This window comes from Rhodococcus sp. NCIMB 12038, assembly GCF_002165735.1.
Lineage (GTDB): Bacteria > Actinomycetota > Actinomycetes > Mycobacteriales > Mycobacteriaceae > Rhodococcus_F.
Window position 1 is genome coordinate 55,827 of record NZ_NHML01000021.1, and the last position, 57,671, is coordinate 113,497.

General features: G+C 67.2%; 50 protein-coding genes, 1 tRNA gene and 1 pseudogene (2 of these 52 cut by a window edge). 26 read left to right on the top strand and 26 right to left on the bottom strand.

Going from position 1 to position 57,671, the window contains the following annotated elements:
- A protein-coding gene (locus tag CA951_RS28430) for an ABC-F family ATP-binding cassette domain-containing protein (protein ID WP_087560023.1) crosses the window boundary here: on the top strand, positions 1-735 show its end. 1,050 nt of this gene lie to the left of the window's left edge; only the last 735 of its 1,785 coding nucleotides appear in the window; the start codon falls outside the window, past its left edge; it ends in the stop codon at positions 733-735.
- A gap of 5 nt (positions 736-740) precedes the next feature.
- On the opposite strand, the gene CA951_RS28435 is transcribed toward CA951_RS28430, so the two are convergent.
- A complete protein-coding gene (locus tag CA951_RS28435) occupies positions 741-2,237 on the bottom strand; it encodes an acetyl-CoA acetyltransferase (protein WP_087560024.1) in 1,497 nt (498 codons plus the stop codon).
- Between the two features lie 406 nt (positions 2,238-2,643).
- Between CA951_RS28435 and CA951_RS28440 the strand changes: the two genes are divergently transcribed.
- The 3 genes from CA951_RS28440 to CA951_RS28450 are packed head-to-tail and all read left to right on the top strand — an operon-like array spanning position 2,644 to position 4,295.
- Entirely contained in the window at positions 2,644-3,120 is a 477-nt protein-coding gene (locus CA951_RS28440; protein ID WP_015889488.1) for a nuclear transport factor 2 family protein, read from the top strand.
- Between the two features lie 40 nt (positions 3,121-3,160).
- Positions 3,161-3,580: a glyoxalase/bleomycin resistance/extradiol dioxygenase family protein gene (locus tag CA951_RS28445; protein ID WP_179220331.1), complete on the top strand. Its 420-nt coding sequence runs from the start codon at positions 3,161-3,163 to the stop codon at positions 3,578-3,580.
- A 37-nt stretch (positions 3,581-3,617) separates the two neighbouring features.
- Positions 3,618-4,295, top strand: coding sequence for a pyridoxal 5'-phosphate synthase (locus CA951_RS28450; protein WP_087560112.1), 678 nt, complete (start codon positions 3,618-3,620; stop codon positions 4,293-4,295).
- Between the two features lie 12 nt (positions 4,296-4,307).
- Here the strand turns inward: CA951_RS28450 and CA951_RS28455 are convergent, their stop codons facing one another.
- The 7 genes from CA951_RS28455 to CA951_RS28485 form a co-directional block, all read right to left on the bottom strand.
- Positions 4,308-4,796, bottom strand: a complete 489-nt coding sequence (locus CA951_RS28455) for a hypothetical protein (RefSeq protein WP_087560025.1) — start codon at positions 4,794-4,796, stop codon at positions 4,308-4,310.
- 154 nt (positions 4,797-4,950) lie between these two features.
- On the bottom strand, positions 4,951-5,748 hold the full coding sequence (locus tag CA951_RS28460) for an IclR family transcriptional regulator (protein ID WP_087560026.1): 798 nt from the start codon (positions 5,746-5,748) through the stop codon (positions 4,951-4,953).
- Between the two features lie 72 nt (positions 5,749-5,820).
- Positions 5,821-6,981, bottom strand: coding sequence for an enolase C-terminal domain-like protein (locus CA951_RS28465; RefSeq protein ID WP_087560027.1), 1,161 nt, complete (start codon positions 6,979-6,981; stop codon positions 5,821-5,823).
- A 27-nt stretch (positions 6,982-7,008) separates the two neighbouring features.
- A complete protein-coding gene (locus CA951_RS28470; RefSeq protein ID WP_256974117.1) occupies positions 7,009-8,331 on the bottom strand; it encodes a sugar ABC transporter substrate-binding protein in 1,323 nt (440 codons plus the stop codon).
- Positions 8,332-8,357: 26 nt separating this feature from the next.
- Positions 8,358-9,239, bottom strand: coding sequence for a carbohydrate ABC transporter permease (locus tag CA951_RS28475; RefSeq protein ID WP_087560029.1), 882 nt, complete (start codon positions 9,237-9,239; stop codon positions 8,358-8,360).
- Positions 9,240-9,244: 5 nt separating this feature from the next.
- Entirely contained in the window at positions 9,245-10,207 is a 963-nt protein-coding gene (locus CA951_RS28480) for a carbohydrate ABC transporter permease (protein ID WP_087560030.1), read from the bottom strand.
- A 261-nt stretch (positions 10,208-10,468) separates the two neighbouring features.
- Entirely contained in the window at positions 10,469-11,551 is a 1,083-nt protein-coding gene (locus CA951_RS28485) for a hypothetical protein (protein WP_087560031.1), read from the bottom strand.
- A 56-nt stretch (positions 11,552-11,607) separates the two neighbouring features.
- Between CA951_RS28485 and CA951_RS28490 the strand changes: the two genes are divergently transcribed.
- Positions 11,608-12,789, top strand: a complete 1,182-nt coding sequence (locus tag CA951_RS28490) for a hypothetical protein (RefSeq protein WP_087560032.1) — start codon at positions 11,608-11,610, stop codon at positions 12,787-12,789.
- A 40-nt stretch (positions 12,790-12,829) separates the two neighbouring features.
- Here the strand turns inward: CA951_RS28490 and CA951_RS28495 are convergent, their stop codons facing one another.
- A complete protein-coding gene (locus tag CA951_RS28495) occupies positions 12,830-13,654 on the bottom strand; it encodes an NAD(P)-dependent oxidoreductase (protein WP_087560033.1) in 825 nt (274 codons plus the stop codon).
- Between the two features lie 185 nt (positions 13,655-13,839).
- Here CA951_RS28495 and CA951_RS28500 point away from each other — a divergent pair, with 185 nt between their 5' ends.
- Together CA951_RS28500 and CA951_RS28505 are read left to right on the top strand one after the other, a co-directional pair.
- Positions 13,840-14,919 carry an ABC transporter ATP-binding protein gene (locus tag CA951_RS28500; RefSeq protein WP_087560034.1) on the top strand — a complete coding sequence of 360 codons (1,080 nt, stop codon included), beginning with the start codon at positions 13,840-13,842 and terminating at the stop codon, positions 14,917-14,919.
- A 57-nt stretch (positions 14,920-14,976) separates the two neighbouring features.
- Positions 14,977-15,882 (top strand): 5-dehydro-4-deoxyglucarate dehydratase, encoded by a 906-nt coding sequence (locus CA951_RS28505; RefSeq protein WP_087560035.1) that lies wholly within the window; start codon positions 14,977-14,979, stop codon positions 15,880-15,882.
- A 54-nt stretch (positions 15,883-15,936) separates the two neighbouring features.
- Here the strand turns inward: CA951_RS28505 and CA951_RS28510 are convergent, their stop codons facing one another.
- The gene (locus tag CA951_RS28510; RefSeq protein WP_087560036.1) at positions 15,937-17,670 is read right to left on the bottom strand and encodes a peptide chain release factor 3; all 1,734 of its coding nucleotides are present in this window, start codon (positions 17,668-17,670) and stop codon (positions 15,937-15,939) included.
- A gap of 224 nt (positions 17,671-17,894) precedes the next feature.
- On the opposite strand from CA951_RS28510, the gene CA951_RS28515 reads away from it, so the two are divergent.
- Entirely contained in the window at positions 17,895-19,526 is a 1,632-nt protein-coding gene (locus CA951_RS28515) for a fatty acyl-AMP ligase (RefSeq protein WP_087560037.1), read from the top strand.
- Positions 19,527-19,592: 66 nt separating this feature from the next.
- On the opposite strand, the gene pth is transcribed toward CA951_RS28515, so the two are convergent.
- Both pth and CA951_RS28525 read right to left on the bottom strand, forming a co-directional pair.
- A complete protein-coding gene (gene pth, locus CA951_RS28520) occupies positions 19,593-20,165 on the bottom strand; it encodes an aminoacyl-tRNA hydrolase (RefSeq protein WP_087560038.1) in 573 nt (190 codons plus the stop codon).
- Between the two features lie 108 nt (positions 20,166-20,273).
- Positions 20,274-20,900, bottom strand: coding sequence for a 50S ribosomal protein L25/general stress protein Ctc (locus CA951_RS28525; RefSeq protein WP_087560039.1), 627 nt, complete (start codon positions 20,898-20,900; stop codon positions 20,274-20,276).
- 291 nt (positions 20,901-21,191) lie between these two features.
- Here CA951_RS28525 and CA951_RS28535 point away from each other — a divergent pair, with 291 nt between their 5' ends.
- Complete coding sequence (locus tag CA951_RS28535; protein WP_087560040.1) at positions 21,192-22,394, top strand: GAF domain-containing protein; 1,203 nt, start codon at positions 21,192-21,194, stop codon at positions 22,392-22,394.
- Between the two features lie 23 nt (positions 22,395-22,417).
- On the opposite strand, the gene CA951_RS28540 is transcribed toward CA951_RS28535, so the two are convergent.
- The 3 genes from CA951_RS28540 to CA951_RS28550 form a co-directional block, all read right to left on the bottom strand.
- Complete coding sequence (locus CA951_RS28540) at positions 22,418-23,890, bottom strand: FAD-dependent oxidoreductase (protein ID WP_087560041.1); 1,473 nt, start codon at positions 23,888-23,890, stop codon at positions 22,418-22,420.
- Between the two features lie 130 nt (positions 23,891-24,020).
- Positions 24,021-24,425 carry a PPOX class F420-dependent oxidoreductase gene (locus CA951_RS28545; protein ID WP_087560042.1) on the bottom strand — a complete coding sequence of 135 codons (405 nt, stop codon included), beginning with the start codon at positions 24,423-24,425 and terminating at the stop codon, positions 24,021-24,023.
- A gap of 40 nt (positions 24,426-24,465) precedes the next feature.
- Positions 24,466-25,641 carry an aminotransferase class V-fold PLP-dependent enzyme gene (locus tag CA951_RS28550; RefSeq protein ID WP_087560043.1) on the bottom strand — a complete coding sequence of 392 codons (1,176 nt, stop codon included), beginning with the start codon at positions 25,639-25,641 and terminating at the stop codon, positions 24,466-24,468.
- A 145-nt stretch (positions 25,642-25,786) separates the two neighbouring features.
- Between CA951_RS28550 and egtA the strand changes: the two genes are divergently transcribed.
- From egtA to egtD, 4 genes are read left to right on the top strand one after another with little or no spacing between them, the layout of a single operon-like run.
- A complete protein-coding gene (gene egtA / locus CA951_RS28555) occupies positions 25,787-27,001 on the top strand; it encodes an ergothioneine biosynthesis glutamate--cysteine ligase EgtA (protein ID WP_087560044.1) in 1,215 nt (404 codons plus the stop codon).
- Positions 27,001-28,305, top strand: a complete 1,305-nt coding sequence (egtB, locus tag CA951_RS28560; protein ID WP_087560045.1) for an ergothioneine biosynthesis protein EgtB — start codon at positions 27,001-27,003, stop codon at positions 28,303-28,305. Before egtA ends, egtB begins: the two co-directional genes overlap by 1 nt.
- Position 28,306: 1 nt before the next feature.
- Complete coding sequence (egtC, locus tag CA951_RS28565; RefSeq protein WP_087560046.1) at positions 28,307-29,053, top strand: ergothioneine biosynthesis protein EgtC; 747 nt, start codon at positions 28,307-28,309, stop codon at positions 29,051-29,053.
- Positions 29,050-30,024 carry an L-histidine N(alpha)-methyltransferase gene (egtD, locus tag CA951_RS28570; RefSeq protein WP_087560047.1) on the top strand — a complete coding sequence of 325 codons (975 nt, stop codon included), beginning with the start codon at positions 29,050-29,052 and terminating at the stop codon, positions 30,022-30,024. Before egtC ends, egtD begins: the two co-directional genes overlap by 4 nt.
- Positions 30,025-30,099: 75 nt before the next feature.
- Here the strand turns inward: egtD and CA951_RS28575 are convergent, their stop codons facing one another.
- The 8 genes from CA951_RS28575 to CA951_RS28610 all read right to left on the bottom strand — a co-directional run bounded on the left by CA951_RS28575 (position 30,100) and on the right by CA951_RS28610 (position 36,552).
- Positions 30,100-30,693: a TetR/AcrR family transcriptional regulator gene (locus tag CA951_RS28575; protein ID WP_087560048.1), complete on the bottom strand. Its 594-nt coding sequence runs from the start codon at positions 30,691-30,693 to the stop codon at positions 30,100-30,102.
- Positions 30,690-31,907, bottom strand: a complete 1,218-nt coding sequence (locus CA951_RS28580) for a cytochrome P450 (protein ID WP_087560049.1) — start codon at positions 31,905-31,907, stop codon at positions 30,690-30,692. The genes CA951_RS28575 and CA951_RS28580 overlap by 4 nt, the downstream gene beginning before the upstream one ends.
- 53 nt (positions 31,908-31,960) lie before the next feature.
- On the bottom strand, positions 31,961-32,347 hold the full coding sequence (locus CA951_RS28585) for a hypothetical protein (protein ID WP_087560113.1): 387 nt from the start codon (positions 32,345-32,347) through the stop codon (positions 31,961-31,963).
- 43 nt (positions 32,348-32,390) lie between these two features.
- On the bottom strand, positions 32,391-32,954 hold the full coding sequence (locus CA951_RS28590; RefSeq protein WP_087560050.1) for a hypothetical protein: 564 nt from the start codon (positions 32,952-32,954) through the stop codon (positions 32,391-32,393).
- A gap of 264 nt (positions 32,955-33,218) precedes the next feature.
- A complete protein-coding gene (locus tag CA951_RS28595) occupies positions 33,219-33,854 on the bottom strand; it encodes a DUF2461 domain-containing protein (protein ID WP_087560051.1) in 636 nt (211 codons plus the stop codon).
- Positions 33,855-33,925: 71 nt separating this feature from the next.
- Positions 33,926-34,906: a ribose-phosphate diphosphokinase gene (locus CA951_RS28600; protein WP_087560052.1), complete on the bottom strand. Its 981-nt coding sequence runs from the start codon at positions 34,904-34,906 to the stop codon at positions 33,926-33,928.
- Complete coding sequence (gene glmU / locus CA951_RS28605; RefSeq protein WP_087560053.1) at positions 34,903-36,405, bottom strand: bifunctional UDP-N-acetylglucosamine diphosphorylase/glucosamine-1-phosphate N-acetyltransferase GlmU; 1,503 nt, start codon at positions 36,403-36,405, stop codon at positions 34,903-34,905. Before glmU ends, CA951_RS28600 begins: the two co-directional genes overlap by 4 nt.
- A 76-nt stretch (positions 36,406-36,481) precedes the next feature.
- Positions 36,482-36,552, bottom strand: a tRNA-Gln gene (locus CA951_RS28610).
- A 238-nt stretch (positions 36,553-36,790) separates the two neighbouring features.
- On the opposite strand from CA951_RS28610, the gene CA951_RS28615 reads away from it, so the two are divergent.
- The 3 genes and pseudogenes from CA951_RS28615 to CA951_RS28625 all read left to right on the top strand — a co-directional run bounded on the left by CA951_RS28615 (position 36,791) and on the right by CA951_RS28625 (position 39,137).
- Entirely contained in the window at positions 36,791-37,405 is a 615-nt protein-coding gene (locus CA951_RS28615) for a TetR/AcrR family transcriptional regulator (protein WP_256974126.1), read from the top strand.
- A gap of 114 nt (positions 37,406-37,519) precedes the next feature.
- A pseudogene (locus tag CA951_RS28620) lies at positions 37,520-38,160 on the top strand (ScbR family autoregulator-binding transcription factor).
- 164 nt (positions 38,161-38,324) lie between these two features.
- Entirely contained in the window at positions 38,325-39,137 is an 813-nt protein-coding gene (locus CA951_RS28625; RefSeq protein WP_256974119.1) for a polysaccharide lyase, read from the top strand.
- A 129-nt stretch (positions 39,138-39,266) separates the two neighbouring features.
- Here CA951_RS28625 and CA951_RS28630 read toward each other — a convergent pair whose 3' ends face one another.
- Entirely contained in the window at positions 39,267-40,637 is a 1,371-nt protein-coding gene (locus CA951_RS28630) for a glutamate-1-semialdehyde 2,1-aminomutase (protein ID WP_087560055.1), read from the bottom strand.
- A 206-nt stretch (positions 40,638-40,843) separates the two neighbouring features.
- Here CA951_RS28630 and CA951_RS28635 point away from each other — a divergent pair, with 206 nt between their 5' ends.
- Positions 40,844-42,187, top strand: a complete 1,344-nt coding sequence (locus CA951_RS28635) for a polysaccharide pyruvyl transferase family protein (RefSeq protein ID WP_087560056.1) — start codon at positions 40,844-40,846, stop codon at positions 42,185-42,187.
- A gap of 61 nt (positions 42,188-42,248) precedes the next feature.
- On the opposite strand, the gene CA951_RS28640 is transcribed toward CA951_RS28635, so the two are convergent.
- Positions 42,249-42,956 (bottom strand): GNAT family N-acetyltransferase, encoded by a 708-nt coding sequence (locus tag CA951_RS28640; RefSeq protein WP_306300860.1) that lies wholly within the window; start codon positions 42,954-42,956, stop codon positions 42,249-42,251.
- Between the two features lie 226 nt (positions 42,957-43,182).
- On the opposite strand from CA951_RS28640, the gene CA951_RS28645 reads away from it, so the two are divergent.
- The 5 genes from CA951_RS28645 to CA951_RS28665 all read left to right on the top strand — a co-directional run bounded on the left by CA951_RS28645 (position 43,183) and on the right by CA951_RS28665 (position 50,764).
- Positions 43,183-44,688 carry a hypothetical protein gene (locus tag CA951_RS28645; protein WP_087560057.1) on the top strand — a complete coding sequence of 502 codons (1,506 nt, stop codon included), beginning with the start codon at positions 43,183-43,185 and terminating at the stop codon, positions 44,686-44,688.
- A 64-nt stretch (positions 44,689-44,752) separates the two neighbouring features.
- On the top strand, positions 44,753-46,222 hold the full coding sequence (locus CA951_RS28650; protein ID WP_256974120.1) for an O-antigen ligase: 1,470 nt from the start codon (positions 44,753-44,755) through the stop codon (positions 46,220-46,222).
- Between the two features lie 71 nt (positions 46,223-46,293).
- On the top strand, positions 46,294-47,283 hold the full coding sequence (locus tag CA951_RS28655; protein WP_256974121.1) for a glycosyltransferase family 4 protein: 990 nt from the start codon (positions 46,294-46,296) through the stop codon (positions 47,281-47,283).
- Complete coding sequence (locus CA951_RS28660; RefSeq protein ID WP_087560060.1) at positions 47,280-49,559, top strand: glycosyltransferase; 2,280 nt, start codon at positions 47,280-47,282, stop codon at positions 49,557-49,559. Before CA951_RS28655 ends, CA951_RS28660 begins: the two co-directional genes overlap by 4 nt.
- Positions 49,559-50,764, top strand: a complete 1,206-nt coding sequence (locus tag CA951_RS28665; RefSeq protein WP_087560061.1) for a glycosyltransferase family 4 protein — start codon at positions 49,559-49,561, stop codon at positions 50,762-50,764. The genes CA951_RS28660 and CA951_RS28665 overlap by 1 nt, the downstream gene beginning before the upstream one ends.
- A gap of 14 nt (positions 50,765-50,778) precedes the next feature.
- On the opposite strand, the gene CA951_RS28670 is transcribed toward CA951_RS28665, so the two are convergent.
- Positions 50,779-52,152, bottom strand: coding sequence for a putative glycoside hydrolase (locus CA951_RS28670; protein WP_087560062.1), 1,374 nt, complete (start codon positions 52,150-52,152; stop codon positions 50,779-50,781).
- 74 nt (positions 52,153-52,226) lie between these two features.
- Here CA951_RS28670 and CA951_RS28675 point away from each other — a divergent pair, with 74 nt between their 5' ends.
- The 4 genes from CA951_RS28675 to CA951_RS28690 form a co-directional block, all read left to right on the top strand.
- A complete protein-coding gene (locus CA951_RS28675; RefSeq protein WP_256974122.1) occupies positions 52,227-54,380 on the top strand; it encodes an alginate lyase family protein in 2,154 nt (717 codons plus the stop codon).
- A 36-nt stretch (positions 54,381-54,416) separates the two neighbouring features.
- Positions 54,417-55,778, top strand: a complete 1,362-nt coding sequence (locus tag CA951_RS28680; protein ID WP_218780524.1) for a nucleotide sugar dehydrogenase — start codon at positions 54,417-54,419, stop codon at positions 55,776-55,778.
- 2 nt (positions 55,779-55,780) lie between these two features.
- The gene (locus tag CA951_RS28685; protein ID WP_087560064.1) at positions 55,781-56,809 is read left to right on the top strand and encodes a glycosyltransferase family A protein; all 1,029 of its coding nucleotides are present in this window, start codon (positions 55,781-55,783) and stop codon (positions 56,807-56,809) included.
- Between the two features lie 128 nt (positions 56,810-56,937).
- Positions 56,938-57,671: the 5' portion of an oligosaccharide flippase family protein gene (locus CA951_RS28690; RefSeq protein WP_087560117.1), read on the top strand. The gene runs 721 nt beyond the window's last position; the window shows 734 of its 1,455 coding nt (coding positions 1-734); it begins with the start codon at positions 56,938-56,940; the stop codon falls past the right edge of the window.

Here is a 57,671-nt window from a genome sequence, read left to right on the forward strand (position 1 = left end):
ATCGGCTGGCTCCGTCAGGAACTCGACGACCTGCCGACGAACATGCGGGTGCTCGAGGCCGTCAAGGACGTCGCCGAGCGGATCACGTTGGGCGACAAGGAGGTGTCGGCCGGACAGCTCGCCGAGCGGCTGGGCTTCACCCCCGCCCGGCAGCGCACACCGGTCGGTGACCTGTCCGGTGGCGAGCGTCGCCGTCTGCAGCTCACGCGGGTGCTGATGTCGGAGCCGAACGTCCTGCTGCTCGACGAGCCGACCAACGACCTCGACATCGACACCCTGCAGCAACTCGAGGACATCCTCGACGGCTGGGCGGGCACGATGGTCGTGATCAGCCACGACCGTTACCTGATCGAACGCATCTGTGACACCACCTGGGCGCTGTTCGGCGACGGCAAGCTGACCAACCTGCCCGGCGGCATCGAGGACTACCTGCGTCGGCGGGCGAAGATGGTCGACACCGGCGCACCGTCGGTGGCGTCGACCGCGACCGGTGCGTCCGCGCCCAAGCAGGTGCGGGACGGGGCCGCCGAACGCGCCGCGCGCAAGGAACTGTCGCGTCTCGAGCGTGCCGTCGCGAAGCTGGACGACCGCGAACGGACGCTGCACGAGAAGCTGGCGGAGGCCGCCACCGATCCGGACAAGCTGCAGAAGCTCGATGCCGAGCTCAAGCAGGTCGTCGCGGACAAGGAAGCCACCGAGGAACAGTGGATGGAGCTGGCCGCCGAGCTGGACTAGCTCCGTCAGAACCGTAGCGACAGGACGCCGTCGCGATCGGTGACGTGCACGGACCGCCCGATCGGCGACCGCGCCGGGGTGTGCGCGAAGGCGGACAGCGCGGCCGCCTCCTCGGCGCCCGTGTGTCCGGCGAGACGCCGGCCGTCGGGGGTGTGCGCGACGACGAAACCCGTCGCCGGGGCGCCGTCGCGGCCGTACTCCACCGTAGAGGTGACGATGCCGGCTCGGCCCTCGTACCCGGCGACGAGTTCCGGTGCCTGCGCTGTGAGTTGCGCAGGCTCCGGATCGCCGACGTATCCGACCGGATGCGGGGTACTTGCGAGCAACACGACGTGCTGGTACGTCAGATAGCCACCGTTGCCGTGGACCAGGGCCGTTCCCCCGTCCTCCCGCAGCCTGCGGGTGACCTCGGCGATCGAATGCAGCGTGTAGCTGTTGAGGGGGCCGCCGAAGAAGGAGTGGCCGCCCGTCACGCTCGGCACGACGTCGCCGCGCAGGCCGAGTGTGCGGGTCAGGAGCTTCGGCACCACCGGGAAGCAGCTGTAGGCGTCGACGATGTCCAGTGCCGAGGCGTCGACCGCGGCCCGCGACAGCGCCTGCTGCACCGCGTCCGTCATCGCCGCCGAAGTTCCGAAACCGTTGCGGCTCAGTATGTCCACGGGATCGGTGGCACCCGCGCCGCCCCACAGGTACACCGTGCGGTCCTCGGGGACGCCGTGGTCCCGGGCGACGGCCAGCGAGCACACCAGCACCGCAGCGGCCTGATCGACGAACGGCATGGCATTGAGCATCAGCGGGTACGGTTCGCACACCATCCGGTTGCCCGGACCCACCGTGGCAATGTCCTTGGCGGAATACACCTCGGACGTCCACGACACCGGGTTCTTCGCCGCCAGTTCGGAGAACGCCGAATACATCCGCGCCGACTCCGTCAGCGACTCGCCGGGGCCGAGACCCGACTCGTGTGCCACGCGGTTCTCGAACAACGGGTACACCCGGGTCGGCACGATCAGCCCGGCGCGCTGCATCGCGGGGCTCCCGAGGTCTGCCGGGTCGAACGCGGGCGGGCCGCCCGGCGCCGACTCCCAGCCCAGCGACGCGGGATCGGTGCCCGACTTCCGGAGCGCCGTCATGGTCGCCTGCGCCTCGCCGCCGACGAGGAGCGCCGCCGACGACCGGCCCGCGGCGATGTCGTCGCCGATCCGGTCGAGGAGTGCCGCGGGCCAGTGTCCGCCGATCGGGGACGTGCTCGACCGCGGTGACGGCAGCGTCAACCGCGCGGCCAGCAGTCCGGGGAGGTCGTCGTACGACCAGCTGACGGTCTTCACCGCGTGGATCGCGTCGATCCGGCAGCCGAGGGCGGGGGATCCGCTGTCGACGATGGCGGCGCGGGCGGCGTCGGTGATCAGGTCGAGCGGTTCCCGCGGGCCCGCCGGTTCGCCCGCGCGGCCGGAGCGGACGTCGCCGACACCGACGATCACCGGTATACGGGCCGGATCCATGGAGTCCCCTCTCGTGTGACCTCTCGGCGTCACGGTAGCGCGGGATGAGGTATCTGTGGAGGCGGGGTCACAGCAATCGCGTCCGGGGTTCGGTGCGGTCGGCGCATCCCGCGCGACCTGCGACGGCTTCGATTACTGAAAATGCTGTGCGGCAAGGGGATTCGAAGACCGCGGCTCCGAGTGCGCTCTCGGGCCCGCGCTACTGCCAGGTGAGGGTTGCCTAAGGTAGTGTGGAGTGTGTGCTGGAGCGCAGGCCATGCAGTCATTTCGTAACCTTTTCGTGTCCCGGATCACGGCCTGAATATGCATGATCCGGGCAAAACGGGGGAATCCAACGCGAACCTGCAGATTCTCGGACTAATCTGCAGTCCAGGCTTTGCATGTCGCTGCACAGGAGGCGGGGGTCATGGATCTCGAAGCGATCAAACAGATCGAGCAGCTCAAGCACCGTTACTCACGTGCACTCGACACGAAGTCGTGGGTGGAGTTCGCCGACACGATGGTCCCGGACGTCACCGCGACGTACAGCGAATACCTCACGTTCGACTCCCGTGACTCGTTCGTGTCCTTCCTCGAGAACACCCTCGGGACACACGTCATCACCGAGCATCAGTGCGGCCAACCCGAAATCACCGTCACCGGCGACACCGCTGTCGGCGTGTGGTTCCTCGCGGACACCACGCTGATTCCCGAGGACGGCATGCTGCTGCGCGGGTCTGCCTACTACCACGATCGTTACCTTCGGTGTGCCGACGGCAACTGGCGGATCACGCACACCGGATACGAACGCACGTGGGAATCGGTTGCGGCGCTGTCCGATTTCCCGAGTTTCCGGCTCACTTCCAACAAGTGGGCGATGTTGCAACCTCCGGCGTCCGCCTGAGGGGGCACACTGGGACTCGACGCATCACGGACACTGGGAGGTGACGACGTTGCCGGAAGTCCCCGTTCCCGGCGCGCTGCCGTACCTGACGGTGCGGCGCGGTGTCGAGGCGATCGAGTGGTATTCCAAGGTGTTCGGCGCCCAGGTGGTGGGTGAGCCGATCGTCATGGACGACGGCCGGGTCGGTCATGCGGAACTGCGGTTGCCGACCGGCATGATCTATCTGGCGGAGGAATTCCCCGAGATGGGTCTGACCGCGCCGGAGTCCGGTTCGACGTCCGTCAGCCTGATGTTGTCCGTCGACGACCCCGATGCCGTGCTGGTGGGTGCCCGCGACGCCGGCGGCACCGTCGAACGCTGGATCTCGGAGGGCCACGGGCACCGCAACGCCACCCTCATCGATCCGTTCGGTCATCGCTGGATGCTGGTGGGTCCTGCCGAGCCGGCCGTGTCCGACTGAACGATCCGGCCGCGGCTAGTGTCGGCTCATGCCGAACATGCCGACTGCACCCGACCGCTCGACGTTTCCGGACACGCGCGCCTGGATCCGCGCCCTGCCGGCACTCGGCGGCGCGACGCCTGCGCCCGTCGACACGATCCCGGACTCACCGACCGCGCTGTTCCTCGACTGGATCGAGCAGGCCGTGGAAGCCGGTGTTCCGGAACCGCACGCCGCTGCGCTGTCGACCGTCGACGCCGACGGAAATCCGGACGCGCGTTTCCTGCTCCTCAAGGACGTGACGGAGCAGGGCTTCTGGTTCTCGGGCGACACCCGCTCGCCGAAGGGTCGCGACCTGGCCGCGAATCCCGTTGCGGCACTGTCGTTCTACTGGCGCGAACAGGGCAGGCAGGTGCGGGTGCGCGGAACCGTGGTCGAGGGCGATCCGGCGCTGTCGGCACGCGACTTCCGCGAACGGTCGGTCACCGCGCGGGCCGTGGCCGCCGCCAGCAGGCAGAGCGAGGTGCTGGACGATCCCGCCGACTACGAACGCGCGGTCGAGGCGGCGGTGACCCGCATCGAGGCCGACCCCGACTTCGTGTCGGAGACCTGGCGGGCATGGTGCATCGTCCCCGACAGTGTCGAGTTCTGGCAGGCGGACGCCGGGCGCAGGCACGTGCGCCGGCTCTACCGCCGCGAGGCGGACCGGTGGATCCGTGAGGTGCTGTGGCCCTGACGGCGGCAGGGGTCAGCGCGCGGTCGAGGGCGAACGCAGGTCGACGACGATCGACTGGCCGTTCAGCTTGGCGTGGATCTCGGGGCGTTCGAACCCGGCCGCGACGAGGTACTCGCCGAGCAGCGCCAGCAGTTCGTCGGCGTCCACGGTGGGATCGGCGGAGTGACTGCTCGCCGACGCGAGGTGCTCCTCGAGCAGTTCGGTGTGTGCAAGACGGCCCGCGACTCGCACGGCTGCCACTCCCATCGCGTTGCGTCGCATGACGGTGCGTCCACGAGACTCCAGCGACGCCGTCGTGTCGGAGGACTCGGCCGGCTCGTCGGTGCTGTGCGAACCCGAGCTGCGCGTGGGCAGCGGGAAGGTGAACGTCTCGGCGGAGCTGGTCGTGGACTTGCCGTTGCCGTTGCTGCCGCCGGTCAGTCCGCCCGTGCCCGGTTCGGCGAAGGGGGATCCCGTCGCCGGGCTCGTGCCCGATCCGTTCGTGGAAATGCCGTTCTCCATCGTTTCGCTTCCTGCTCGTGGCCAAACGGGTACCGCGCAAAGCCCGTCAGTGTGCTCGATTCGATCTGAAAGCTACCAGCAGCGTCGGGCGGGCCGCACACCTCGACGGCGCACGACACGGCCCTGTCGCCGCCGGACTCTCGGCAGCGCCGCGTCAGCGGACCCCCTCCGCCCGCAATTCCCGGGCCCATGCGGAGGCGTGCCTCGTCAGCACACCGGCGATCCGCTCCAGCTCACCCGGGTACGACGCGACCTCGGCGGGCATGGACACGCTGAGGGCGTCGGTGGCGGGGATCCGGTAGGGCACCACGGTGGCGATGCACACCACGCCGACCGTGCCCTGTTCCCGTTCGAGGGCCCACCCGCGGTTGCGGACCTCGCCGAGTTCGGTGACGAGGTCGTCGAGGTCGACGATGGTGTTGTCGGTGAACCGTTCGAGTTTGGCGGGAAGCAACTCCCGGACCTCGCCGGTGGTGAGTTCGGCGAGAAGAGCCTGCCCGAGTGCGGTGACGTGGCACGGCAGTTTGCGGCCGACGCGATGCATTCGCCGAACCTCGACCTTCGATCCGCGGCTGGCGAGGTAGATGACGCTTTCCTCGTCGCGTCGCGCGAAGTGCACGGTGTGGCTGACTTCCGACCGGAGCGCCTCGAGCACCGCCGCCGCCCTCGACACGACCGAATCCTTGTCGAGATACGACGTGCCGGTGAGCAGCGCATGGGTGCCGATGCCATAGCGCGAACCCGACTCGTCCGCCTCGATCCACCGCAGATCCTTGAGCGTGCGCAGGAGGGCGTGCAGACTCGAGCGCGGATATTTGCACGCTTCCTGCAGCTCGCCGAGACTCATGCGGGTCGGCGACGCGGCGAGCGTCTCGAGAATGTGGATGGTGCGTTCGGCGGACTTGACCGGTTGGGATTCCGGGGCCGCCCCACGCGTGTCTTCTGTCACCATGAAGACACTATCTCTCATTCTGAACGCGATATCACCTACTGACCCAGGTCCGGCGTCGGCGAGGGGTCGCACTCAGTACTCCGCGACGAGGTTGGCCGCGATGTACTCCAGATCGATGTCCTCGCCGAGACCCGGTCGCTGTGGCATCGCCACCATGCCGTTCTCGTCGACGGGGTCGACGATGGACTTCAGGTGCGGCGGCACCCAGTCGTAGTCGACGTGCGGGTGCAGAAGACCGCGCTCGTACCACTGGACGTTGTTGGCGGCGCCGACGAGCGCGAGATTGGGTGCGCCGTTGCCGTGGATCTCGCACTCGAGACCGAATCCCTCGGCCATGTGCATCGTCTTCAGGGCCGGGGTGATCCCACCGCCGTTCATGGCCCCGACGCGCAGGATGTCGCACGCGTCGTTCGCGATCCAGTCGGCACGGGACCGGTGCCTGCCCGGCGTCGTCTCGGGCCCGATCACCGGGGTGTCGATCTGGTCGGCGAGCCACTTGTACGAGCGCAGCGAGAACTCGTCCATCGGCTCCTCGAACCAGTCGAACTTCAGCCGGTCCAGTTCGCGCCCGAGTTTCAGGGCGTCGGTGCGTGAGTACCAGTGGTACCCGTCGAGCATCAGCGAAAAGTCCTCGCCCACGGCGTCGCGGACCGCGGCGCACGCGTCGATGTCCCGGCTCAGGCTGGGGGAGTCCGGAAGCGGAGGCATCCAGGTGTGCAGTTTGATGCCCTGGTAGCCACGCTTCTTCAGCTCGACGGCGAAGTTCGCGTAATCCTCCGGGGTGGCGAGGCCGCCTTCGATGTCGTCCCCGCACATGGTGCTGGCATACGCCTTGATCTCGGTGCGCGCGCCGCCGAGCAGTTTCCACACGGGTGTATCGAACTTGTTGCCCGCGAGGTCCCACAGCGCCTGGTCCAGATAGCTGCACGTGTGTTCGGGAAGCTCGACCGCCCGCGTCCGCTGCCGGATCGCCCACTTCTTGTCCGCGGCCTCCCGCGCCAGCGGGTCGGAGCCGATGAGGACGGGCCGGAAATGCTGCTCCACCTGGTCCTGGCGAAGGTAGTTCGGCTTGCCCAGGACGTACCCGCTGACGCCGTCGGAGTCGGTGATCCGCAGGAGTGCCCCGGTCGTCGGCACGGACGGGCCGGGATGGCGATGACCGTACGAGTCGACCGAGGTGCGTGCCTCCGTCTTGAAAACCTGCACGGCGACTTCTGTGATCACGCTGGACATGATGATTCGCTTCCTCTTCGAAATGTCTTATTTACCCTGGCGGGCAACGTACTTGGCCATGGAGCGGTCGAGCTTCTCGGCGAAGTCGTCGGCGAAGTCCTGCGCGCTGAGCTGCCCGATGAGCACCTTCTGCCACTGGCCGAGCATCTGCACCTGCACGATCTTGCCGAAGTCGGGCAGGTAGTCCGGCGGCGTGACCAGCACCGTTTTCGGGTCGTCCAGTGCCGCGAGCGCGGCCTGCACCGACGGCATGCTCTCGAACTCCGGGGCCGTGCGGGCCGCCTTGTTGACCGGGATCTGCCCGACCCGCTCGTTCCAGTACGCCTGCGATTCCTGGGACGTCATGAACTCGAGGAACTTCCACGCCGCGGCCTGGTGCTTGCTGCTCTTGAAGACGGTGTACGACGGGAACGGGTCGGTCATGACGGTGCGCTTTCCGTCCTCGTTCCGCGGCAGGGCCACGGCGCCGGCCTTGTCGCCGAGTGCCTTCTCGTGGTTGCTCAGTGAGCCGAGGTTGTGCTGCATCATCGCGACGGATCCGCCGCCGAAGCTCGCGACCATCTGCGGGAAGCCGTTGTTGACGTCGGCGGTCGGGGTGGCGACGTCGTAGAGCGCGGCGAAGCGTTCGATGGCGTCGACCATCTCGGGACGGTTCAGCGTCGACTCGCCGTCTTCGAAGACACTCTCGATTCCCGTGCTGGCGAACATGTACTGCAGCAGGGGGTAGATCGATCCGGCGCCGCCGCGAATGGTGAATCCGTAACGGCCGTCGTCCTTGTCGGTCAGATCCTTCGCGGCCTCGAAGAATTCGTCGTAGGTGTCCGGCGGTTCGATCCCGGCCTCGGCGAACCAGTCGGCGCGGTACCAGAGGGTGGCGTTGTTGCTGGTGTACGGGAGACCGAACAGATGCTCGCCACCGCCGGATTCGCGTGCCGACTCGAGAATTCCGGCGTCGTACTCGTCGCGCTGCGGTGACGCCGCCATGAAGTCGTCGAGTGAGATGACGGCGTCCTGGGCGACGAGCGGGGCGAGGTAGGCGGTGGAGACGATTCCGAGATCCGGTGCCGAGCCGCCTGCGAGCGCGGTCTGGTACTTCTGCTGGGCGCTGTCCGACGGAAGGCCCACGTACTGGATGTCGATGCCGGGATTCGCGGCCTCGAACCGGCGGATCAGCTCCTCGTACAGCGGAGTGCGGTCCGGTCCGGCGTTGTTGTCCCAGAACGTGAGCTGGGCGTTGTTCGGATCACCGAGGGTGCCGTCGGGCAGCGAGGTCTCGGAACTGCAGGAGGCGAGCACGAGCGTGGCCGCCGCCCCGACCAGGGTGGAGCGCAGGAGCGTTCGCCGGTTCATGTGGATCCTCTTTTCGAAAGTCATGATCAGCCCTTGACGGCGCCGGCGCTCAGGCCCTGGACGAGGTACTTCTGGATGACGGCGAAGACGGCGACGACCGGTACCGCGGCGATGAGACCGCCCGCGGCGAGAACTCCGAAGTCGACGTTGTAGGAGCCGATGGTGTAGCTGAGGCCGACCGGCAGCGTGAATTTGTCCTGGCTACTGATGAACATCAGGCCGAACAGGAAGTTGTTCCAGCTGCCGATGAAGGCGAACGATCCGACGGCGATCAGGCCGGGCCGCAGCAGCGGCAGCATGATGATGCGGAACGCGCGCAGGCGTGAGCAGCCGTCGACCATCGCGGCTTCCTCCAGTTCGACCGGGATCTGCGCGATGAAACCTGCCATGAGCATGGCGGCCAGCGGAAGCTGGAAAACGGTGTCGGCGACGATGAGTCCCGTCAGGTTGTTGACGAGGTTCATCTCGCGGAACACCTGGAACAGCGGGATGAGCAGCATGGCGCCGGGCACGAACTGACTGCACAGCAGGGCCATCACCAACGGGATCTTGGCGCGGAACTTGAAGCGGGCCAACGCGTATCCGGTGGCCAGCGCGACGAAGGTGGTCAGGACGAGCGACAATGCGGCAACGATGAGGCTGTTCTTGAAGAAGAAGCTGAAACCGAGGGTGTTCCACACGGTGTCGAAGTGCTCGAACGTGAGGGGCCAGGGGAGCATCGAGTTCGATCCGGCGGGCCGGAACGCGAACACGATCATCCAGTAGAACGGCACGAGTGTGAACAGCAGGTACAGGGCGAGCGGCAGTCCGACGCTGAACAGGCGCGGCTTCTTCGTGCGCACCCGCAGCTTCCCGGCGGTGTCCGGCTCGGGCAGCACAACGGTGGGGCGATCGGTGGTGGTGGTCACGGCGGTCAGACCTTCTCACTGTTGAACTTGCTCAGGCGCAAGTAGAGGATCGAGCAGAACAGCAGGATCACGAATGCGACCGTGGTGAGTGCCGAGCCGTATCCGAAGTCCTGGGCGGTGGTCGCGAGTTGTGAGACGTACAGCGGGAGCGTCGTGGTGACGTCGGCGGGGCCGCCCGCCGTGAGGGTGTAGAGCAAATCGACGTTGTTGAACTCCCACACACCACGCAGCAGCGTCGACAGGATGATGACGGCCTTCAGGTGCGGGAGGGTGACGAAGCGGAACCGCTGCCAGCGGTTGGCGCCGTCCACGTTGGCCGCCTCGTACAGGTCCTTGGGGGCGCTCTGCAGTTCGGCCAGGATGAGGATCGCGAAGAACGGCACACCGCGCCACAGTTCCGCGACGCCGGTCGCCCAGAATGCGGTGTCCGGATCGGCGATGGGCGCGGCAGTGCCGTCTCCGATGCCCATGTTTCCGAGAAGTTTGAACAGGCCCGTGGACGGGTTGTAGATCAGCAGCCAGATGCCGGTGGTGAGGACGCCGGACACCGCCCAGGGGGAGAACACCAGGGCGCGTGCCAGGCCGCGGCCCCGGAACACCTCGTTGACCAGCAGTGCCAGTCCGAGGCCGAGGATCAGCTGGAACACGACCTGAAATCCCACCCATTTCGCGGTGGTGACCAGGCTCGTCCAGAAGAGGGAGTCGGCGAACATCAGCCGGAAGTTGTCGAGGCCGGCGAAACCGTTGTCCCACGGCGTCGTCGGGTTGTAGTACTGCAAGCTGTAGTAGAAGACGCTGCCGACCGGGTAGAAGATGAAGACGGCCAGCAGGATGACGACTGGCGCGATCAGGATGTAGGGCGCTGCGGCCCTGCGCCAGGCCGGTCTGCGGCGAATGCGACCGGGAGAGGCAGGCGCCGCCGCCGCGGTCCGCCCTCCTGGCCTGGGGGAGGTGGTGGTGGTGACCATGGTGCACGCTCCGAGGTTCGGTGCCGGTCGTGCCGGCGGGTCAGGGGATTGTGGCTACTGCTGCTGTCGCGAGATCACGGGGGTGGCGCGTCAGCGGGGAAGGTGATGGGAACGAACGGCCTCCGGCCTTCCGGAGAGCCCGGTGTGTCGGGCTCGGGTGGCGGCGTGTCCGTGTCGTTCATGTATGTGAACTCACGTTCTCTATGTGAATTGTCGAACTCACTATGACGGCAGTCACAAGGTCCTGTCAAGCGTGATGGGCTAGACGTTGCGGAGGAGCCATTCGGCTGCCTCGGCCTGCATTTCGGCCGAAAACCGGTGCCCGCCTGCGGACCACCGCGACGTCAGCGCATCGGACCCGTCGTACGCGCGCCGCAGCAGGCTCTCGGAGTCCTGCATCCCCTGCAGGCCGAAGTGCGAATCGTCCCGTGCGAACTGGACCAGCAGCGGCCGCGGCGCAGTGCATGCGGCGACCTCCGGCCAGTCGCACACCGCCGGCAGGCCCGGCGTGATCATCAGCCACGTCGTGTCGTCTGCCCTGCCGTCCGCGACATCGGCAAAAGTGCTCATCATCGCGGTGATCACCCCTGCCCGCGGGCGTGTCGAACACGCCAGCAGGTGTGCGACGCGAGCCCCGCCGCCCGAGAATCCCGCCACGGCCACTCTGTTCGGATCCACGCCGTCGGTGGTGAGGAGAACGTTCAGCGCCCGCAGGTCCTCGGCGACGACCTTGCCGGCGAGCGAGGTGCCGGTCAGGGTTGCTGCCTTCGCGAGGCCGTTCTCGTGCTCGCGGGCAGCCGCCTCGTATCGGCGCAGGCGAACACCGGGGGTGTCGGGCCCGGGTGGGCATGCGGTGAACCCCGCCGACCTGGCGCGGTCCGGCAGTTCCGGCCAGGTCACGCGCCTGCTGCCCCAGGGAAAGACGTCGTGCACGAGTACGACGAAACCCGCCTGCACCAGCCCCGTTGCGACGGCCAGGCCGTCGTACCCCCGTGCCCGGAGTTCGGCGACGCCCGGTGGGACTCCGTCGGGGCCGTCGGCGACCTTCTCCTTGCCGTAGAACTTGACGCCGTCGTGGGCGTGCATCAGCAGGATCGCGGGACGCGCCGCGGACTCGGCGGGCCGGTCGGGGCGCAGGAGCCAGGCCGCGGTGTCCGGACCGTCATCGGCCGTCCAGGTGAGTTCGCGACCGGCGACGCCGTCTCGGGTCCACGACCTGCCGTACCGCACGTCGGGGGTGAGCGCCGTCTGTTCGTCGGTCACTCCGAGGACGTCGCGAACGGCGTCGCGGCGCCGATCGCCGGGGGCCGATCGTGGACAGTGGGGTGAAGGGTGTGTTCCCATGTGTGAACTCCGTCTTGTCTACCGAATTCTGTTGCCAAATTTTCGAGGGGTTTCACATGTCCGAAAGAACCGTCGATCGCATCGTCGCGCACGCCTATCCGTGGGACGTGCTCGGCGATCCGCACTTCGTCGACCGTGCGCGCGCCCTCGGGGTCGGCGAGATCTCGCTCGCCGCCAGCTATCACTCGACCCGCGCCGCGACGCCGCTGCATCCGGCGCACAAGGTGGTCGATGCCCATCACGCCGCGCTGTACCGCCCCATCCGGTCCGCCGCGTGGGACGGCCACACCGTCACGGCCAGGGCGGCGACCTGGGCCGGATCAGAGGATGCGTTCGCGGATGCGGCTCGAATCCTGATCGACGCCGGCATCGAGGTGAACGCGTGGATCGTGCTGTCCCACAGCACGGTTCTGGGGCATGCGCATCCGGACGCCACCGTCGTCAACTGCTTCGGGGACCGCTACCCTTACGCGCTCGCGCCCGGGCACCCGGACATCGTCCGCTACGCCCGCACCCTCGCGGCAGAGGCGGTGCGCGGCGTCGCCCTGCACGGTGTGTCGATCGAAGCGTGCGGACAACTGGGTATCGCGCACGTCGGCCCGCACGAGAAGACCGATGGTGCCTATCCGGGCATCGGTGACACGCTGATGTCGATCAGCTGCACCGAACGGGAACGGGCACTGTGGGCGGATCGGGGCGTCGATCCGGACAAGCTGGCGGCCAAGCTGCGTGCCGGTGTGGATGCGCTGACCAGGGGCACGCTCGCTCCGGATGCCGTGATCACCGACGTCCTCGACGTAGCGGAGGGCGAGGCCGTGCTGTCCGTGCGCCATGCGGAGGCCGACGCCCTCCGGGGTGCGGTGCTCGGCGCCGTGCGGGCCGAGATTCCGTCGGCCCGCGTCACGCTGCACGGCCATCCGAACCCCTGGAAGACAGGGCCTTCGCCTGCGCTGACGTCTGCCGCTGCGGAAGACGTCGACGCCGTGCTCGTCTCGGCGTGGCCGGGAACCGCGGAGACCGTCGCCGTCACGAAGGAAACGCGGGCGATCGTCGGCGACGCCGTCGACGTCGGGGCCTACGTGTCGGTGCTGCCGCCGAAGAACCTCGACGACGTCAGCGGCCACGTCGCGGCCACGGTCGCGGCCGGAGCCAACGAGCTGCACCTGTATCACCTCGGGTTGGTCAACGCGGTGCAGCTCGACGCGCTGGGCCGCATCATCCGCGACTTCTCGGTCTGACGCATTCGAGGTGGGCGCCCGCGGCGCCCACCTCGGGACGTCACCGCATCCGCTGTCCGAGCGGGTGGTCGCAGAACGCCCCGCCGACCCGCTGAAGGATCGGGTCGTCGAAGGTCCACTCGTGGTCGGCGAGGAACTCGTCCGCGAACACCTCCGCGTCGTCCTGGGGCTCGTAGCCGATGGCGGCGCCTTCCGCTGCGGACCACCAGCTGCGGGTGTTCCGCGAGATACCCCACACGGTGTGAAATCCCTTGGCGGAGTCGGACAGTGCCGCTTCGATCAGGCGAGCGGTGTCGGCCGGCGACATCCAGGACGCGAGCCCGCGGTAGTTGGGCGGGCGGTCGAAGCTCGAGCCGATGCGCAGGTTGACGACGTCGATGCCGAAACGGTCGTGGTACAGCCGGCCCAGTGCCTCGACCGCTGCCTTGCTCCAGCCGTAGAACCCGTCCGGGCGCGGCGGAACGTCGCCGGGCAGCGGGTTACCACCGGCCTCCGCGTGCGTCCAGAAGCCCACTGCGTGGTTGCTCGACGCTGCGATCACGCGCGTCACGCCGTGCGCGACGGCGGCCTCGAACACCGCCTGGGTGCCGTCGACGTTGACGGACAGAATGTTCTCCCACGAGTCCTCGGTGCTGAGTCCGCCCAGGTGGAGCACGGCGTCGACGCCGTCGACCGCGGCGGCCACGGCGGCGCGATCGGTGACCGAACCCGGTACGTACTCCTCGTGTCCGAGGTCGATGTCGGTGATGTCGGCAATGTCGAACAGGCGGAGGGTGCGGCCGGGCTTGCGGAGCAGTGGCCGCAGCATCTTGCCCATGTTTCCTGCGGCGCCGGTGATCAGCAGACGCGAGGCGGTGTCGGTCATGTCTTCTCGTACCTCTCTGGGAGTAACGCTTGTAATGCACATCACGGTAGTACATACTTCGAAACGAAGTCACTACCTTGGCTGATATTCACGTATGTGAACAACATATGGGGTTAGGCCGTCTACTTCACACTCCCACTCGGATCGTCCGGCACGTTCCTGCCGGTGAAGGGACCTCCACCATCATGGCAACAGTCGCATTCCACGGCGTCACAAAATTGTTCCCCGGCGGCGACAAGGCCGCGGTCGACCACCTGGACCTCCACATCGAGGACGGCGAATTCCTCGTCCTCGTCGGACCCTCCGGCTGCGGGAAGTCGACGTCCCTGCGCATGCTCGCCGGACTCGAGGACGTGGACAAGGGCACGATCGCCATCGGCGGCAACGACGTCACCGAGTTCCAGCCGAAGGACCGTGACATCGCCATGGTCTTCCAGAACTACGCTCTCTACCCCCACATGACGGTGGGGGAGAACATGGGCTTCGGCCTCCGGATCGCCGGCGAGGACAAGGCGGAGATCAAGCGGCGTGTCCAGGACGCCGCCAGGATCCTCGACCTCACCAAGTTCCTCGACCGCAAGCCCAAGGCCCTCTCCGGGGGTCAACGGCAGCGGGTGGCCATGGGGCGCGCCATCGTTCGCAAACCGCAGGTGTTCCTGATGGACGAGCCGCTGTCCAACCTCGACGCCAAGCTCCGCGTGCAGACCCGTGCGCAGATCTCGGCGCTGCAGCGCAGGCTCGCCACCACCACCGTCTACGTGACGCACGATCAGGTCGAGGCCATGACGATGGGTGACCGCGTCGCCGTCCTCAAGGACGGGGTGCTCCAGCAGTGCGACACTCCGCGCCGCATGTACGAGCACCCGAACAACGTGTTCGTCGCCGGGTTCATCGGCTCGCCCGCGATGAACCTGCTCGAACTTCCCCTCGTCGACGGCGGTGTCAGCTTCGGCGGCTCCGTGGTCCCCGCTCCGCGTGCCGCGATTGCCGGGATCGGGGAACACTCGGTCACGCTCGGTGTGCGTCCGGAGGATCTCGCGATCACCACGGGCAGCGGGCTCGACGTCACCATCGACGTCGTCGAGGAACTCGGCGCCGACGCATACGTGTACGGCCAGGCGGACATTCACGGGCGCAGACAGCCCATCGTCGTTCGCGCCGACGGCCGCATCCCACCGAAGCGCGGCGAGGTGATCACGCTGTCGTACGCGGCCGAGCGCACCCACCTGTTCTCCACCGTCACCGGTGAACGACTCGTCGACTAGCGGCGACCCCGCCCTCTCCCGACGGACACCCGACCACATCGATCAAGGAGCAAGACCATGCTCGACGGAGTTCTCTTCTTTCCTGTCACCCCGTTCGACGACAACGGCGACGTCGATCTGCCCGCGCTGACACGGCACATCGAATCCGGCGTCGCGGCCGGACCGGGTGGAGTGTTCGCCGCGTGCGGTACCGGCGAATTCCACGCGCTGTCCGCGGCCGAGTTCCGGACCGTCGTGGAAACGGTGGTCGCGGCCACCGGCGGCCGGGTTCCCGTCTTCGCCGGCGCCGGAGGGGCGCTGCCCGTCGCGAAAGAGTTCGTGGCCGCCGCCGCGGACGCGGGAGCCGACGGCATCCTGCTCCTGCCGCCCTACCTCGTCGGAGCGCCTGCCGACGGCCTCGTGGAGTACGTGAGGCAGGTGTCGGAGTCGAGTGACCTCCCTGTCATCGTGTACCACCGCGCGAACGGCCAGTTCACCGAGCAGAGCGCTCTCGCGGTCGCGCGACTGCCGAAGGTCGTCGGGTTCAAGGACGGCGTCGGCGACCTCGACCTGACGTCGCGCATCGTGCGCACGCTGCGGGATTCTCTCGGCGACAAAGAGTTTCAGTTCTTCAACGGCCTCCCGACGGCCGAGGTCTCGCAGCAGGCCTACCGGAGCATCGGCGTCACCCTGTACTCGTCGGCTACGTTCGCGTTCGCCCCGGATGTGTCGCTCGCCTACTACCGGGCGCTCGAGGAGGACGACACCGAACTGGTCGACTCGCTCAACCGCGAGTTCTTCCATCCGCTGGTCCGGCTCCGCGACCCCACCCCCGGATACGCGGTCGCGCTGGTGAAGGCGGGCGTGACGTTCACCGGTCTCGACGCCGGTTCGGTGCGGGCTCCGCTCGTCGACGCCAGTGCCGAGCACCGGTACGCATTGGAGCAGATTCTGGCAGCGGGGCGGAAGGTGCTGGCGCAGTAGATCTTCGATCATCGGCGAGTCGCGGGACCCGCCGATGATCGAAGAGCGTGTGCACTAGTCGGCGGCGGCGACGAGGGGTTCGAGCGTGAGGTCGGGCAGTTCCTTCTGGATGTACTGCAACCGCCACTTGTCGCTGACGAGGGCCAGCATCACCCCGTCCGAGCGGGTGAACACCTCGACACCGCGCTGCCGGTTCAGCTCGTCGGCCGATTCGGCGTCGGTGCGCCGCGCCAACGCGTAGCCCAGCGGTTCCATCCGGGCCTCGACGTTGAACTCGGCCTTCATCCGCGCCGCGACCACCTCGAACTGCATGGGGCCGACGGCCGCCATGACGGGCGAGGCGTCGCCGCGCAGGTCGTTGCGGAGGATCTGCACGACACCCTCGGAATCGAGCTGATCGACGGCCCGCCGGAACTGCTTGTACTTGCCTGCGCTCTCCGCCCGCAGGATGGAGAAGTGCTCCGGCGCGAACGAGGGGATCGGCGGGAACTCCACCTTCTTCTCGAAGAACAGAGTGTGGCCGGGGGCGAGTGCGGTGGCGTTGACGAGTCCCACCACGTCGCCGGGGTACGCCGATTCGACGGTCGAACGCTCACGGCCGAACACGGTCTGCGCGTACTTCGTCGTGAACGGCTTACCGGTCTGGGCGTGGGTGACCACCATGCCGCGCTCGAAGACGCCCGACACGATGCGCATGAACGCCAGCCGGTCGCGGTGCGCGGTGTCCATGCCTGCCTGGACCTTGAAGACGACCGCGCTGAACGGGTCGGCGACGTCGCGGGGGGTGCCGTCGACGTCGTCGCGGGCGCGCGGCGGCGGCGCCAGCTCGACGAGCGTGTCGAGGATCTGGCGGACACCGAAGTTGAGCATCGCCGACGCGAAGATCACGGGCGACGTCTGACCGCCGAGAAACAGCTCCTGGTCGTGGTCCTGACCGGTGGCCGACAGCAGTTCGCTCTCCTCCGCGGCGGTCTCCCACTCGGAGCCCTCCTTCGCGAGGGCGGCGTCGGCGTCCATGACCTCTTCGGGGGCGATCTTCGCGCCACCGGCGGTGCGCGTGAACCGGATGTACTCCCGCGGGGCACCGTCCTCGCCGCGCCGGAGCAGGCCCCGGAAATCGCCGGCGATCCCGACGGGCCAGTACAGGGGAGTGGGGGTGAGCCCGATGCGTTCCTGGATCTCGTCGAGAAGCTCCAGCGGCGTCTGGCCCGGCCGGTCCCACTTGTTGATGACGGTGATCACCGGGATTCCGCGGTGACGGCACACCTGGAACAGCTTCAGCGTCTGCGGTTCGAGACCCTTCGCGGCGTCGATCAGCATGACGGCGGCGTCGACCGCGGTCAGGACGCGGTACGTGTCCTCGGAGAAGTCGGAGTGGCCGGGCGTGTCCACCAGGTTGATCACGTTGTCGACGGGCTCGTCCGCCGACGCCTCGGTGGAGCGGTAGTTGAACTGCAGGGCGGTGGAGCTGACCGAGATGCCGCGGGCCTTCTCCATCTCCATCCAGTCGGACACCGTCGACTTGCGGCCCGCCTTGCCGTGGACGGCGCCCGCCTCGGAAATGACCTTCGCGTGCAGCGCGAGCGCCTCCGTCAGCGTCGACTTACCGGCGTCGGGATGTGAGATCACGGCGAACGTGCGGCGACGCGACGCCTCGGCCCGGACACCCTTCTCGGATTTCCCCTCCGATGAGGCGGATGCCTCGGATTTCTCCACCGATGAGCCGGACGCGGCGGCAGGCGCCGCCTCGGCTGGAATGGTGTCGGCCGAGTCGGACGGGGTAGTCAACGAAGAACCTCTCGGGGGACGGGATGCGTGCGGGAAGGCCGTGTGGCCGCATACCAGGTTACTCGGGTGCCGAAGACGAACTCGCAGCACAGTCACATCGACGGGCGCACAGCCAGGGACGAGTAACGATCGACGGCCGGTCACGTATTAATCAGTGAGTCGTCGGGGCGCTCCGGAGTTCACCGTTTCTGCTTTCGGACACCCGTATGTGCAGGAGGAAGACAGTGAGCAAGTTCACCGACGAGATGTACGCGACCGCGGCGAGTAGCACCCGTGGTCTCAACACGGGTGAGCCCGACGCGCCACTGCGACAGCCGTGGGGCGAGATCCACAAGGCGGCGCGCCGCATGGCGGGCGCGCTGGCCGACGCCGGCATCGGCCACGGCGACGCCATCGGCATCCTCGCCGGTCAGCCCGTCGACATCGCACCCTCCTGCCAGGGCGCCTGGATGCGCGGCGCGTCCGTCACCATGCTGCACCAGCCGACCCCGCGGACCGACCTGGCCGTGTGGGCCAAGGACACCGAAACCGTCATCACCATGATCGAGGCCAAGGCCGTCATCCTCGGTGCGCCGTTCGACGCCGCCAAGCCGCTGCTCGAGGAACGCGGCATCACCGTCGTGACGGTGGCCGAGCTGAACGAGGGCACGCCCATCGACCCGGTCGAGACGTTCGAGAGCGACATCGCCCTGCAGCAGCTCACGTCGGGGTCCACCGGTTCGCCCAAAGCCGTGCAGATCACGCACGAGAACTTCTACACCAACGCCTACGCCATGATCGACCGCATCAAGTTCTCCATCGAGGACGACGTGATGATCAGCTGGCTGCCGCTGTTCCACGACATGGGGATGGTCGGATTCCTCAGCGTGCCCATGCAGGTCGGCGCAGAGGTCGTGAGCATCACGCCGATGGACTTCCTCCGCACGCCGCTGCTGTGGGCGGAACTGATGGGCAAGTACAAGGGCACCGTCACGGCCGCCCCCAACTTCGCGTACTCCCTGCTGGCCCGCCGCCTCAAGCAGGCGGAGGACGGCGCCGTCGACCTCAGCACCGTCCGGTACATGTGGAACGGTGCCGAACCCGTGGACCCCGACACCATGAACGCGCTCGCCGAGGCAGGCGCCCGGTTCGGGCTGAACCCGTCCGCACTCGCCCCCGTCTACGGAATGGCGGAGACCACCCTCGCCGTCTCCATCCCCGATCCGGACCAGGGGCAGGTCCTCGACCGCGTCGACCCGGACCTGCTCGAGGCGATGCAGCGTGCCGTCCCGTCGCACAAGCCGAACGCGCGCGCCCTCGCCACCCTCGGGAAGATGGTGCCGAACCTCGAGGGACGCGTCGTCGACAACGAGGGGGAACTGCTCCCGACCCGCGGCGTCGGCATCATCGAGGTCCGCGGCAAGGCGGTCACCCCCGGATACATCACCCTCGACGGGCACAAGCCCGCGCAGGACGCGGACGGCTGGCTGAACACCGGCGACGTCGGCTACTTCACCGAAGAGGGCCTCGTCGTCGTGTGCGGTCGCGTCAAGGACGTCATCATCATGGGCGGCCGCAACATCTACCCCACCGACATCGAACGGGCCGCGGGCACCGTCGCCGGAGTGCGGCCCGGCAATGCGGTGGCCGTGCGCCTCGACGCCGGGCAGAAGCGGGAAAGCTTCGCCGTCGCGGTCGAGACCAACGACTACCAGGACCCCGAAACGGTCAAGCGCATCGAGCACGAGGTCGTGCACGCCGTGTTCTCCGAGGTCGGTGTGCGACCCCGCACCGTCGCCGTCCTCGGCCCCGGCAGCATCCCCAAGACTTCGTCGGGCAAACTCCGCCGCGCCACGTCCGCGAATCTGGTGGGGTAGGCCCTTCGGGCTCGTGCGCCTTTTTGGTAGCTGGGACGACCAGAAAGGCGCACGGGCGCGAAGCGCCTAATGCAGGCGGTTCTGCGCGGCCTCGAGCCCCACGCGCAGGACCAGTTCGACGGCGTCGGCGGATTCCTCGCAGACGAGGTCGAGTTCCTTGCGTTCCACCGACGAGAACGGCTTCAGCACGTACGACGCCGGATCCATGCGGCCGGGGGGACGGCCGATCCCGACGCGGGTGCGCAGATAGTCCTTGGTGCCGAGTGACTGCGAGATGGACCGCAGTCCGTTGTGCCCGCCCTCGCCGCCGCCCTGCTTGAGGCGGATGGTCCCGAAGTCGAGGTCGAGTTCGTCGTGGATGACGACGATGTTGCCCGGGTCGACGGAGAAGAAGCGGGCCAGCCCGGCGACGGCGGAACCGGACAGGTTCATGAACGACCGCGGTTTGGCGAGGATCGTCGGCCGGCCCTCGAGCCGTCCCTGGACGATCTCGGCGCCGCTCTTCTTGTGCGCGCTGAACTTGCCACCCATGCGCGCGGACAGCACGCCGGCCACCATGAAGCCGACGTTGTGCCGGGTCTTCTCGTACTGCGGTCCGGGGTTGCCCAGACCCACCACCAGGGCGGTGTCTTCACTCACCGACAGGGTCCTTCCGTGCGTGAGGGGGTCGTGTCAGACGACAGCGGCGCGTCACCCCGGGACAATCCGGGACGACGCGCCGCCGACATCAGTGCGGTTGCGAGAGGATCAGCTCTCGGCGCCCTCTTCGGCCGGAGCCTCGGCGGTCTCGGCCGCGGCTTCGCCGGTCTCCTCTTCGAGGTCGGCAGCGGTCGGGGCTGCGACGACGTTCACGATGAGCAGTTCCTCGTCGGCCTGCAGGGTCGAACCCTTGGGCAGCTCGAGCTGGTTGGCCAGGATCTGGGTGCCGACCTCGAGGCCCTCGACCGAAACCTCGATCTGCTCGGGGATGTGCAGCGCGTCCGCTTCGAGGGAGATGGTGGCGGCGTCCTGCGCGACGAGGGTGCCGGAAGCGGCTTCACCGGTGACGACGACGGGGACGTCGACGGTGACCTTCTCGCCCTTCTTGATGACGAGGAGGTCGGCGTGCTCGATGTAGTTGCGGATCGGGTGAACCACGACCGACTTGGTGAGCGCGACCTGCTCCTTGCCCTCGATGTCGAGGGTCAGGATGGCGTTGGTGCCGTGCGCGCGCAGGATGGCGGCGAAGTCGCGGGAGGGCACGTTCAGGTGGCGGGGATCCTCACCGTGGCCGTACAGGACTGCGGGGACCTGGCCGTCGCGGCGTGCGCGGCGGGCGGCGCCCTTGCCGAACTCGGTGCGCACGGCGGCTACGAGGCGATTTTCGTCAGACATGGTGAAACGGCTCCTACAACTCACGGTGGTAACTGGCGGGCGGTTCGAGTCGGCGAGGGACGAACGCGCGACGGCCAGGAGCGAAACGCTCGAGCAGAGCCGTAGCCGCGTCGATCACGGTGAGCCAGCCAATTGGAACTTTCTGGTTCACCCTCGCCGAGACAACTTATAGAACTCTACCGGATGGGCCGCTGACCTGCTAATCGGGTGTCCTCCGGCGGGTGGCGCGGCCACCACGGTCCGGCGGCGGGCAGTGGTGTGGCTCACAACGCTGCGGGTAGCCTCGGCGTTGTGAGCACTGAACGTCCGACCGCCGACCGGCTGACCGCAGTGGCGACCGGTGTGGATCTGCCGCGGCATGCGCGGCTGCTCAGCCAGGTGCACGACGCCGTGCTCTCCGGGCAGCGGCCACCCGCGCTTCCGCGGGACGTGGTGGCTCGGTCGTGGTCCCGTCTGCAGGCGGGCGGTATGAGCCCGGACCACTGCGCGGACGTCGAGCCCGCCGATTTCTCCGAGATCGAGGCGCGGCGCACCCGGACGGCGCTGCGCACCGTGCTCCCGGAGTTGCGCAGCACGCTGACGCAGGTCGCGGAGGACGCGAATTTTATCGTCGTCATCGCCGACGCCGACGGTGTCCTGTTGTGGCGGGAGGGTTCTCGCGGGGTTCGGAAAGCGGCCGACGCGCTCGGGTTCACGGAGGGTGCGCGCTGGGCCGAACAGGCCGTGGGCACCAACGCGATCGGCACGGCCCTGATCGAAGATGCTGCGGTGCAACTGTTCTCGGCCGAACACTACGCGCCCACGCACCACGGCTGGTCCTGCACCGGGTCGCCGGTGCACGACCCGCGCACCGGCGAGATCCTCGGCGTGGTCGACATCAGCGGGTCGGCGATGTCCGTCCACCCGACCACCGTCGCGCTGGTCCGCACCGCGGTGCGACTGGCCGAGGCGACGTTGTGGCGTGAGCACACGGCGCAACTGGACAGGCTGCGCGGCCGGGCGGCACCGCTGCTCGCGTCGGCGGGAGGTCCGGCGCTGGTCGTCGACAAGCACGGGTGGGTCGCGGAGGCGAGTGGCATCGCGGCGCCGGAGCGCGTCGCGCCGCCGAGCCTCGACAAACCGCTACTCGTCCCGGGCCTCGGGTTGTGTGTGCCCGAACCGCTCGGCGACGGCTGGCTGGTGCGCCGCCGCGTCGACGGCGCGGCCATCGAACTGGAACTCGACCTCGGCGATGCGCCGCAGGTGACGGTCCGCGGCGACGTCAACTGGACGCGGGCGCTCTCGCCGCGGCACGCCCAGATCCTGCGGGTGCTGTCGGCGGCCGGAACGGCGGGCGTCGACGCCGCCTCGCTCAGTGAAGCGTTGTTCGGCGACCGCGACCACGTGGTGGCGGTCCGCGCCGAGGTCTCGCGTCTGCGCAAGAATCTCGGCGCGGTCCTGAGCACTCAGCCGTACCGGTTCGCGGCCGGTGTGACGGTCCGGCGCGTCGGGTAGGTTCGGTCCGGGGGTGGGTCCGGTCAGGCCTGCTTCGCCGCACTGATGCCGGCGCGGCGACCGTAGAAGCTGCCGTCGCCGAGGGACGTGCCGCTCGCGTAGCCGCCGGCGCACACCCCGGACGTGCACCGTCCCGCCGCGAAGAGGCCGGGGATGGGTTCACCGGAGACGTGCAGGACCTCGGAGTTCACGGTGGTCCGCAGGCCGCCGAGGGTGAAGCCGAGCGTGAACCCGCGCAGGTCGAGGGCGGCGACGGGGGAGCCGATCGGCTTCACCCACTCGGACTTCTTGTGCAGCAACGGGTCCGACCCTTCGACGGCGTGCTTGTTGTACACCTCGACCGTCGACTGGAGTGCGCCTGCGGGCAGGCCCATGTCGGATTCGAGTTCCTCGACGGTCTCCGCGGCCCACTTCGGCTGGGCGCGCAGGAACGGCGTTGCCGTGGTCGCGGCCGTGCCCTCCTCGTACGACGCCTCGTCGATGACGAGGAACGCCTGGTTGTCCTGGTGGAACAGGGTCATCTGGCCGATCCGACCGGAGTAGGTGTCCTCCGGAACGTAGCGCTGCCCCCGGCCGTTGACGAGGATGCCGCGGACGACCAACTGGGGGTCGCAGAGGAACGCGACCTCGGTGGCGTCCATGTGGGCGAGATCGGCGCCGAGGGCCTGCGCCATGAGGATCGAGCGCCCGTCATGCTCCTCGATGGCGGCGCCGGGGCGGCCGATGAGCCGCGGCGCGTGGGCCTCGATCATCTTGTCGTTGTACGCGAAGCTGCCGGTCGCGAGGACGACGCCGCGACGCGCCCGCACGGCCACCTCCTTGCCGTACTGTTTGGCGACGATCCCGACGACGCGTCCGGTGTCGTCGGTGACGAGCGTCTGGACGCGCATGTCGTATTCGGCTCGGACCCCGAGCTTTTCGGCGGTCTCGACGAGCGGCTTCATCAGCATGTAGCCGCCGCCCTTCTCGCCGGTCCGCTTGCCGTCCATCTGCGGAACGTGCCCGCGCGGTGCGGGGGTGGCGATCTCGTTGAACGGCGCCGCGTTCTCGCCACCGGAGTACATGAGCCCGTCGTCGAACGGCGGCTCCCAGCCGGGTTCGCCCCAGAAGCTCTCCTTGAACGGGACCCCGCAGTCGACGAGCCAGTTGTAGTGCGCGACGCTGCCCTCGCAGTAGTCGGTGATCTTCTCCTCGTCGGCGCCCGGGCCGAGCGCCGCCATCATGAACGTCTTCATGTTCTCGACGGAGTCGTCGAACCCGCACGCCTTCTGCAGCGGCGTCCCGCCGCCGAGGTAGATGAAGCCGCCGGCGAGTGCGGCGGCACCGCCCCATCCGCTGGTGCGCTCGAGGACCAGGACGTCGGCGCCGGCTCGTGCCGCCTCGATGGCGGCGGACACCCCGGCGATGCCGTAACCCGCGACCACGACGTCGGCCTCGTAGTCCCACTCGGTGACCGTTGCTGCGGACCGGGGGCGGATCGGTGTGGCGTCGACCATGGGTGGAGGTCCTCTCGGGCGGTCACGGGGGAATGTGACGTGGGTTACCCTCGAACTGTAACCTGTTACAAAACCCGATTCGGTGGATCTCCCGGTGAGTGGGACGCGGTGCCGGGAGGCCGTTGCCCGGCTATCCGGGCAGGTCCGTGACGCCGGACAGCTCGTAGTGCAGGGTCGGAGTCCGTGCCAGACGGTGCGCGAGATGAACCCCGATCCGCTGCACCACGGGATACTTCTTGTCGATCAGCGCGCCCGCGGCCCGCGCCTCCTCACCGGACAGCAGTCGCGCCGTGGCCTGTGCCGGCGGACCCGTGGGCTTCCCGGACCATGTGCACGGGCGGATCCGGACGTCCGGGAAATTGCGCAGCCGCTTGTTCTTCGACGCCCGGCCCGGGGTGCGGAAGTACGCCCGATCGCCCTTCACGGCGATATTGACCGGGGTGTCCACCCACGACCCGTCGCGTTTGCGTGTCTGTAATTGCACGACCTTCTCCGCGGCGAAGCGTCGCAGCGCCGGTGATGCCTCATCGGTCATCTCGAAGTCCTGAATCTCGGGTGTATTCCAGCCTACTGCGCTAATTCGCGAGTGTCCGGACCTCGGCGAGGAACCGGTCGAGATCGTCGGGGGAGCAGAAGTAGTGCGGCGATGCCCGCACCACGGCGTCCAGTCCGCGGGCGCTCATGTCCAGCAGCGTCGAACCGCGCAGACTGGCCGTGACGGTGACGTCGCGGGCGGCCAGCTGTTTCCGGACGTCGCCCGGATCGAACCCGTCGACGGTGAACGAGACGATTCCGCAGCGGCGGGCGCCGAGGTCGCGCACGGTGACCCCGGGGATCGCCGCGAGCCCCGACCGGAGGTGCTCGGCCCCGGCCACCACGGCCGCCTCGACCTCGTCCACTCCGAGGGCGAGGAGATAGTCGGCCGCCACCCCGAGTCCGAGGCGGGCGGCGACGTCGCATTCCCAGAACTCGAACCGGCTGGCATCGGTCGCGAGGCGGTACGCGTCCGCCGCGGTCCACTCCGCGCTGTGGAGGTCGAGCGAGGCCGGCTCGAGCGTCGCGGCCAGATCCGGCCGGACGTACAGGAAGCCGGTGCCCCGCGGCGCGCGCAGCCATTTGCGTCCCGTGGCGGAGAGCGCGTCGACGCCGAGTTCGCCCACGTCGAGGGCGATCTGGCCGACGGACTGGCACGCGTCGAGCAGCACGAGTGCGCCGTGTGCGTGTGCCAGTTCCGTCACCTCGCGGACGGGGTTGACCAGGCCGCCGTTGGTGGGCACGTGCACGAGGGACACGAGACGGACCCGGTCGTCGAGGAGCGTCCCGAGCGCGGCGACGTCGATCTGGCCCGCGGGGTCGCTGGGAACGACGTCGACCGTCGCGCCGACGGACCGGGCCCGCTGCAGGACGGCGATGGCGTTGCTGGCGTACTCGACCTCCGAGATCAGGACGCGGTCACCGGCCTCGAGCGGGACGGCGTGGAAGAAGTCGTTCCAGGCGGTGGTGGCGCTGTCCACCAGTGCGATGCTGTCGGCGCCCGCCCCGATCAGGCGGCCCAGCGACGACTTCACGGCCGCGAGATCGTCGGCTCGTTCCGCCGCCGCGACGTAGCCCCCGACGTCGGCCTCCCGGCGCAGGTGCGCGAACACCGCGTCCAGGACCGGGGCCGGAGGAAGCGAGGAGCCCGCGCTGTCCAGGAACACCTTGTCGAGGCACCCGGGGGTGTCCCGTCGCGCCTGCTCGAGGTCGAGCATGTCCGATACCTCCCGTTTTGCGGTAATTGGACTCGAACGTACCCGTGAGGTTCCTCGAAAAGTATGCCGATGGGGCGTGCATCGACGGCCGAGGCGCTCTAATGTCGATAACGACGTTCAGGCGGCGCCCGAAGGGGAGGGTCGAATGGCTACTGCAGTTCAGTCCGTCGAAGCAACGTGTCTCACGTCGCGACCGGCGGCGGAGGCGTATCTGGGTGGTGTGTGCTTCAAACTGGGGCCACCGCAGTTGATCGGCGCGGAATTGGAGTGGCTGACCGCGCAACTGCCGGAATACGTGCGTCCCGACCTCGCCGCTCTCGCCGAAGCTCTCGGGCCGCACACCCCCAGAACCATCGATCCCTCTTCTCCTGCCCAGCCCCTTCCCGGTGGCAGCGCCGTCACGGTCGAACCTGGCGGACAGATCGAACTGTCCAGCGCCCCCTATCACTCCGCACGGGAACTGTGCGACTACCTCGCCGCCGATCAGGCGGTACTCGCCGAACTGTTGTCGGCGCGGTCGATTCAGATGTCGTCCGAGGCCGCGGACACCCGCAGGCCCGCTCAGCGTCTCCTCCAGTCACCGCGGTACTGCGCCATGGAATCCCGCTTCACCGGCATCGGGCCCTTCGGCAAACTGATGATGTGCAATACCGCCGCCACCCAGATCAGCGTGGACGCCGGAGTCGATCCGGTTGCGGTGGAGAAGCGGTGGCACCTGCTGCATGCGGTCGGACCCGCGCTGATCGCGGCGTTCGCGTGTTCACCGCGGCTCTACGGGGTACCCGATGGGCAGTGGGCGTCGCAGCGGATGCGGACGTGGCTCGAACTCGATTCGCCGCGAACCACCGGGACCCCGCACAGCGCGGACTATGCGGCGTGGGTGCTGGACGTTCCGTTGCTGTGCATCCGCAACGACGGACCGGACTGGACGGCGCCCGACGGTGCAACTTTCGCGGACTGGGTGGAGGGGGCGCTGGACGACGTGATCGGACGCCCGACGTCCGCCGACCTCGACTATCACCTCACCACCCTGTTCCCGCCGGTTCGCGCAGCCGGGCATCTCGAGGTGCGCTACCTCGACGCGCAACCGGGCGACCAGTGGCGGGTCCCGATCGCAGCTATCGACGCACTGCTGTCGGGACCGGGAGCGATGGCCGAGGCGCTCGCCGCGGCCCTGCCCACCGCCGAACGCTGGCGGGACGCCGCCGAGTTCGGCCTGGCCGACCTCGAACTGCGTGCTGCGGCAACAGCTCTGCTGTCGCTGGCGGCGGCGTACTCGCCCGACCCCGAATTCGTCAGACTGCTCGACACCGCCGCCGAACGATGTTGCCGGGGCCAGGCCCCGAGCGAGGAACGCTGATGGGAACTCGCGAGAAGATCGAGACGGTGCTGACACGGGCACGGGAGCGCACCGCCGGGTTGACGGACTGTGTCGACGGGGAAGACCTCGTCGCGCAGCATTCCCCGCTGATGAGCCCGCTCGTGTGGGATCTCGCGCACATCGGCAACCAGGAAGAACTGTGGCTCGTACGGGACGTCGGCGGCCGCGAACCCGTCCGCCGCGACATCGACGAGTTGTACGACGCGTTCAAACATTCCAGGAACTCGCGGCCCTCCCTGCCGCTGCTGAACCCGGACGAGGCCAGGGAATACCTCCGTACCGTCCGAGACAAGGCGTGGGACGTCCTCGACGGCAGCACGTTCCGGGGCCGCCCACTCGAGGAGAACGGATTCGCGTTCGGCATGATCGCGCAACACGAGCAGCAGCACGCCGAGACGATGCTCGCCACCCACCAACTGCGCTCCGGTGCAGCGGTGTTGACCGCGGAAAGCGCGCCGCGTGTCGGTGGGGCGATCGCCGAGGACGAGGTGGTCGTTCCGTCCGGCGAATTCACGATGGGAACGTCGGACGATCCGTGGGCGCTCGACAACGAGAGGTCCGCACATCCGGTGCACGTTCCGGCGTTCGTGATCGACGCCGTCCCCGTCACCAACGGCCGCTACCTCGAGTTCGTCGACGACGGCGGGTACGCGCGCCCCGAGTTGTGGAGCGAGCGGGGGTGGGCCCATCGCCTCGACGCGCGGCTGGAAGCACCCCAGTTCTGGGAGAACGACGGCTGCGGAACGTGGTGGCGCCGCAGGTTCGGGGTCACCGAGCCGATTCATCCCCAGGAACCGGTGGTGCACGTCTGCTTCTTCGAGGCCGAGGCGTTCGCGCGCTGGGACGGCAAGAGGCTGCCGACGGAGGCCGAATGGGAGAAGGCGGCGCGGTGGGATCCGTTCAACGGCCGTTCGCGCCGATTCCCCTGGGGGGACGGCGAACCCGACGCGTCGCTGGCCAACCTCGGGCAGCGCCACCTCGGACCAGCGGTGGTCGGGGCATATCCGTCGGGGGCGTCCCCGCTCGGCGTGCATCAGCTGATCGGGGACGTATGGGAGTGGACGTCGTCGCCCTTCGAGCCCTATCCCGGTTTTGCGGCGTTCCCGTACCGCGAATACTCGGAGGTGTTCTACGGCGGCGACTACCGCGTGCTGCGCGGCGGTTCGTTCGGCACCGATCCGGTGGCGTGCCGCGGGACGTTCCGCAACTGGGACCACCCGATCCGCAGGCAGATCTTCTCCGGATTCCGCTGTGCCCGGGACCTTCCGGGAGACGACTGCTGAGATGTGCCGACACCTGGGCTATCTGGGACCGGAACGATCAGTGGCCGACCTCGTCGGTTGCGGCGAGAACTCGCTGCTGCACCAGTCGTACGCGCCGCGCGACATGAGGGGCGGCGGAACCGTCAACGCCGACGGGTTCGGCGTCGGGTGGTGGGGCGCGGACGGATTCTCCCGCTACCGCAGTGCCGCGCCGCTGTGGTCGGATCCCGTCGTGCGAGAGATGTTGCCGAACATCCGCTCCCACGCCGTGGTGGCCGCCGCCCGGTCGGCGACGGTCGGTATGCCCGTGCAGCACACGGCGTGCGCACCGTTCTCCGACGACACCTGGGCCTTCAGTCACAACGGGGTGGTGCGCGGGTGGCCCGAGTCGCTCGCCGGGATCGCCGCGGAACTGCCCGTGGCCGATCTGCTGCAACTCGAGGCGCCGACCGATTCGGCCGCGCTGTGGCTGCTGCTGCGCCGGGCGCTCGGCGAGCAGGACCCCGAGAAGGCGATGAGTTCGCTCGTCCAGTCCGTCGTTGCTGCGGCCCCGAACTCGCGACTGAATCTACTGCTGGGCAACGGCACGGAACTGTGGGCCACCACGTGGCATCACTCGCTGTCGGTGCTCGTCGACGACGAACGGGCCATCGTGATGTCCGAACCCTACGACGACGACCCTGCATGGCAATCGATTCCGGACCGTCACTTCGTCAGCGCACGTCCCGGACACCTGATCGTCACCCCGCTCGAGATGGGAGCACGATGACCACCACACCGACCCTCGAGGTGTACCTGCAGCCCGAACAGCTGAAGGCCGCACTCCGCAAGGACGCCACCGTCGGGCTCACGTCGAGCCCGAAGTGGCTGCCGCCCAAATACTTCTACGACGCCCGCGGCAGTGAACTGTTCGAGCAGATCACCGCGTTACCCGAGTACTTCCCGACGCGCACGGAACGGGAACTGCTCAGACGATATTCGGGGGAGATCGCCGAGGTCGCGGCGCCGGAGATCCTCGTGGAACTCGGATCGGGGTCCTCGGAGAAGACCCGGTTGCTGCTCGACGCCGGCACCCGGCGCGGAACCCTCCACACGTATGTGCCGCAGGACGTGTCGGTGTCCGCGCTCGAGGGGGCGGCGGAGCAGATCGGAACGGAGTTCCCGAATCTGACCGTGCGCGGTGTCGTCAGCGACTTCACCGAGTCGTTGCACCACCTTCCGCGCGGTGGTCGCCGCACGATCGCGTTCCTCGGGGGCACCCTCGGAAACATGGTGCCCGCCGAGCGCGCGGAGTTCCTCTCCGGGATCGCCGACGTCCTCGAACCCGGGGAGCACCTCCTCCTCGGCGTCGGGCTGGTCGTCGATCCCGGCGTTCTCGTCCCCGCATACGACGACGCCGCCGGGGTGACCGCACAGTTCAACCGCAATGTGCTGCAGGTACTCAACACGCAACTCGACGCGGACTTCCCGGTGGACGAGTTCCGGCACGTCGCGCTGTGGGACGCCGGCAACGAGTGGATCGAGATGCGGCTCGAGGCCGAGCGTGCGATGTCGATCCGCATCGCCGAGCTTGATCTGGACGTCGAGTTCGCCGCGGGTGAGCAGCTGCGGACGGAGATCTCCGCCAAGTTCACCCTCGACGGCATTCGACTGGAGTTGGCGGAGGCGGGATTCGGCGTCGACCGTGTCTGGACCGACCCGGACGCGCGATTCGCGCTGGTGTGCGCCGCGCGGAGGTGACCCCCACGTGAGTGGCGTAGTGTGCCGCCGCACGCTTTGCCGCTCACCTGCCCTACGAACGGGACGCTCGTCGCGTCAGATCGAACGGGCGTCCCGTTCGTCCGCATCGTGTGCGGCCAGTGCTGGGGCGACGAACTGCTCGAGCATGGTGCGTTCGTCGGTGTCGTCGACGCCCGGGACGGTGAGCAGGGAGACGATGATCCGGACGAGCCAGCGGGCCTTCCGGGACGTCGCCTCTCCCGAGAACCCCGCCTGCCCGAGGAAGGCGGTGCCCAACGACTCGATGACGTCCGACGAGTGCGCGATCTGCGCGGCGAGGCCCGAGTCGCCGAGCTGAAACCACACGGCCAGGGCCGGGTCGGCGCGCACCAGCCGGATCGCGGCCAGCATCGCCTCGACGATCACGTCCTTCGGGTCGGCGGTCCCGGACACCTCGTCCGCGACCAGTGCACCGATGCGCCGCGCCTCGCGGTGGACGAACGCCAGCTGCAACGCCTGCCTGCTGTCGAAATAGCGGTACAGCGTGGCACGGGAACATCCGGCCGCCCGGGCGACGTCGGCCATGCCGACAGCGGTGATGCCCTTCTCGACGTACAGCTGCGCGGCGACGTCGAGAAGTCGCTCGGCGGCGAGGCGGGGGCGTTCGTCGCGCATCCAGTCGGCGTTCATTCGCGCACCCGGAACGGGACGCTCGTCGGGCGGCGCACGTAGTTGCCCCCGGCGTAGACGACGGCGTCGATGTCGACGGTGAAGTCGGGGCAGCGGGCCAGCAGTTCTTCCAGCGCGACCCGGGCCTGCATCCGGGCCGCGGCCGCGCCCAGACAGTGGTGGGCCCCGTGACTGAACGTGAGGATCTGCGTCGGTCTGCGGCGCACGTCCAGCTCCTCCGAATCCGGTCCGAACCGGCGCGGGTCGCGGTTCGCGGAGCCGTACAGCAGGAACACCTTCCGGCCCTCGGGGATGGCGGTGCCCTCGATCTCGACGTCGCGGGTCACCGTGCGGGCGAGGCCCTGGACGGGGGCCGTGAGCCGCAGTAGTTCCTCGACGGCGTTGCCGACGAGCTCCGGGTTGTCGATCAGATCGCGGCGCTGATCGCGGTGTTCGGTGAGCAACTGGACTGCGCCGCCGAGCATTCCGGTGGTCGTGTCGTTGCCGCCGGTGACCATCGTGAACGCGAAACCGAGGATGGAGAGCAGTCCGGTGAGATCGCCGTCGGCCCCCATCCCGCTCGCGACGAGGTGTGAGACCGTGTCGTCTCCGGGGTCGGTGCGCCGCCGCTCGATCAGCCCGCCGAAATAGCCCATCAGATCGGTGACCGCACTCGTCGCCTGCAGCGTGTCGCCCTGCGCGTTGGCCGCGACGATGGCATCGGTCCAGCCGTCGAATTGCGCCCGGTCCTCCTCGGGGACGCCGAGGTAGTGGGCAACGACCATGCTCGGCAGCGGCTTGAACAGCTCCTTCACGACATCCCCCTCGCCGGCTTCCCGCAGTCGTTCGAGGCGCTCCACCACGAACGTCCGGACCGCCGGTTCGACGGCCGTGACCTGCCGCGGGGTGAATCCCTTCGACACGAGGCGGCGGAACGCGGTGTGGTCGGGCGGGTCGAGCATCACCAGCGGCGGATTGTCCTGCAGGCCGATCTTCTCCAGCTCGCCGTACGTCGTGGTGAGGCCGGCGGCGGACGAGAACGTCTCGGCGTCGCGGGCGGCGGCGTAGACGTCGGCGTGCCGGGACAACACCCAGTAGTCGTTCCCGGGTGCGTCCTCGGGGACGACGTGATGGACGGGGTCGTGGTCGCGCAGCGCGGCGTACATCTGCCACGGGGCGCGCCACGTGGGTCCGGACCTCGGCACGAACGAGACGCTCGACACATGTGCGGTCATGTATCGATGGTGAGACACATCGGCAGAAGTGTCAATGGTGCGATGCCGGGTACCTAGCCGAACAGGGCGAACGCCACCACGGCGAGGATCACGACGAGTACCGGGGTGAGAATGAGCAGCAACCCGAGCAGGCCGGGATTCTTCACCGGCCGATGGTCGATGGCGCCCTTGCTGAAACTGCTGAACGGCGACGCGTAATACACCGGGGGAGCCGGGTGATACCGGTTGTCGACGGTGATCTGCGCCTTGCCCTGCTCCCAGATCCACGGGACCGCGATCTCGATGTGGTGCACACCGGGAGGCGTCGGAATGACGTTGTGACCCCACCGAAGCGGCACGGGAAAGCCGTTGATCCGGGCGTTGGGCGTCACCAGCATCGGGCCCATCGGCGGTTTCTTCGCGTCGATGACCAGCGCGGTGGGAGAGGAGGCGGGCTGCACGAAGGGCGACGGTATCACCCTGCGGCAGTCCGAGCAGTGTGGCCTACTGGCCGGCCGCGATCCGGGCCTTCTCCAGTGCGGCGAGGGTGCGGAGCACGGTGGCGCGCTGCTTCTCGAGGTCGCTGATCCGGGCGCGTGCGGCGAGGCCGGCGGGCTCACCGATCAGATTCATCTGCGCGTCGATGGTCGAGAGCTGATCGAGCAGGCCTGTGACGCGCGATTCGAGCGCAGCGACGTCGACGGCGTCGGTGCGCACCGGTGCCACCGGCGGCGTTGCGGACGTGCGGGACGCGCTCGGGCGGGACGCCGCGGTGGCCGACGACGTTCCGGAATGGGCGGTGCTGCGCGGCTCCGACACCACACTGGCAGCCCGGGGGCGGAGGGCCTTGCGCACGGCGGCCGGATCCGGGAGTTCCGAGAGTTTCGTGTCGTTGAGGTCGCGGCGTGCGTCGCGGGCGTTGACGCGGTGCTCGCGCTCCTCGTCGTCGTCGGACTGCAACGTGCCGCCGAGTGGACGCAGACCGTACATGCCCAGGAAGCGGCGGGCCTCGTCGATGACCGTTTCCTTCTCGCGGCAAGTGCCACACCGAGGTTCGTTACGGAACATCTCGACTGCGTTGTCGTCTCCGCACCATACGCACGCTCCCGGCGACCAACGCCGGACGTTTCGAATTGCAGCGATATCGATAGGGCCGGAGAGAGTCTGCGCGTCGATCACGACGAGCCACAGTAGGGGAATTCGCGCGTGCGAGTCACATCGCCGTAAGTACGACCTGCGGTTCTGCGGACAAGCGTGACGAAGATCATGCCAACGCCCGGAAAATGCCGAGGAAACGTTGTGTGCCGCACATGTTTTCCCGACCGGTAAGTTTCATTCTCCGGCGCCGATCACGGTGGTCAGCCAGTCGACGAGCGGACGCATCGAACGCCAGGCGGTGCGCACTTCGTCAGCGGCGCGGGGTGTTTCGATCCAGTCGGGGGAGAGGTAGCTGCGGCTGGCGGTGAGCGATTTGTGCCGCATCAGGTCGAGGCGCGGGTGGTCCTCGGCGACGCCGCGGGGTCGCGTCTTCAGCGTGTCGCCGCCGATCTCGAAACCGGACGACCGGACCTTCTTCACGAGCCGGACGAGTTCGCGGCCCTTGCGGTCGTCGTCGACGGCGTCACGGAAGCGGCCGACCTGCAGCGGGGTGTGCGAGTAGAAGCCGCCCGCGACGAACAGCCCGGCCGCGTCGATCTGCACGTAGAAGCCCACGCCGGGGCGGGTCTCGACGAATCCGCCCTGATGGGTCTTGTAGGGCGTCTTGTCCTTCGAGAACCGGACGTCGCGGTAGGGGCGAAACACCTTGCCCGCGCCGAACTCCGATTCGAGTTCCGCGAGCAGGGCGGTCATGGGTGCGCGCACCGAGTGGTCGTAGACGGATTTGTGCGCGGTCCAGAAACTCTTGCTGTTGTCTGCCTCGAGGTCCTCGTAGAAGTCGAGAGCAGCGGTGGGGATCCCGGTGAACACACGGGCAAGGCTACGCCTGTGAGTGGTTGACGAGTCCCTGGACTCGTCAACCACTCACAGGCGCGAAGCTCCTAGGCGTTGCCGTTGAACAGCGACGTGACCGAGCCGTTCTCGAAAACTTCCTTGATCGTGCGAGCCAGCAGCGGCGCGATGGACAGCACCGTGAGGGTGGGGAACTTCTTCGACTCTTCGATCGGGAGCGTGTTGGTGACGATGACTTCCCGCGCACCACACGCGGCGAGGCGCTCGGCCGCCGGGTCGGACAGGACGCCGTGGGTGGCGGCGATGATCACGTCGCCCGCGCCGGCCTCCTTGAGGATCTTCACGGCGCCGGCGATGGTTCCACCGGTGTCGATCATGTCGTCGATGAGGATGCAGGTGCGGCCCTCGACGTCACCGACGACGCGGTTGGACTTCACCTGGTTGGGCACCAGTGGGTCGCGCGTCTTGTGGATGAACGCCAGCGGCGCGCCACCGAGGGTGTCGGCCCACTTCTCGGCGACCCGGACGCGACCGGAGTCGGGGGAGACGACGGCGATGTTGTCGGTGCCGTAGTTGCCGCGGATGTACTCGGCGAGCTGACCCTGGGCGTGCATGTGGTCGACAGGGCCGTCGAAGAAGCCCTGGATCTGGTCGGTGTGGAGGTCGACCGTGATGATGCGGTCGGCGCCCGCCGTCTTGAGGAGGTCGGCGATCAGGCGAGCCGAGATGGGCTCACGGCCGCGGTGCTTCTTGTCCTGGCGGGCGTACGGGTAGAACGGCAGGACCGCGGTGATGCGCTTGGCCGATCCGCGCTTGAGCGCGTCGATCATGATCAGCTGTTCCATCACCCACGTGTTCAGCGGGGCCGGGTGGCTCTGCAGCACGAAGGCGTCGGAACCGCGGACCGACTCCTCGAAACGGACGAAGATCTCGCCGTTCGCGAAGTCACGGGCAGTCTGCGGGGTGACCCGCACGTCGAGTTCCTTCGCGACCTGTTCGGCCAGCTCCGGATGCGCGCGACCAGAAAACAGCATGAGGTTCTTCTGGTTGTCGATCCAATTCGCGGTCACTGCTCTATGCCATCCTTTAAATCTTGCTTCTCGGTTTCGTGCAGATCTGAACTGTGGTGCTGTTCCGCAGCGGACGCCGCCTCGGCGGCGGCGGTACCGGGCCGATTTCGTTGCACCCAGCCCTCAATATTGCGCTGCTTGCCTCCGGAGACTGCGAGTGCCCCCGGCGGTACGTCGAAACGCAGCACCGTGCCGGCACCGGTGTAAGCACCGTCACCGACCTGTACCGGAGCGACGAACATGGTGTCCGATCCGGTCCGGACGTGTGACCCCACCACCGTACGGCTCTTGCCGACGCCGTCGTAATTGACGAACACGCTCGACGCACCGATGTTGCTGTACTCGCCGATCGTGGCGTCACCCACGTAGGTCAAATGAGGAACCTTGGAGTGCGCCCCGATGTCGGCGTTCTTCGTCTCGACGAACGCGCCGAGCTTGCCGGATTCACCGAGGACGGTGCCGGGACGCAGGTAGGTGAACGGACCGACGGTGGCGCCTGCGCCGATCGTCGATTCCGAACCGTGGGTGCGCACCACGCTGGCGCCTTCGCCCACCGACACGTCGGTGAGGGTGGTGTCGGGACCGATGACGGCGTCCTCACCCACGGAGGTGGTGCCGAGCAGTTGCACGCCCGGGTGGATGGTGACGTCGCGAGCCAGCGTGACGCCGACGTCGATCCAGGTGGTCGCCGGATCGACGACGGCGACCCCGGCTCGCATCCAGCTCTCGACGGTCCGGCGGTTGAGCTCGGCGGCGAGCCGCGACAGCTGGACGCGGTCGTTGGCGCCTGCGACCTTTGCGGAGTCGGCCAGGTGGGCGGCGAAGACGGGTGCGCCGGCCTCGCGGGCGATCTTGACGACGTCGGTCAGGTACAGCTCGCCCTGCGCGTTGTTCGCGTTGAGCTGCCCGAGTGCGGAGCGCAGGAACTCGGCATCGAACGCATACACACCGGCGTTGACCTCAGTAATCGCTGCCTGCTCCTCCGTGGCGTCGGCCTCCTCCACGATTTCGGCGATCTCACCGTCGTGGGGGAGACGGACGATCCGGCCGTAGCCCCGGGGCTCGGGGGCGGTGAACGTCAGCACCGTGACCGCCGCGGGGGTGGGTTCGCTGCGGTGCTCGTCGACGAGAGCGTGCAGGGTGCGGCCGTCGAGAAGGGGGACGTCCGCGGCGGTGACCAGCACGGTTCCGTTGAAGTCGGCGGGCAGGGCGGCCAGGCCGCATTCGACGGCGTGCCCGGTGCCGTTCTGTTCGTCCTGGACGGCGATCGCGATCGGGCGGCCCAGTTCCGTCTCGAGAACGCCGACAGCCCTGCCGACGCGTTCCTTGTCGTGACCGACGACAGTGACGAGGTGTGTCGGATCGACCTCGGCGGCGGCGTGCAGGGAATGCGCCAGCATCGTGCGTCCACCCAGGGTGTGTAACACCTTGGGGGTCTTCGACCGCATCCGAGTTCCCGCGCCGGCGGCGAGGACGACCACGGCGGTCTGCACTGGCATGAAGCTCCCTCTGGGTCGTTCCGCTCTTGCTGTTCTCGACAGCTCCACCTGCAGGAATTCTCTCCGCAGGCTTCTGCTCCGCCGCCAGGACTCGAACCTGAACTATCTGAACCAAAATCAGAGGTGCTGCCATTACACTACGGCGGATTGCCACACACACGGGGTGTCACGCCCGTTTGCGCGAGAGAATCCTCGCATGCCGACCCGCCGCCCGTCGAACCGCTCCGGAAATTTGTCTCGGTCGTCCCGATAGAGTGGGTGCTACCTGCAGTGTTTCCGCGCTGCCCGCGGCACTTCGTCGTCGCGAGTGTCAGGAAAGGATGGTGCCTCGGTGCCCCGACCCACGGACGTGGACGCGACCCCCGAGCGAGCGGTGCGCACCCGGATGACCGGTACGCAACGCCGGGAGCAGTTGATCGAGATCGGTCGTGCCCTGTTCGCCGAGCGCGGTTACGAGGCCACGTCGATCGAGGAGATCGCGCAGCGGGCCCACGTCTCCAAGCCGGTCGTCTATGAGCACTTCGGTGGCAAGGAGGGCCTCTACGCCGTTGTCGTGGATCGGGAGATGTCGCGGCTGCTGGAGATGGTGACGTCGTCGCTGAAGCAGAACCGTTCCCGGATCCGGGTCGAGCGGGTGGCGCTGGCGCTGCTCACCTACGTGGAGGAGCACACCGACGGATTCCGCATCCTCGTCCGCGACTCGCCGGTGGCGGCACCCGACGGAACGTATTCGAGCCTGCTCAACGAGGCCATCGGCCAGGTCGGGCACATCCTCGCCGGCGACTTCTCGCGGCGCGGCTTCAATCCGGATCTGGCCCTGCTGTACGCGCAGGCGCTGGTCGGAATGGTGTCCACCACTGCTACCTGGTGGCTGGACGAGCGGACGCCGCCGAAGGAGGTCGTCGCCGCGCATCTCGTGAACCTGTGCTGGAACGGGCTGACCAATCTGGAGGCCGATCCGCAGTTGGGCACCGATCGGCCCCGCACCCCTCCTCGATGAACGTGTTCTCGTTTTCGGACTCGCGGTTCAACTTCCGGAGGGCGGAGCCTGTCAAGTGCTAGGGTTCGCTGGAGTTTGCGCGCCCCGTCGGGGGGGTTGTTCGGGAGGCAGTCGATGGCGAGACAGGTTCGAGCAGAGGTAACTCGGGCTTCGGTCCTCATGGCGGCGGCCGACGTGTTCTTGAGGCTCGGCTACGCGAATGCGGGTCTCAACGAGATCATCGAGCAGTCGGGTGTGACCAAAGGTGCGTTGTACTTCCACTTCAGTTCGAAGGAAGACCTCGCCCGAGGTGTCATCGACGAGGGACAGATCCGTCTCACAGCAGGCATGACGTCCGTGAGCGACGGGCCGACGCCGGCAATGGAGGCGCTCGTCGCCCTGTCCTACGTGGCGATCGAGGCGGCAAGTTCCGATCCGATCGTTGCCGCGATGTTGCGACTGCAGCACGAGATCGGCGACTACCAGGGAACGCACGGCAACGTCGTGGCGTCGTGGCAGCAGGGTTTCGAACGACTCGTCACCCGCGCGGTCGAGGAGGGCGACATCCTCGCGGAGGACGACGTCTCGACGACCACGCTCTCCACGTTCCTACTCGGGTCGCTCCTGGGGCCCACGTCGTCGCGAGCGCGACCGGCGCGTTCGACGAACTTCCGCGCCGCATGGAACGGGTCTGGTACTTCATCCTTCCCGGTCTGGTCGAGCCGTCGAAGCTCGTGTACTTCCGCCAGTTCGCCTCGCGGCGCCTGCTGCGCTGACCGGAGCCACTGGATTCCAGATGTCAGGCTGAGTACGCTCATCATCAAAGTGATGGATAGCTCTCTTGCCTATGTTGGGGGCGGACAGAAGGCTGTGGGAGGCCGCGCTCACCCAAAGTGATGGAGCCACCATGTTCCGCTCGCGTCCTGCGTTTCCTTCGCGCGTGGCCGTTGCGGCCGTCGTCATCGCCATGTCCGTCACACCGCTTGCGGTGACGGTAGCGGCAAGCGCCGCGCCGACCCCCACCGCTGCGGCGCGGGTCTTCACAGGTGACTACAGCGGCGGCAACTTCTTCCAATGGCCGTCGGTGCAGAACAAGAGCTACAACGGCCCCGGAACGGGCTACGTCCCCACCTATTCCGCGAGCATCGTTCCTGACGCGACGTATGGCCAGGCCGCTCGCTTCGAGGTCCGCGGTGGCGACGCTCCGTCGTTCGGGGGAGGTGAGCGTTCCGAGGTGGCGGCCGGAAACGAGACCGGCGGCTTCGAGGGCCAGGCACGCTGGTATCAGTTCGCCACCAAATTCGACTCCACATTTCCGCAGAACCACGCCGGCCTGGGGTGGGGGCTGACGAACCAGTGGCACCAGGACGTGAGTATCGGAAGCCCACCGATCGGGTGGTATGTGAGCGAGCGGAACGGCTACTGGTCGCTCGTCGTCAACAAGCAGTCGGTTCCCGGCGCCGATTTGGAAACGCTGTCCATCTTCGACACCCCACTGGACGTGGGGAGTTGGCACGACGTGAAGATGCAGATCAACTGGTCGGCATCGGACGCGACCGGATGGATCAAGCTGTGGCTCAACGGCGTACGGCAGACCTTCTCCAACGGTGCCGACACCTATTTCGTCCGTACGCTGATCCCCGGCACGGCCACCGTCTATTACAAAGAGGGCTACTACCGGGAAGGGATGCAACCCACCGGTGTCGTTTTCCACGCGGGATTCCGGTGTGCCACCGAGGAGGGGGCACTGTAGGCGATAGCCGATGGTCTCGCCCTCTGAATCACATTGCGACGGATCTGGACGTTGCGAACCCAAACCGGTTATTTCACAGGGGAAGTAGGGTGTAGAAACCGCGGAGCGCCTCCGCGGCGAATGGGGCGACTAGTCCGACGGGCCGATTCTGCGGGGTGCGGCGTACCGGCGGAGGGCCGGGGCGACGGGCCGTCCACGGAGGAATTCCGCGACACTGCCGGATTCGATTGCCTTGCTGTAGATCTGCAGGGCGCGGCGGGTCGCCTCGAGGGTGTGGGCGATGTCCGCCGCGGTGTGTGCCGCGGATGTGACGAACGATTGACCGAGCACCCCGCCCGACAGCAGTTCCTGCAGGAAGAGCGTGCGGAACTCCTGCGATGGCCGACGTTCGGGGTCTCGGGTGACGAAGACGAGGCAGGATGGCCTGCCGATCACTTGGACGTAGTCTGCGATACCCAGCTCTGCTGCGGCCGCGTTGACACCATCGGCCAAGCGCTGTCCCGACTGCACCATGTGCGATATCGGATCCTCGGTGGCGTAGACGTGAACGACCGCTCGGAAGGCCGCCAGTCCGGCGCACTCGGGGCCGTGCGTGGTCGACAGGAGGAACACCCGTTCGCGATCCGTATTCAGGCCCCCTAGGTCCATGTACTCACGTTTACCGGCGAGGGCCGAGATCGGAAAGCCGTTGCCCATGGCCTTTCCCCAGCACGACAGGTCGGGTTCGACCGAGTAGACCGACTGTGCACCGCCGGCCGACCAGCGGAATCCGGTAATCATCTCGTCGAAGACGAGCAGTGCGCCATGTTTGTCACAGAGGGTGCGGACCCCCTGCAGGAAGCCAGGTTCCGGCTCCGCCGTCGCGGTGGCGGCTTCGAGGACGACACAGGCGATCTGACCGTGATTCGAGTCGAATAGTGCGCTGAGCGAGGCGAGGTCGTTGTACGCGAAGCCGACGGATCTGGCAGCGGCATCGGGCGGGACGCCATTGTTCATCGCGGTGGTGCCGATGAACCAGTCGTCGACCGAGAAGAAGGGTTGATTGCAGATGGCCACCACCTCTCGACCCGTCACCGCCCGTGCAAGGCGGACCGCGGCGGTGGTGACGTCCGACCCGTTCTTGGCGAACTTCACCATGTCCGCGGCGGGGACCAGTTCGAGGAAATCCTCCGCGGCATGTAGTTCGAGCTCGGTCGGCCGGCTGAAGTTCGTCCCATCGGCGATCGCGGCACACACGGCGTCCGTGACAGGACGGTAGCCGTGCCCCAACGTCACCGACCGCAGACCCATGCCGTATTCGATGAAACTGTTTCCGTCGGCATCCCACACACGCGCACCTGAACCGCGAACGAGAACGGGCGCCATGAAGTCCGGATATTGGTCGGGGCCGCGCGCGTAGGTGTGCGCGCCGCCCGGGACCAGTCTGTTCAGCCGGGACTGCAGTTCGTTGGAGCGTGTGAACGACCTGCGGGCTGAGCCGTCGTCGCGTGCAATCGACATAGCCGAACTCCGGGGTGTGGAGGGTGCAGCGCCTACAAGTGTGCGGTACTGTCGAGACGAGTCTCTCCCCGTCGGGGTGCACTCGCAAGTGGCGTCGATCGGAAATCTGTTCCCCGGCTGCATCTGACGAGACTGTTGTCGGCCCGGCGCTGCTGCGCGAGACTGGAGCCGTACGCGATATCTCTCCGGACCGTTCAAGGACAGTAATGGCGAACTATGAGGCCGACTCGACGGGCATCGACAGTTCGACCGTGCGTGTATTGATCGAGAACGGGGAGTACTGGCTTACCAATCGAGGTGACCTCGCCATCCTCGACGTCACCGTCCGGCGACTGAGTGAGCGATGGCCGGGTGCGCGGCTCGGCGTTCTGACCTACGCACCGTCGTTGCTGCGCGCGTTCGCTCCGGCCGCCGAGCCGGTCACCTATCGACGTGGGAGCAGATGGTCACGGTCCGGACCGTGGTGGCAGGTACCTGCGTACGCCGGGCCCCGGTTGGTAGGCCCGGTCTCGGCGGGCTGGTGGGCTGTCTCGGATCGTCCACGGCGCTACGCGCGCAGGGTACGGGACTCTCTTCGCGCACCGGCCGCCGTGCCGGACGAAACCGGGCGCATTCCGCGCATTCCGACGGCCGTTCGCGAGGCCTCACTGGTGCTTGCCATGGGCGGCGGCTACATGACCGATGTGGATCCCTACCAGGCTCACCGCACCCTCGATCTGCTCGAGCGCGCAGCTGACCTGCACATTCCGACCGTGATGTGCGGTCAGGGCATCGGACCGCTCACCGGGGAACACTTGCTCGCTCATGCCACGCAGGTCTTGCCCAAGGTCGACCTCATCGCGGTCCGCGAGGAAGAGCGAGGTCCGGCTCTGCTGCGGTCGCTCGGCGTGCGTTCCGAGAGGGTCGTGGTCACTGGGGACGATGCGGTGGAGTTGGCCTACGGCATGCAATCGGACACGATCGGAACAGACATCGGGGTGTGCCTTCGCGTTGCCGGATACTCCCCGGTCACGGACAGGGCGCAAGATGTCGTCGGTCGCGTGGTGAGGGGGTTCGCCGGCACGGTCGACGCCGGTCTCGTCCCGCTGATCGTCTCCGAATACGAGGCCGAGGATCGTCACTCGACGATGCCGTTGGTCGACGGGTTCCCGATCGTGAGACCCACGGTGGGGCGCTTCGCCAGTGCCCGGGACCTGGTGTCCGAGGTGGCGCGATGTCGTGTACTCGTCACCGGCGCATACCACGTTGCGGTTTTCGCTCTTGCCCAGGGAATTCCGGTTGTGGGACTGTCGACATCGCGTTACTACGACGACAAACTCGGTGGCCTGAGCGGGATGTTCCCCGGCGGTGTCGAGTTAATTCAGCTCGCTGAGGACGGGCTCGACGAACGGCTCACGCGTGCGGTTCATCGCATGTGGAGGGAGGCCCCGCGTCTGCGGTCCGACCTGCGTGCGGAGGCACGCGCGCAGGTGTGTGCGAGCAAGCAGGCGTTCGAGCGCGTGTTCGCGCTCGTAGAGTCGGAACAACGGAACCGGGCGCCGGAACGGTAAAGCGCCGTTCGTGTTCCGGCCGAGTCCCGCGCCACCGAGTGCATGCATGCCCGGGGCGCCGTCAATATTGGATATTGTCGGGATGCTGGTCGCCGGTGCTCGAGGCGATCCACATATCCGACGTGATCGCCCACATGTCGTGATCTCTACGGTGGCCGCCGACGTCGAGGAAGCTGGCCATGGTGCCCTCGCGTCGCATGCCCATGCGCTCAGCCCGCCTCGCGGCCACAGCATTGTCCACACAGATGGGCGCGGTGACTCGGCGTAGTCCCAATGTGTCGATCGCGTACTTCGCGAGTAGCACGCCCACGACAGAGCACACACCTTTGCCGGTCACCTGTGCGTCGAGCCAGATGCCCAACTCCGCGGTCTTCGTGCGCAAGTCGATGCGCTCGAGATTGCATTGCCCTGCGAAGTGACCGTCGATCTCGACCACCAACGGCAGCGCGAGTCCGGCGCGAGCGGCTTTCCGTGACTGCAGGCATTCGTCCACCCAGACCGTCTCGGTGTGGCGCTCTTGCCAGCTCAATGGAGAACTGACCCAATACGGTTCGATCAGACGCCGATCCCGCAGCCGGATTTCCCGCCACGCAGTCGCATCGGACAATCGCGGGGAACGGAGCGCCACCTCGTGGCCGGCGACGGCTACCGGGCCGAGGCGTAGGTCCGGGGCTCGGCGTGCCACCCGAATTCGGCGTAGTGGCCGGAGGTGGAACCTCGCGGCCGCGACGACTGCAACTCTTGTTCTCGGAAGATCCAACGACCTCACCTCTGGCCGTCGATTTTACTCGGCTCCATCCGGCAAACGTAAATTATGGAAAATTGGCTAAAACCATACCGCATGTCCTCGTAGATGTTGTAAATTAATCTTCAGGTCGGGAATCGCTAAGTCGACGTTTCGGATCGGCGCCGTCGGTTGGACGATGGTGTGCCGAGCCGGCCGACATCACAGCGGGGACGTGCGATTCTCCGCAACCCGTTGGTGGGAGGGACGCGTGACCAGCACGTTGAACGTTCAGATCGAGCGTATTTGGCGCCGTCGTGTATTGGTGCTCGTCGTCACGGCGCTGGCGGTCCTCGGGGCGGTCGCAGCAGTGAGGGAAGCCGGGACCAGCTACACGGGCAGGGCGGCCCTGATCGTCTCCTCGCCGGGCCGGGCTCCCGAGCAGGACGCAATCCTGGTGGTGGGGTATGTCGACTACTTCAACAACGGGCCCTACCAGGAGCGGATTCGTGCTCAGGCGGACGTTCCCGACGATGTGACCTTCGCCGCCAGCATGGCCGCAGCGAGTCCGATCTTCTACATCGACGCCACGGCGGACGACCCCGAAACCGCGGCATCCGCGGCAACGTCAATGGCCGGGGCCTTTCGGGACGACGTCAATGCCGTCAGGTTCGCAGGTAGGGCCGGCACCCTCGCGGAGCTCAGGCAACAGCTCGACGAGCAGCGTTCGTCCCCCGAAGCAGACGCCGTCGCAATGGCGCAACTCCAGGACCGGATCACTGCGATCGAGTTGGACACGACAAACGAGCTGCAGGACCAACAGCTCGCCGCAGGAGTCGCAGAGGAACGCCCATCTCTGGCGCGGAACGTGCTGCTCGGGCTGTTCGGCGGCCTGATACTCGGCTGCGTTGCAGCTCTTGCACTGGATGCGGTGTCGAAGCGCCTCAGGACCGCCGACGACCTGCGTGGGAAGGTCGGCGTGGAGACCTTGGTCGAGGTACCGCGCGGCGGGAAACCTCGGGCGGAGAGGGGTCGAGAGGAGCAATTCCGGCGTTTGGCAAACATTATCGGTTTGGCCGATCTTCCCCGCCCGGCAACGCTCGTGGTGGCCGCGCCGCGACGTACCGCGGGGGTTGCTCAGGTTGCGCGGGCAATTGCAGAGCACAGGGCGATCCAGGGTGAACGCTCCCTGATCCTGCGGGCGGATCTGAGCGGTTCCGCGCGCGCAACGAACGTCGATGAACCTCCGGGCGTCGCGGATTTCCTCGGCGCGGTCACCCCACCGGCGATCGCCGAGTTCATCCACCAGGCGGAACCTGGCGTAGTTCTGGAAATGCCGACCGGGACCGGGCACGGTGATCCCTACGCGCTGTTCACCCGTGAGCGGTTCGGAAAGCTACTCCAGCAGGCACACAGTGTTGCCGACGTGGTCGTCGTCGAGGCTCCGCCGATCACGGAAGCAGCTGAGGCGCAGGTGATCTGCGCGGCAGCGGACGCGGTGGTGCTCGTCGTCGAACGGGGGACCACGCGTGTCCCCGAGACGGTAGAGGCATGTCGGCTGCTCGGGCAGGTGGAGTCGAGGTTACTCGGCGCCGTCATCATCGATCCCCGGTGCACGCGACCTACTGCGCCGACCCCGCCGACGGACGAGTCCGCCGAGTCGGCCGACTCGGATGAGTCCGCCGAGTTGGATGAGTCGGCCGAGACCGACGAGTTGGACAAGGTCGACATGCTGAAGGTCCGCGAGTCCACCTCGGATCAGACCGCGCATCCGTGACCTGACCACTATGAGACTGGCACCGCACTCCGCCGACCCCACCAGTGTTTCGCCAACGGGTGGAGTGACCCCCCGATGGCTGCCGGGCGTCGCGTTCCCCGTGGCGTTGCTGATTGTCCTCGCAGCCGCCGCGAAGGTGCCGACTCAATTCGGTGTGCTTCTCTTGCTCGGCGCCATCGGCAGTGTTCTCGTCATCTCGGGACTGCGCGATCCGGTGGTCGCTGTGCTTCTGCTGCTGGTTACCACGTTTCTTCGGGTCGCCCTACCCAGCATTCTGCCGGTGGATCCCTTCGTCCTGGCGTTCCTCGGGGTGGTGGGAGCGTGGGCGATCTGGATTGCCCGGGGAACCGACCGCGCTCCGCGTCTGGGCGTCATCGAATGTGCGATGGTTCTCTACGTCACCTGGAACATCATGTCGATGTTCTCCTCGCACCCCTTCGGCTCCGTGGTCCCCGTGTCCGGCGAAGCACTCTCCGTACCGCGATTCGTGCTGACCGGCACCATCATTCCGTTCACCATGTTTCTCGTGGGGCGGTACACGTTCGACCGGGTGTCTGCAGTCCGGCTCCTTCTGTGGACGATCGTGTCGCTCGGGGCCTACTCGGCGGTGATGAGCATTCTGCAGTTTCATGGTCCGACTGCACTCGTCTGGCCCCATTACATAGTCGAGTCTCCGAGTTGGGAGGGGCGAGCCGTCGGCATCTTCGACCAGCCCGTGGTCAACGGCGTGGTGTTGATCCTCGGCTTCATCGTGGCGCTCCTCCTGGCCTCAACGCGCAGTGAACCCCGGTGGAGCCGGATTCTGGCCATGGGTATCGCGGCAGCGTCCGCCTACGGCGTCTATCTCACCCACACGCGAGTCGTGTGGCTGGCATTCGCTGTCGTGGTGTTGATCGGAGCTGTGCTTGCCAAGGGATTTCGGACAGGATTCGTCGTGACCGGTGGGGTCGCCGCGGCCGCCGTGGCCATCAAATGGTCGACCTTCATCAGCAGCGATCGTTCCGCGGGTGGCGTCGGCTCACCCGACGAACTGCAGGATCGCCTCAACACTGCGCAGACGGCGTTCTGGGCAATCCAGGAGAAACCGTTGGCAGGATGGGGGATCGGGCGCTTCACCGCGATGAACACGTACCATCACCAGCAGTGGGCACCCGACGTGCCATGGATTCGCGGCTTCGGAATCGCATCGCACTTCAATGAGCTCGGTATCGCGGCGGAACTGGGGCTGATCGGGTTGGTTCTGTGGCTCGCGGTGCTTTTTCTGATGGCCAGTGGTCTCTTCCACGCATTCCAGGTGTTGCCGGCCGACGGTCTGTGTGGGAGGCGTCTCGCGCTTGTGGCGATGATGGCCTTCGTTGTGCTCGTGATCTCCGGACTCACGGTGGACCTCCGCTTCTTCGATTTTCCGAACGCGGTCGTGATGCTGCTCGTCGGTATCGCAATCGGCTGGGCAGAGCGGGCTCCCGCGGACCAATTGACACCTGATCCGCATCGACGCGGGTCTGCATCATTCCCAGCGCAGGTACACAGATGAAGCGGCAGCGGGCCCTGTGGGCATCTACCAGTACTTCCACCCGGGGCGGTGTGGCAAGTTTTGTCCGAACGATGCAAGGCACTCCGCTGTGGGAAGCGTGGAACGTTCGCCATGTCAGCACTCACCGGAACGGGACGGTCGCGACGAGAATCGTGGTGTTCGCGGCAGGGCTGGGTGCGTTCGTCGCTGCTCTGGTTCTCGACCGGCCGGATGTGGTCCATCTTCATACCTCCGTCGCCGGCAGCTTCGTTCGGAAGGCGATCCTTGCCTGGATCTGTCGACTCTTCCGGGTGCCGATCGTGATGCACGTGCACGGTTCCGACTTCCATCAGTTCTACAGCAGATCGCCGCGCCCATTGCAGACGATCATCCGCGCCACCCTCACCGGTGCGGACGTGGTGGTGGCGCTCGGCGGCTGCTGGGCGGAGCGCCTCGAGCGGATTGCGCCACAGGCACGGATCGTCTCTGTTCCCAATGCAGTTCGGCCTTGCCGTCCGGTACGGCAGCCGTCCGGAAGTGAACCGGTGAACGTGCTGTTCCTCGGCTGCATCGGCGAACGCAAGGGGACCTTCACGTTGCTCGACGCGTGGGCGAAGATGGTCGGCGACGGAGGCGAGCGTGCTCGACTGACGATCGCCGGTGACGGCGAAGTACAGCGCGCGCGAGACAGGGTCGATGAGCTGTCGGTGGGATCCACCGTCACGGTGCTCGGATGGCTCGATCCGGATCGGGTGCCCGAACTGTTGGCGAGCTCCCACGTACTGGCGCTGCCTTCGCGCAACGAGGGCCAGCCGATGGCGATACTCGAGGCGATGGCCCACGGCCTGTGCGTTGTCGCCAGCGACGTGGGGGGCATCCCCGAACTGATCGACGACCGTTGTGGGGTGCTGGTTCCGGTCGACGACGTGGATGCGCTCGCGCGAGCCTTGCGTCACGTGGTCTACGACGACGATGCCCGCATCCGCATCGGAGCCCAGGCCTTGCAGCGCATCCGGGCCGAATTCGACGTCGACGTCGTCTGGCGCCGTTTCGATGCCCTCTACCGGGAGGTGCGGCGATGACGGCCGATCGCCCACTGCGAGTGTTACATGTGGTGCCCGACCTCCGCGTCGGCGGGGCGGAGCGGCACGCTGCAACGCTGTTCCCCCGACTGGACCGAGAACGGTTCGAACCCAGCGTCATCTGCATCGGAAGCGAGGGCGAACTGTATCCGGCCCTGACGGCCGGTGATGTTCCCGCCCTGGCGTTGGGACGAACGAAGTTGCAGGCGGTCGGTGCCCTCTGGGACCTCGTGCGTGAGACGCGCAGGATTTCCCCGGACATCATGATCGTGCGCGGCTTCAACGCCGAGACTCTCGGCCGTGTCGCGGCTGTCCTGGCCCGAGTTCCACGGACGGTCGTCTGGGTTCACAACTGCGGTGAGACCACCACGAGGAGTGTCCTTCGGCGGATCGCCGACCGCGCACTCGGCCCGGTCACGAGCGCGTATTTCGGTGTGGCGAAGGCGCAAGTTCCTTATCTGGTAGGCGATTTACACATCCCGCCGGACAAGATCCGAATAATCCACAACGGGGTGGATCCTGCAGCGTTCGATCCGAGTGGAGATCGGGCGGCTGTCGCGGAGTTCGGGATCGGGCCGCTCGACCGAGTGGTGGGGATTCTTGCCGCGTTGCGGCCCGAGAAGGACCACGCCACGCTGCTGCACGCGGCACGGTTGGTCGTCGACGAGCTCCCGGCCGCGAAGTTCCTGGTAGTCGGAGATGGGCCGATGCGAGGGGAGCTGGAACAGCTGGCCAGTGAGCTGGGAATCGCCGATCATGTGGTCTTCACCGGCTCTCGCCGCGATGTGAAAGATGTGCTCGGAGGGATGGACGTCTTCGTCCTGAGCTCGTACAGCGTGGAATGTTTTCCGATGGCGCTGCTCGAGGCAATGGCCGCGGGTCGGCCGGCGGTCTGTACCGCGGTGGGCGGAGTGCCGGAGATGATCACGGAGGGTGCGACCGGATTCCTCGTGCCCCCGCGTTCGCCGCGTGCGCTCGCCGAGAAGCTGCTACGAGTGCTGTCGGATCCCGAGAAATCCCGGGAAATGGGCCTCGCGGCGCGGACGCGAGTCGAGTCCGAGTTCAGCCTGCGCACAAGCGTCGCCGAGAGCGAACTCGCGCTCGAGGAGGTGGCGGGGCGACTCCCACCTCGTTCGACGGGGCCGATCCGGCTCAGTCTGGTGTTGGACTTGACGTTCGTCGGGGGTGTCGAACTCCTGATGCTGGAACTGTTCCGGAACTTCGATCCGCGGATCGTCCGACCGCGTCTGATCTGCCTGCGCGAGGCCGGGCCCCTCGGCGACGAATTCCGCAGGGCCGGATTCGACGTCGAAGTGCTGGGGCGTACGGGCCGCTACGACGTTCGAACCCTGCCACGGTTGGTCCGCAGCTTGCGACGCGATCGCACGGACGTGGTGCTGGTCACTCATCATCATCGAGCGGCACTGGCGCTGGGGCGAATTGCGGCAAGGCTGGCGGGAGCGCGTGCCAACATCGTCGCCGCCCACGACATGGACCTGACGTCGGTCGGAAAGCGCTGCCTGCCGCGCTCCACCGTGGAAACGCTGTGGCTGTCCGACGCGCTCGTCCTGCTCGCCGCTCGACAAGGCGAGTACCTACGCCGGGAAGAGGGGGTTGGGCGCTTCGCCTGGCGACGCACACGCGAGGTGGTGATTCCGAACGGGATCGTGCTGCCTCCGTTGCCGCGAAACACCGACACCGAGCTTGCCAGGGCCGCGTTGGGTCTCGACCCGCGGGACTTCGTCGTCGGTATCGTCGGTCGGCTCAGCGATCAGAAGGCGCACCAGATGCTCTTCGAAGCGGTTTCTTCCGTGGCGAAGTCTGGTGTGCGGGTGCGGCTGGTCGTGATCGGTGGTGGAGAACGTGAGGCTGAATTACGCACTCTTGCGGATGAACTCGGGATTGCCGATCGTACACGCTTCATGGGCGTGCGACGGGACGTGCAACAACTCCTGCCGGGCCTCGACGTGTCCTGTCTGTCGTCGGTGCACGAGGGAGTGCCGATCATCGCGATCGAGTCCATGGCCGCGGGCGTGCCGCTCGTGGTCACCGACTGCGGTTGCCTGCGAGACATGGTCACCGATGGTGAACAGGGCTACGTGGTGCCGGTCGGAGATGCGCGTGCGATGGCGCAGCGCCTCCTCGCTCTGGCCGCGGACCCGGGGCTGCGCACTCGGCAGGGGCGGTCGGGGCGTGCACGGGCGGAACAGCAGTACCGGATCGAAGACACGGCGCGAGGATTCGAGCGTCTGCTCACCGAAGTTGTGGAGGTGTGATGAGTCGGCACATTCTGATTCTGGTAGAGAATCTTTCGGTACCGTTCGACCGCCGGGTGTGGCAGGAGAGCACTGCGTTGGTGGAGGCCGGCTATCGCGTCACAGTGATCTGCCCGATGGGGACCACCCAGGACAGGGAGCCGGACGTCACGATCGACGGGGTCCGTATTCTCCGCTATCCCCTGCGCGCCGCGGAAGGTGGGCCGTTGGGCTATCTGCGGGAGTACGGGCTGGCGTTGTGGCACACCACGCGGCTCGCGCTTCGGGTGCGCCGTGAAGATCGGGTCGATGCCGTCCATGCCTGCAATCCGCCCGATCTGCTGTTCCTCGTCGCTGCGCTGCTTCGCCCGGTCGGTGCCAAGTTCGTGTTCGACCACCACGATCTCGTGCCCGAACTCTTCCTGTCCCGGTTTCCCCGAGGCGGCGCGATGCTCTACTGGGCGACCCGACTCCTGGAACGGCTCACACTGGCCACCTCCGACGCCGTCATCTCGACGAACGAGAGCTATCGGCGGGTTGCACTCGAGCGCGGTCATCTGGCGCCGGAGCGGGTCACCGTCGTCCGGAGTGCGCCCGATCTGAGTCGATTCGTCCGCCGAGCCCCCGATCCGAGCCTGAGGCGGGGCAAGCGGTATCTCGCGGCATACCTGGGGGTGATGGGCCCGCAGGACGGCGTCGACTATGCGTTGCGCGCCCTCGCTCACCTGCGGGACGGCATCGGCCGTGACGACCTCCACTGCATCTTCATGGGCGCGGGGGACGCCTTCGACAACATGGTCGCCCTCAGCGAGAAGCTCGGGCTCACGGACACGGTCGAATTCACCGGCCGGGTCCCCGACGAGTTCGTGCAGCGGTGTCTGTCGACCGCCGACGTCTGTCTTGCGCCTGACCCACGAAACCCGTTGAACGATGTGTCGACGATGAACAAGGTCGTCGAGTACATGGCGATGGGGCGGCCACTCGTCTCGTTCGAACTCGTCGAGTCGCGAGTATCGGCGGGGGAATCCGCTGTCTACGCCCCGGCCAATGACGAATCGGCCTTCGCGGCTGGGATCGACGAGCTGTTGCGGGACCCCCGGAAACGTCGGAGGATGGGCGAACTCGGCCGGGCTCGGGTGGAGCAGCAGCTGTCGTGGGATACGTCGCGCCGGGCGCTCACCGACTTCTACGCGCGGCTCTTCGCGGTCGAGGGAGTGATGCGATGAGAGACCGGATGCGGCTACGGGTTCTCGCGCGAGAGCACGAGACCGTCGCTCGGCTGGAGGGTCACCGACGTCACTGTGGCCCCGTTGTTGGTGTTCGGATCCAGGGTGCCGTGAAGTCGCCGAAAGGGAGTCTCGAGCTGCACTTCTCGCGGTTTGTCGTCGGTATTCAGCAGGACGATGCCGTGCTCGAAGTCGCGACGGAAGAGGCCGTGGCCAAGCGACCCGACCCCGTCCGCGTACGGATCGTTGAGGGCGGCCGGCGACGGGTTGGCCACCAGGGGGTGCCCGAGGTAACCGGGGCCGAGTCCGCCACCGTCCATCTCGTCGAAGTAGGCCGGCTCGTCGTAGTCGGCGCCCATCGGGGCCCAGAATCCGTCCTGGAGCAACGTCGCCGCCAGGAAATATCGGGCACGCTGGAAGTCCGGTGCCGAATGCGGTGCGGGACCGAGCCTGTCGATCGTCATCGCCAGGCCGGGCAGACGGTGGTCCCCCTCGGCGGTCAGACTGACATACTGCTCGATGTCGAACATAGGATTCCGGTCGGCGCTCGGGTCTGCGAATTTCTCCCACGCCCGGCCGTCGAGTTGTTGCGCCAGCAGGGTCCGGTCTCCATTCGCGACCAGGATGGCGTCCGGAATTCGTTGCCGGATGATCTGTTCGGCCAGGTTCACGCCGCGCTCCCAGGGGTTTCCGAACCCGTAGATCGCATCGTCCGGTTCGTTGGTTCCATCGGAATCGATGTCCCAACGGTCTCGGTCCGCACTGTAGATCCGGTCGCCCCAGACGTCGAGGAAGATGCCGTCCCACACCCCTGCGGACCAGACGTCGTCCACCACCCAGTTCGCGGCGTACTCGGCAAAGACCTGGTCGTCGATCCGTGGCGCCTGGTCCGTGAGGTTGGTCATCGTCGACTTCGGCCACTCGCTGACCGGCGCGCCATCCGCTGTGTGCGCCAGCCATGGTTCCGGGAATGCGCTTTCGCCGTTCTGGTCGAACTGCCACAGCGCGTATCGGTTGGCCCAATACGCCTCCGTGCCGAGTTGATCGGGATGGTCGACCACATTCACGTAGGCGAGCAACCGGAGGCGTGGGTTCGCGTGACGGAGTTCGTCGAAGTACTCGCGCGGCTCCCGGTTCGCCCACTCGTTGTCGATGACTACCACGTCGTATCGAGCGAGCTCCTCGACGGGCGGAAGTTCCTGCTGATTCAGGAAATACGTTGCAGTCCTGGGGAACGTCAGGGAGTGCGGATCGCTGGGCGCGGGCGCCGGCGCGCGAGGTTCTTCCACGGGCGTAGAGCACGCGACGATCAGTCCGACGGCTGTAATGACCACCGTCAGGGCGAACCGGAAGCGGCCGAAACGCCGGAAAGCGAGAATGCCGGACACCGAGTCAGCTTGACACGCCCGACGGCACCTTGTCACCTGCCGCACGAGGTTCCCGTATTCGCAAGGAGGACGCCGTGAGTCAACTCCTCTGGCGCGTGCGCCGATTGCAGACGATGGGACCGCGCGAGGTGGCGTGGCGCGCGAGTCGGGCCGGTCGGAGCCTGCTTCCGCTCAGCGGGCGCGACGAGACCGGTGACCCCGAGTTGCTGGGGTCGGAACCGGACTGGGACGCCGCATTGGCGAGATTCCGGGAATGCGCCGGCCGGCCGGCACTTCTGGACCGCGGCCGGGCCGCCGAGATCACCCGTACACATCCGGCCGCGGTCGGGCAGGTGATCGCGGCCGCCGAGCGTGTGGGCTGCGGGCGATTTTCGTACTTCGGTCACCCCGAAGTGACGCTGCCGGAGCCGATCGACTGGCATTACGACCCGCTTTCGAAAGTGAGCTGGCCCGCCGTGCCCGCATCCCGAATCAACCACCGCACGGCGGACGGCGATCCGAAGTGGATCTGGGAGCTCAATCGACTCCAGCATCTGCCCTGGCTCGCCGAGGCATGGTTGTTCACCGGTGAGGAGCGATTCAGTGACGCGGCGTTTCGTCAACTCGACTCGTGGATCGAACAGAATCCACCGGGCCTCGGCATCGGATGGCGTGGTGCCTTCGAGGCGGGCGTGCGCTCGATCTCGGTCGCGGTGGCACTCCAGGGGCTGCGGGATTCGCCGGGGTTGACGACCGCGAGATTTCGGGCTGTCGTCCGTCTGCTCGCCGAGTCTGCCCGTCGCTGCTGGGACGAGCGTTCGCAGTTCAGCTCGGCCAACAACCACCTCGTCGGGGAAATGGCCGGCGTTGCCACAGTGGCAATTCTTCTGCCGGAACTGGCCCGCGCCGAGTCCTGGGAGAAGGACGCAATCCGTGTGTTGTCCGCCGAGGCGGCACGGCAGATCTTGCCCGACGGCGCAGGCGCCGAGCAGTCGGTGGGATACCAGATCTTCACGTCGGAACTGCTGCTCACCGTGGCCGCGTTGCTGACGCTTCGTGACGGTCGACCACCACAGGAGTTGATCGCTGCCGTCGACAGGAGCGCAGACTTCATCGCAGCAGTCGTCGGTGATCGTGACCCGGCGCCACGCTACGGAGATGACGACGAGGGCTTCGCGCTCCGGCTCGGCGCCGAGCCGGTGCGCACGGTTCGAGATCATCTCGGCACGGTCGCCGCGGTGACCCGCAACGCGGCGGCACGTCGGGTGGGCAGGACGACGCTGTCGGCGGCCTGGATGAACTACGCTCGCACAGAACAAGTTTCCGGATCTGAGGCCCTCTCGGAAACCGGTCCTCGCAGCTTCTTCGCTCCGGACGGCGGTCTGGTGGTGCTGCGCGCCGGCGCTCGGCGCCTGACCATGGACGTCGGCCCGCTCGGATACCTCTCGCTCGCTGCGCACGGGCACGCCGACGCCCTCGCGGTGACGGTGAGCATCGACGGTGAGGACGTGATAGGCGATCCCGGCACCGGCAGCTACTACAGGCACCCGGACTGGCGCGCTGCTCATCGGGGCACTCGCGCTCACGCGACGGTGTGTGTCGACGGCCTGGACCAATCGGTCGTCGGCGGGCCGTTTCTGTGGACGGAGCACGCCCGCGTACGGGTGCGGTCGGTCGACCTCGAGCGCGGTGTCGTCGATGCCGAACACAGCGGCTACGGGAGGCTCTCGAAGCCGGTGGTGCATCGGAGGTGGCTCATCGCGCCGCCGGATCGCGGCAGCGTCCTCGTCGTCGACCTCATTGCAGGCCGAGGCCGCCACGAGGTGCGCACGTCGTGGCCGCTGTCGCCGTCGCTGGACGTGACACCGGTCGAGGGGGGTCACCTGGCCAGCCGCGGTGGGGCACCGATTCTCCAGCTGGTCCACGCCGCCAGCACTGAGCTGATTCCGCACGAGGTGCGAGGCGACACCCAGGACGGCCTCGGGTGGTGGTCGCGCCGGCTGGAGTCGAGAGAGCCGTCATGGGTGGTCGGCGGGTGCTGCACGGGCGACGTGCCGGTTGTGATCGCTACGGTGCTCAACCCGATGGACGAGCGCGGCGCGTGGGCCGAAGGCCTCACCCTTGCTGTTCGTGATGGGTCCCTCACCGTGAGATGGCGAGAGAGAAATGCGGTCAATCGAGTCAAAATCAACTACGCGATTGGAACCACAGTCAAAAACAGGGACGTAGTATGGAATGTGCTTTACTAGCAAACCTTGAGACCCCTACTGGTGTTGGCGGTTGACATGAGCGCGACCGAATTGTACGTACGCCCATCCGAGCGGCGGATGGCCCTGAGTGTCTTCGGGCTGGGCTATGTCGGGTGTGTTTCCGCGGCATGCCTGGCATCCCGGGGTTTCCCCGTGGTCGGGGTCGACGTCAATTCCTCGAAGATCGAATTCCTGCGCCGAGGTCAGACCCCGGTCTTCGAAGAGCGGATCGGCCAGCTGATCGCCGAGGTCGTGGAATCGGGCTTGCTCACCGTCAGTGACGACCCCGCCCGCGCCGTCCTCGAGAGCGACGTCACGATGGTCTGTGTCGGCACCCCGTCCGCGCCGGGGGGAGGGCTGGCCACCCGCTATCTCGAACGTGCGACCGACGAGATCGGTGCTGCCCTGGCCACCAAGGACAGTTTCCATGTCGTCGTCTACCGCAGCACGATGGTTCCGGGTACCTGCGAGGAGATACTCGTCCCGCGCCTGGAACGCGCATCGGGCAAGCGGGTGGGAGTCGACTTCGGCGTCTGCGTCAACCCCGAATTCCTGCGCGAAGGCAGCAGCGTGCGCGACTTCCTCAATCCGCCCAAGACGGTGGTCGGGGAAAGCGACGAACGCAGTGGGCGGCAGGTCATGGGCCTGTACGATGGGCTCGGTGGACCGCGGTTCCGCGTTCCGATCCCGGTCGCCGAGATGGTCAAGTACGTCGACAACAGTTTCCATGCCCTGAAAGTGGGGTTCGGCAACGAGATCGGCGCCATCTGCGCGTCTCTGGGACTCGATTCACACGCTGTGATGGACATCTTCCTCGCCGACACGAAACTGAATCTCAGTGCCGCTTATCTGCGTCCGGGATTCGCGTTCGGCGGGTCGTGTCTGCCGAAGGACGTGCGCGCGCTGATGCATACCGCTCGAGTCCATGACGTCGAAGTGCCGGTGCTGGCGAACGTGCTGGTGTCGAACGAGATGCACCTGCGGCGCGCAGTGGACCAGGTGATCGCGTTGGGTAAGCGCAGGATCGGCATCTTCGGTCTGTCGTTCAAGCCCGGCACGGATGATCTGCGGGAGAGCCCGATGGTCGAACTGGCCGAGAGACTCATCGGCAAGGGCTACGACGTCAAGATCTGCGATGCCAATGTCGCACTGTCCAGGCTGTTGGGCGCGAACCGCGAATTCATCGAGGAACTGTTGCCGCACATCGGTCAGGTACTCACCGATGACGTCGACGCAGTTCTCGACCACGCGGAGGTGCTCATCGCCGGGTCCAGGGAGCCCGCGGTGGTGGCGGCGGTCAACCGGGCGGGCGCGCAACACACGGTTGTCGACCTCGTCAGGCTCCCGGGCGCCGAGGAGCGGCGCCGGTGCGAAGGTTACGTGGGTCTGGGGTGGTAGCGGTGAGCGTGTCGCGGCCCCTTCCTGTATTCAGCTTTCTGACCACCGCCTACCGGACCGAGCAGTACCTGGTGCAGACGATCGAGTCGGTTTGCGGCCAGACCCGTACCGACTGGGAGTTGATCGTCGTCGACAACGGACGCTCAGACGAGATCGCGGCGATAGTCCAGTCCTACGCATCCGACAGCCGAATCAGACTGGTACGACAGGAGAATCGCGGATACGAGGGAGGTGTGACGGCTGCGGCCGCGCTCGCGCGCGGACTGTACCTCTGCGTGCTCGACAGTGACGACCTACTGATGCCGGACTTCTGTGCGCGCACGGGGGCGGTGCTCGCCGCCGACCGGGGCGTCGACGCGGTGGGCTGTGACGCCTTCCTGTTCGACGATCACGGTGGCACACACAAGGGATACCTACGCTCTATCGGCTTCCGGGCACGACCGCACCCAGGGCACCCTCTGACACTGACCGAGATGCTCGCAGGGTACATCCCCTATTACACGGGCGCGGTTCGGCGCGAGGCGTGGAGCGCTGTGGGTGGGTACGAGCACACATCCGAGGAAGTCGAAGCGGACGTGGTCATGTGGCTGAGGCTCGTCGATTCCGGATTCGACGTGCGAATGCTCCCCGAACGCCTCGCGCGTTGCCGCATCCGGAAGGACTCCGTATCGCGCGACCCCGCCGGGATCGAGGCGTTCGAGTGGCGTATTCAACGGTCGTTCCAGACGGTGGTGCATTCCGCGACCCGGGCAGAGGACCTGGACGCGCTACGGACGAACTTGCAGCGGTTGCGGTACCACCAGGCGATGCGGCGGGCCCGACGGTCGCTACTCGAAGGGAACCCGGCTGTGGCGCGTGCCGAGGTGAAAGCGGCGTTCGCGCAGCGGCACACGCTCCGCGCGGCCCTGGTGGCCTGCTCGGTGTCCCTCTTTCCCCAGACGATGCGCAGGCTGCATCCGCTCAAGCAATGGGCCGCCGCTGCTCTCGGACACGCGATCGGTCGGCGTAGCGAGTCCGTGAGTCCGCCGTGAACGAGGGCGGCGCAGTGGGTTCGTCGACACCCGGGCGCACCCCCGAGCGCGATGACTCGGGATCTGTACCGGCACCCGAGACCGGCCCGGTCGGCACACTGAGCGGGAAGCTTCGCCGCGGAGCGGCGATGGCAGCGGCAGGCCTGCTGATCGTGCAGAGTGTGACGTTCGTGCAGACGTTGGTGCTGGCGCGCTTGCTGAGCCCCGAGATCGTCGGCGTGTTCGCGGCGGGCACGGTGATGACCACCTTTCTGGTGGTCGTCACCCACGGCACGTTGGCACAGGCACTCGTTCAGCGCGAGCACGACGTCGAAAATGCGGCCACGACGGTGTTCTGGGTGACGCTGGGCACGGGGATCCTCATGAGCCTGGTCATGCTGGCGGCGTCTCCATTGATCGGACGCATATTCAACAGCCAGACGGTCGGGACGGTGGCCGCTGCCATGTCGGGGTCGATGTTGCTGATCGCGATCACATCCGTCCCGGATGCCCTGATGCAACGCCGTTTCCAGTTCAAGCGCCGGATCATCGTGGATCCCGCTGTCGGGATCACCTTCGCGGTGGGTTCCATAGTTTTCGCCGCCCTGGGGTGGGGCGTCTGGGCCCTGGTGATCGGCTCGTATTCGTCGATGCTCGTGTGGATAGTCGCGAGTTGGTGGCTGTCCGGATGGCATCCCTTCGGTGGGCGGTTCTCGATTCGGATCTGGCGTGAGATGGCGGTCTTCTCCTTTCCGCTGTTGCTGGACGGCGCGGCCGCCAGGGCTCAGGAGGTCGTCGAGTTGACGATCATCGGTCGCGGGTTGAGCGAGGCTGCGCTCGGAAACTACCGCTACGGCCGCAGGATCGCGTTGCTGCCCGGCAT

Excerpts from the sequence above, each read along its gene's own strand:
- CA951_RS28470 (WP_256974117.1), bottom strand. The coding sequence starts at position 8,331 with ATGAACCGGCGAACGCTCCTGCGCTCCACCCTGGTCGGGGCGGCGGCC.
- CA951_RS28580 (WP_087560049.1), bottom strand. The coding sequence starts at position 31,907 with ATGACCGCACATGTGTCGAGCGTCTCGTTCGTGCCGAGGTCCGGACCC.
- CA951_RS28480 (WP_087560030.1), bottom strand. The coding sequence starts at position 10,207 with ATGGTCACCACCACCACCTCCCCCAGGCCAGGAGGGCGGACCGCGGCG.
- CA951_RS28655 (WP_256974121.1), top strand. The coding sequence starts at position 46,294 with ATGCAAGGCACTCCGCTGTGGGAAGCGTGGAACGTTCGCCATGTCAGC.
- CA951_RS28540 (WP_087560041.1), bottom strand. The coding sequence starts at position 23,890 with ATGGTCGACGCCACACCGATCCGCCCCCGGTCCGCAGCAACGGTCACC.
- CA951_RS28455 (WP_087560025.1), bottom strand. The coding sequence starts at position 4,796 with ATGGAGAACGGCATTTCCACGAACGGATCGGGCACGAGCCCGGCGACG.
- CA951_RS28590 (WP_087560050.1), bottom strand. The coding sequence starts at position 32,954 with ATGTTCCGTAACGAACCTCGGTGTGGCACTTGCCGCGAGAAGGAAACG.
- CA951_RS28680 (WP_218780524.1), top strand. The coding sequence starts at position 54,417 with ATGAGCGCGACCGAATTGTACGTACGCCCATCCGAGCGGCGGATGGCC.
- CA951_RS28575 (WP_087560048.1), bottom strand. The coding sequence starts at position 30,693 with ATGAACGCCGACTGGATGCGCGACGAACGCCCCCGCCTCGCCGCCGAG.
- CA951_RS28665 (WP_087560061.1), top strand. The coding sequence starts at position 49,559 with ATGAGTCGGCACATTCTGATTCTGGTAGAGAATCTTTCGGTACCGTTC.
- egtB (WP_087560045.1), top strand. The coding sequence starts at position 27,001 with ATGGGAACTCGCGAGAAGATCGAGACGGTGCTGACACGGGCACGGGAG.
- CA951_RS28440 (WP_015889488.1), top strand. The coding sequence starts at position 2,644 with ATGGATCTCGAAGCGATCAAACAGATCGAGCAGCTCAAGCACCGTTAC.
- CA951_RS28485 (WP_087560031.1), bottom strand. The coding sequence starts at position 11,551 with ATGGGAACACACCCTTCACCCCACTGTCCACGATCGGCCCCCGGCGAT.
- CA951_RS28435 (WP_087560024.1), bottom strand. The coding sequence starts at position 2,237 with ATGGATCCGGCCCGTATACCGGTGATCGTCGGTGTCGGCGACGTCCGC.
- CA951_RS28490 (WP_087560032.1), top strand. The coding sequence starts at position 11,608 with ATGTCCGAAAGAACCGTCGATCGCATCGTCGCGCACGCCTATCCGTGG.
- CA951_RS28630 (WP_087560055.1), bottom strand. The coding sequence starts at position 40,637 with ATGTCGATTGCACGCGACGACGGCTCAGCCCGCAGGTCGTTCACACGC.
- CA951_RS28450 (WP_087560112.1), top strand. The coding sequence starts at position 3,618 with ATGCCGACTGCACCCGACCGCTCGACGTTTCCGGACACGCGCGCCTGG.
- CA951_RS28660 (WP_087560060.1), top strand. The coding sequence starts at position 47,280 with ATGACGGCCGATCGCCCACTGCGAGTGTTACATGTGGTGCCCGACCTC.
- CA951_RS28545 (WP_087560042.1), bottom strand. The coding sequence starts at position 24,425 with ATGACCGATGAGGCATCACCGGCGCTGCGACGCTTCGCCGCGGAGAAG.
- CA951_RS28615 (WP_256974126.1), top strand. The coding sequence starts at position 36,791 with ATGACCGGTACGCAACGCCGGGAGCAGTTGATCGAGATCGGTCGTGCC.
- CA951_RS28505 (WP_087560035.1), top strand. The coding sequence starts at position 14,977 with ATGCTCGACGGAGTTCTCTTCTTTCCTGTCACCCCGTTCGACGACAAC.
- egtD (WP_087560047.1), top strand. The coding sequence starts at position 29,050 with ATGACCACCACACCGACCCTCGAGGTGTACCTGCAGCCCGAACAGCTG.
- CA951_RS28500 (WP_087560034.1), top strand. The coding sequence starts at position 13,840 with ATGGCAACAGTCGCATTCCACGGCGTCACAAAATTGTTCCCCGGCGGC.
- CA951_RS28525 (WP_087560039.1), bottom strand. The coding sequence starts at position 20,900 with ATGTCTGACGAAAATCGCCTCGTAGCCGCCGTGCGCACCGAGTTCGGC.
- egtC (WP_087560046.1), top strand. The coding sequence starts at position 28,307 with ATGTGCCGACACCTGGGCTATCTGGGACCGGAACGATCAGTGGCCGAC.
- glmU (WP_087560053.1), bottom strand. The coding sequence starts at position 36,405 with ATGCCAGTGCAGACCGCCGTGGTCGTCCTCGCCGCCGGCGCGGGAACT.
- CA951_RS28495 (WP_087560033.1), bottom strand. The coding sequence starts at position 13,654 with ATGACCGACACCGCCTCGCGTCTGCTGATCACCGGCGCCGCAGGAAAC.
- CA951_RS28550 (WP_087560043.1), bottom strand. The coding sequence starts at position 25,641 with ATGCTCGACCTCGAGCAGGCGCGACGGGACACCCCCGGGTGCCTCGAC.
- egtA (WP_087560044.1), top strand. The coding sequence starts at position 25,787 with ATGGCTACTGCAGTTCAGTCCGTCGAAGCAACGTGTCTCACGTCGCGA.
- CA951_RS28460 (WP_087560026.1), bottom strand. The coding sequence starts at position 5,748 with ATGGTGACAGAAGACACGCGTGGGGCGGCCCCGGAATCCCAACCGGTC.
- CA951_RS28465 (WP_087560027.1), bottom strand. The coding sequence starts at position 6,981 with ATGTCCAGCGTGATCACAGAAGTCGCCGTGCAGGTTTTCAAGACGGAG.
- CA951_RS28635 (WP_087560056.1), top strand. The coding sequence starts at position 40,844 with ATGGCGAACTATGAGGCCGACTCGACGGGCATCGACAGTTCGACCGTG.